The organism is Oceanobacillus sp. B139/18, assembly GCF_055524595.1.
Genome location: NZ_JBVFXI010000009.1, coordinates 1 through 57,671 on the forward strand (window position 1 = coordinate 1; position 57,671 = coordinate 57,671).

General features: G+C 41.0%; 51 protein-coding genes and 2 other annotated features. Of the genes, 26 read left to right on the forward strand and 25 right to left on the reverse strand.

Annotated features, from left to right (window positions below):
- Positions 1-446: 446 nt before the first annotated feature.
- A complete protein-coding gene (gene fni / locus ACZSMY_RS20200; RefSeq protein WP_368901128.1) occupies positions 447-1,496 on the reverse strand; it encodes a type 2 isopentenyl-diphosphate Delta-isomerase in 1,050 nt (349 codons plus the stop codon).
- A 281-nt stretch (positions 1,497-1,777) separates the two neighbouring features.
- Between fni and ACZSMY_RS20205 the strand changes: the two genes are divergently transcribed.
- Positions 1,778-2,320 (forward strand): HD domain-containing protein, encoded by a 543-nt coding sequence (locus tag ACZSMY_RS20205; RefSeq protein ID WP_256705756.1) that lies wholly within the window; start codon positions 1,778-1,780, stop codon positions 2,318-2,320.
- 60 nt (positions 2,321-2,380) lie between these two features.
- Here ACZSMY_RS20205 and ACZSMY_RS20210 read toward each other — a convergent pair whose 3' ends face one another.
- The 3 genes from ACZSMY_RS20210 to ACZSMY_RS20220 all read right to left on the reverse strand — a co-directional run bounded on the left by ACZSMY_RS20210 (position 2,381) and on the right by ACZSMY_RS20220 (position 4,764).
- Complete coding sequence (locus tag ACZSMY_RS20210) at positions 2,381-3,205, reverse strand: aldo/keto reductase (RefSeq protein WP_368901130.1); 825 nt, start codon at positions 3,203-3,205, stop codon at positions 2,381-2,383.
- A gap of 163 nt (positions 3,206-3,368) precedes the next feature.
- Positions 3,369-3,929, reverse strand: a complete 561-nt coding sequence (locus ACZSMY_RS20215; RefSeq protein WP_256705754.1) for a DNA-3-methyladenine glycosylase I — start codon at positions 3,927-3,929, stop codon at positions 3,369-3,371.
- The gene (locus tag ACZSMY_RS20220; protein ID WP_455725258.1) at positions 3,922-4,764 is read right to left on the reverse strand and encodes a sulfurtransferase; all 843 of its coding nucleotides are present in this window, start codon (positions 4,762-4,764) and stop codon (positions 3,922-3,924) included. The genes ACZSMY_RS20215 and ACZSMY_RS20220 overlap by 8 nt, the downstream gene beginning before the upstream one ends.
- 300 nt (positions 4,765-5,064) lie before the next feature.
- On the opposite strand from ACZSMY_RS20220, the gene pepT reads away from it, so the two are divergent.
- Positions 5,065-6,300 carry a peptidase T gene (gene pepT / locus ACZSMY_RS20225; RefSeq protein WP_332093842.1) on the forward strand — a complete coding sequence of 412 codons (1,236 nt, stop codon included), beginning with the start codon at positions 5,065-5,067 and terminating at the stop codon, positions 6,298-6,300.
- A gap of 369 nt (positions 6,301-6,669) precedes the next feature.
- A complete protein-coding gene (locus ACZSMY_RS20230) occupies positions 6,670-7,740 on the forward strand; it encodes a D-alanyl-D-alanine carboxypeptidase family protein (RefSeq protein ID WP_455725259.1) in 1,071 nt (356 codons plus the stop codon).
- A 93-nt stretch (positions 7,741-7,833) separates the two neighbouring features.
- Here ACZSMY_RS20230 and ACZSMY_RS20235 read toward each other — a convergent pair whose 3' ends face one another.
- Complete coding sequence (locus tag ACZSMY_RS20235) at positions 7,834-8,100, reverse strand: hypothetical protein (RefSeq protein WP_042532224.1); 267 nt, start codon at positions 8,098-8,100, stop codon at positions 7,834-7,836.
- Positions 8,101-8,260: 160 nt separating this feature from the next.
- Here ACZSMY_RS20235 and selD point away from each other — a divergent pair, with 160 nt between their 5' ends.
- Both selD and mnmH read left to right on the forward strand, forming a co-directional pair.
- The gene (gene selD / locus ACZSMY_RS20240; protein WP_465148248.1) at positions 8,261-9,313 is read left to right on the forward strand and encodes a selenide, water dikinase SelD; all 1,053 of its coding nucleotides are present in this window, start codon (positions 8,261-8,263) and stop codon (positions 9,311-9,313) included.
- A 23-nt stretch (positions 9,314-9,336) separates the two neighbouring features.
- Positions 9,337-10,389, forward strand: coding sequence for a tRNA 2-selenouridine(34) synthase MnmH (mnmH, locus tag ACZSMY_RS20245; protein WP_212928637.1), 1,053 nt, complete (start codon positions 9,337-9,339; stop codon positions 10,387-10,389).
- Between the two features lie 72 nt (positions 10,390-10,461).
- Here the strand turns inward: mnmH and ACZSMY_RS20250 are convergent, their stop codons facing one another.
- A complete protein-coding gene (locus ACZSMY_RS20250) occupies positions 10,462-10,965 on the reverse strand; it encodes an LURP-one-related/scramblase family protein (protein WP_455725260.1) in 504 nt (167 codons plus the stop codon).
- Between the two features lie 357 nt (positions 10,966-11,322).
- Here ACZSMY_RS20250 and ACZSMY_RS20255 point away from each other — a divergent pair, with 357 nt between their 5' ends.
- From ACZSMY_RS20255 to ACZSMY_RS20265, 3 genes are read left to right on the forward strand one after another with little or no spacing between them, the layout of a single operon-like run.
- Positions 11,323-12,936 carry a spore germination protein gene (locus tag ACZSMY_RS20255; protein WP_455725261.1) on the forward strand — a complete coding sequence of 538 codons (1,614 nt, stop codon included), beginning with the start codon at positions 11,323-11,325 and terminating at the stop codon, positions 12,934-12,936.
- Positions 12,926-14,152, forward strand: a complete 1,227-nt coding sequence (locus ACZSMY_RS20260; RefSeq protein ID WP_256705746.1) for a Ger(x)C family spore germination protein — start codon at positions 12,926-12,928, stop codon at positions 14,150-14,152. The genes ACZSMY_RS20255 and ACZSMY_RS20260 overlap by 11 nt, the downstream gene beginning before the upstream one ends.
- A gap of 18 nt (positions 14,153-14,170) precedes the next feature.
- Positions 14,171-15,259 (forward strand): GerAB/ArcD/ProY family transporter, encoded by a 1,089-nt coding sequence (locus tag ACZSMY_RS20265; RefSeq protein ID WP_042532215.1) that lies wholly within the window; start codon positions 14,171-14,173, stop codon positions 15,257-15,259.
- Positions 15,260-15,264: 5 nt separating this feature from the next.
- Here ACZSMY_RS20265 and ACZSMY_RS20270 read toward each other — a convergent pair whose 3' ends face one another.
- The 3 genes from ACZSMY_RS20270 to ACZSMY_RS20280 form a co-directional block, all read right to left on the reverse strand.
- Complete coding sequence (locus tag ACZSMY_RS20270) at positions 15,265-15,582, reverse strand: hypothetical protein (RefSeq protein WP_042532213.1); 318 nt, start codon at positions 15,580-15,582, stop codon at positions 15,265-15,267.
- 30 nt (positions 15,583-15,612) lie between these two features.
- Positions 15,613-17,073, reverse strand: coding sequence for a CoA-acylating methylmalonate-semialdehyde dehydrogenase (locus ACZSMY_RS20275; RefSeq protein WP_368901133.1), 1,461 nt, complete (start codon positions 17,071-17,073; stop codon positions 15,613-15,615).
- A gap of 117 nt (positions 17,074-17,190) precedes the next feature.
- On the reverse strand, positions 17,191-18,549 hold the full coding sequence (locus ACZSMY_RS20280; protein WP_042532210.1) for an aspartate aminotransferase family protein: 1,359 nt from the start codon (positions 18,547-18,549) through the stop codon (positions 17,191-17,193).
- A gap of 198 nt (positions 18,550-18,747) precedes the next feature.
- On the opposite strand from ACZSMY_RS20280, the gene ACZSMY_RS20285 reads away from it, so the two are divergent.
- From ACZSMY_RS20285 to ACZSMY_RS20295, 3 genes are all read left to right on the forward strand, one after another.
- On the forward strand, positions 18,748-20,403 hold the full coding sequence (locus tag ACZSMY_RS20285) for a PucR family transcriptional regulator (protein ID WP_042532209.1): 1,656 nt from the start codon (positions 18,748-18,750) through the stop codon (positions 20,401-20,403).
- A gap of 590 nt (positions 20,404-20,993) precedes the next feature.
- Positions 20,994-22,619, forward strand: a complete 1,626-nt coding sequence (locus ACZSMY_RS20290) for a sodium/proline symporter (RefSeq protein ID WP_042532207.1) — start codon at positions 20,994-20,996, stop codon at positions 22,617-22,619.
- 5 nt (positions 22,620-22,624) lie between these two features.
- Entirely contained in the window at positions 22,625-23,110 is a 486-nt protein-coding gene (locus ACZSMY_RS20295) for a hypothetical protein (RefSeq protein WP_042532204.1), read from the forward strand.
- Between the two features lie 567 nt (positions 23,111-23,677).
- Here the strand turns inward: ACZSMY_RS20295 and ACZSMY_RS20300 are convergent.
- From ACZSMY_RS20300 to ACZSMY_RS20325, 6 genes are read right to left on the reverse strand one after another with little or no spacing between them, the layout of a single operon-like run.
- Complete coding sequence (locus ACZSMY_RS20300; RefSeq protein WP_256705743.1) at positions 23,678-24,913, reverse strand: Zn-dependent hydrolase; 1,236 nt, start codon at positions 24,911-24,913, stop codon at positions 23,678-23,680.
- A 17-nt stretch (positions 24,914-24,930) separates the two neighbouring features.
- Positions 24,931-25,149, reverse strand: a complete 219-nt coding sequence (locus tag ACZSMY_RS20305) for a hypothetical protein (protein WP_256705742.1) — start codon at positions 25,147-25,149, stop codon at positions 24,931-24,933.
- A 32-nt stretch (positions 25,150-25,181) separates the two neighbouring features.
- Positions 25,182-26,684, reverse strand: coding sequence for an NCS1 family transporter (locus ACZSMY_RS20310; protein WP_256705741.1), 1,503 nt, complete (start codon positions 26,682-26,684; stop codon positions 25,182-25,184).
- 49 nt (positions 26,685-26,733) lie between these two features.
- Positions 26,734-28,152 (reverse strand): dihydropyrimidinase, encoded by a 1,419-nt coding sequence (gene hydA, locus ACZSMY_RS20315; RefSeq protein ID WP_212928633.1) that lies wholly within the window; start codon positions 28,150-28,152, stop codon positions 26,734-26,736.
- A gap of 36 nt (positions 28,153-28,188) precedes the next feature.
- A complete protein-coding gene (gene preA, locus ACZSMY_RS20320) occupies positions 28,189-29,457 on the reverse strand; it encodes an NAD-dependent dihydropyrimidine dehydrogenase subunit PreA (protein ID WP_465148249.1) in 1,269 nt (422 codons plus the stop codon).
- Positions 29,458-29,485: 28 nt separating this feature from the next.
- On the reverse strand, positions 29,486-30,859 hold the full coding sequence (locus ACZSMY_RS20325; RefSeq protein ID WP_455725263.1) for an NAD(P)-dependent oxidoreductase: 1,374 nt from the start codon (positions 30,857-30,859) through the stop codon (positions 29,486-29,488).
- A gap of 1,039 nt (positions 30,860-31,898) precedes the next feature.
- On the opposite strand from ACZSMY_RS20325, the gene ACZSMY_RS20330 reads away from it, so the two are divergent.
- The 8 genes from ACZSMY_RS20330 (at position 31,899) to trpA (ending at position 39,548) form a co-directional block, all read left to right on the forward strand.
- Complete coding sequence (locus tag ACZSMY_RS20330; RefSeq protein WP_193065229.1) at positions 31,899-32,447, forward strand: nitroreductase family protein; 549 nt, start codon at positions 31,899-31,901, stop codon at positions 32,445-32,447.
- Between the two features lie 86 nt (positions 32,448-32,533).
- Positions 32,534-32,771: a binding site (T-box leader), on the forward strand.
- A gap of 42 nt (positions 32,772-32,813) precedes the next feature.
- Positions 32,814-33,071, forward strand: a binding site (T-box leader).
- Between the two features lie 84 nt (positions 33,072-33,155).
- Positions 33,156-34,556 carry an anthranilate synthase component I gene (trpE, locus tag ACZSMY_RS20335; protein WP_193065228.1) on the forward strand — a complete coding sequence of 467 codons (1,401 nt, stop codon included), beginning with the start codon at positions 33,156-33,158 and terminating at the stop codon, positions 34,554-34,556.
- The gene (locus tag ACZSMY_RS20340) at positions 34,540-35,136 is read left to right on the forward strand and encodes an anthranilate synthase component II (RefSeq protein ID WP_193065227.1); all 597 of its coding nucleotides are present in this window, start codon (positions 34,540-34,542) and stop codon (positions 35,134-35,136) included. The genes trpE and ACZSMY_RS20340 overlap by 17 nt, the downstream gene beginning before the upstream one ends.
- A complete protein-coding gene (gene trpD, locus ACZSMY_RS20345; RefSeq protein ID WP_193065226.1) occupies positions 35,133-36,158 on the forward strand; it encodes an anthranilate phosphoribosyltransferase in 1,026 nt (341 codons plus the stop codon). Before ACZSMY_RS20340 ends, trpD begins: the two co-directional genes overlap by 4 nt.
- Entirely contained in the window at positions 36,159-36,950 is a 792-nt protein-coding gene (gene trpC, locus ACZSMY_RS20350) for an indole-3-glycerol phosphate synthase TrpC (RefSeq protein ID WP_341172625.1), read from the forward strand.
- 1 nt (position 36,951) lies between these two features.
- Positions 36,952-37,572 carry a phosphoribosylanthranilate isomerase gene (locus tag ACZSMY_RS20355; protein WP_193065224.1) on the forward strand — a complete coding sequence of 207 codons (621 nt, stop codon included), beginning with the start codon at positions 36,952-36,954 and terminating at the stop codon, positions 37,570-37,572.
- Position 37,573: 1 nt separating this feature from the next.
- Positions 37,574-38,785, forward strand: coding sequence for a tryptophan synthase subunit beta (trpB, locus tag ACZSMY_RS20360; protein WP_256705740.1), 1,212 nt, complete (start codon positions 37,574-37,576; stop codon positions 38,783-38,785).
- The gene (trpA, locus tag ACZSMY_RS20365) at positions 38,772-39,548 is read left to right on the forward strand and encodes a tryptophan synthase subunit alpha (RefSeq protein ID WP_465148250.1); all 777 of its coding nucleotides are present in this window, start codon (positions 38,772-38,774) and stop codon (positions 39,546-39,548) included. The genes trpB and trpA overlap by 14 nt, the downstream gene beginning before the upstream one ends.
- Before the next feature lie 433 nt (positions 39,549-39,981).
- Here the strand turns inward: trpA and ACZSMY_RS20370 are convergent, their stop codons facing one another.
- From ACZSMY_RS20370 to ACZSMY_RS20385, 4 genes are read right to left on the reverse strand one after another with little or no spacing between them, the layout of a single operon-like run.
- Positions 39,982-41,232 (reverse strand): hypothetical protein, encoded by a 1,251-nt coding sequence (locus ACZSMY_RS20370; protein WP_341172622.1) that lies wholly within the window; start codon positions 41,230-41,232, stop codon positions 39,982-39,984.
- A 5-nt stretch (positions 41,233-41,237) separates the two neighbouring features.
- The gene (locus ACZSMY_RS20375) at positions 41,238-42,068 is read right to left on the reverse strand and encodes a hypothetical protein (RefSeq protein WP_465148251.1); all 831 of its coding nucleotides are present in this window, start codon (positions 42,066-42,068) and stop codon (positions 41,238-41,240) included.
- Positions 42,065-42,754 carry an ATP-binding cassette domain-containing protein gene (locus ACZSMY_RS20380; protein ID WP_193065535.1) on the reverse strand — a complete coding sequence of 230 codons (690 nt, stop codon included), beginning with the start codon at positions 42,752-42,754 and terminating at the stop codon, positions 42,065-42,067. Before ACZSMY_RS20380 ends, ACZSMY_RS20375 begins: the two co-directional genes overlap by 4 nt.
- Positions 42,747-43,139 (reverse strand): GntR family transcriptional regulator, encoded by a 393-nt coding sequence (locus ACZSMY_RS20385; protein ID WP_042532170.1) that lies wholly within the window; start codon positions 43,137-43,139, stop codon positions 42,747-42,749. Before ACZSMY_RS20385 ends, ACZSMY_RS20380 begins: the two co-directional genes overlap by 8 nt.
- Before the next feature lie 371 nt (positions 43,140-43,510).
- On the opposite strand from ACZSMY_RS20385, the gene ACZSMY_RS20390 reads away from it, so the two are divergent.
- A complete protein-coding gene (locus ACZSMY_RS20390) occupies positions 43,511-44,275 on the forward strand; it encodes an exodeoxyribonuclease III (RefSeq protein ID WP_193065534.1) in 765 nt (254 codons plus the stop codon).
- Between the two features lie 240 nt (positions 44,276-44,515).
- On the opposite strand, the gene ACZSMY_RS20395 is transcribed toward ACZSMY_RS20390, so the two are convergent.
- A complete protein-coding gene (locus ACZSMY_RS20395; protein ID WP_439957411.1) occupies positions 44,516-45,457 on the reverse strand; it encodes an MBL fold metallo-hydrolase in 942 nt (313 codons plus the stop codon).
- Positions 45,458-45,722: 265 nt separating this feature from the next.
- Here ACZSMY_RS20395 and ACZSMY_RS20400 point away from each other — a divergent pair, with 265 nt between their 5' ends.
- Positions 45,723-46,190, forward strand: a complete 468-nt coding sequence (locus ACZSMY_RS20400; RefSeq protein ID WP_193065532.1) for a YueI family protein — start codon at positions 45,723-45,725, stop codon at positions 46,188-46,190.
- Between the two features lie 651 nt (positions 46,191-46,841).
- On the opposite strand, the gene ACZSMY_RS20405 is transcribed toward ACZSMY_RS20400, so the two are convergent.
- Entirely contained in the window at positions 46,842-47,942 is a 1,101-nt protein-coding gene (locus ACZSMY_RS20405; protein ID WP_212928624.1) for a YkvI family membrane protein, read from the reverse strand.
- A gap of 226 nt (positions 47,943-48,168) precedes the next feature.
- Here ACZSMY_RS20405 and ACZSMY_RS20410 point away from each other — a divergent pair, with 226 nt between their 5' ends.
- The 5 genes from ACZSMY_RS20410 to ACZSMY_RS20430 all read left to right on the forward strand — a co-directional run bounded on the left by ACZSMY_RS20410 (position 48,169) and on the right by ACZSMY_RS20430 (position 54,706).
- The gene (locus ACZSMY_RS20410) at positions 48,169-49,422 is read left to right on the forward strand and encodes a PucR family transcriptional regulator (RefSeq protein WP_193063959.1); all 1,254 of its coding nucleotides are present in this window, start codon (positions 48,169-48,171) and stop codon (positions 49,420-49,422) included.
- A 115-nt stretch (positions 49,423-49,537) separates the two neighbouring features.
- Positions 49,538-50,653 carry an alanine dehydrogenase gene (ald, locus tag ACZSMY_RS20415; RefSeq protein WP_212928623.1) on the forward strand — a complete coding sequence of 372 codons (1,116 nt, stop codon included), beginning with the start codon at positions 49,538-49,540 and terminating at the stop codon, positions 50,651-50,653.
- A gap of 136 nt (positions 50,654-50,789) precedes the next feature.
- Positions 50,790-51,320, forward strand: coding sequence for a type 1 glutamine amidotransferase domain-containing protein (locus ACZSMY_RS20420; RefSeq protein ID WP_465148252.1), 531 nt, complete (start codon positions 50,790-50,792; stop codon positions 51,318-51,320).
- 12 nt (positions 51,321-51,332) lie between these two features.
- Entirely contained in the window at positions 51,333-52,481 is a 1,149-nt protein-coding gene (locus ACZSMY_RS20425; RefSeq protein WP_212928622.1) for a conserved virulence factor C family protein, read from the forward strand.
- Positions 52,482-52,732: 251 nt separating this feature from the next.
- On the forward strand, positions 52,733-54,706 hold the full coding sequence (locus ACZSMY_RS20430) for an acetoacetate--CoA ligase (protein WP_465148253.1): 1,974 nt from the start codon (positions 52,733-52,735) through the stop codon (positions 54,704-54,706).
- Positions 54,707-54,772: 66 nt separating this feature from the next.
- On the opposite strand, the gene ACZSMY_RS20435 is transcribed toward ACZSMY_RS20430, so the two are convergent.
- The 4 genes from ACZSMY_RS20435 to ACZSMY_RS20450 all read right to left on the reverse strand — a co-directional run bounded on the left by ACZSMY_RS20435 (position 54,773) and on the right by ACZSMY_RS20450 (position 57,645).
- Positions 54,773-55,108, reverse strand: a complete 336-nt coding sequence (locus ACZSMY_RS20435; protein ID WP_193063964.1) for a DUF5362 family protein — start codon at positions 55,106-55,108, stop codon at positions 54,773-54,775.
- Positions 55,109-55,330: 222 nt separating this feature from the next.
- Entirely contained in the window at positions 55,331-55,795 is a 465-nt protein-coding gene (locus ACZSMY_RS20440; RefSeq protein ID WP_042532148.1) for a hemerythrin domain-containing protein, read from the reverse strand.
- Positions 55,796-55,899: 104 nt separating this feature from the next.
- Positions 55,900-57,333, reverse strand: coding sequence for a sodium/pantothenate symporter (gene panF / locus ACZSMY_RS20445; RefSeq protein WP_212928620.1), 1,434 nt, complete (start codon positions 57,331-57,333; stop codon positions 55,900-55,902).
- Positions 57,334-57,372: 39 nt separating this feature from the next.
- A complete protein-coding gene (locus tag ACZSMY_RS20450; protein ID WP_042532144.1) occupies positions 57,373-57,645 on the reverse strand; it encodes a YhdT family protein in 273 nt (90 codons plus the stop codon).
- Positions 57,646-57,671: the final 26 nt, after the last annotated feature.

Below are 57,671 nucleotides of genomic sequence, written 5' to 3' on the forward strand. Positions count from 1 at the left end.
GGGTTGCGATTACTCGTCCCATCGAAAACATTTGTACGTCGGAAAGCGGCGTGGTTGGCCGGAGCAGAGCTATGCACCATCATCAATTTCAAAAAGGCCGGATATTTCACCAAAATGCAAGCATGGTAATGAAGAACATGTTCATCTTGGAATAGCAAGATATATTTGCTTATTCTTAGGTGCGAAAGTTGAGTATTTAAGAAAATTCACTAACCTGACAACATTGGTAATCGCAGTCCCAGGGTGAAGATCCAACAGGAAAAAAGTGAATTTCTTTTTTTACCCTTGGCGCATAAGTGCGACTTTAGCTCTGTCTACGCCTCTCGGCTTGCCAATCGCTAAGTCTTCTTTAAAGGAGATGAACTCGGGGGTCACGGGAAGCAGGGTATATTTCCGGGACCTAAAATAAAAAGGCGTGGAATTCTCCACACCTTCTAGCTTGCAAATTATGCATCTAACAGCGATTTTCCATTAATGGATACACGCTTTGTATTTTTTAGTTCATTTAAATCGGCTGCGCCAACGCCAAACATCGTCATCTTCAGCTCTAATTCCAATTGGTCCATTGTCTGAACAACGGCTTCTGCTGATTCTGTGGCTGCCTGGAGCAGATGTCTGGCATACCCGATAATATCTGCCCCAATCGTAATTGCCTTCGCAGCATCCACGCCTGTTTTCATGCCTCCGCTGGCAACTAAAGGCGCTTCAGGAAGCTCACTGCGTACAGTGACCAGACAATCCTTGGTCGGATTTCCCCAGTTATTAAATGCTTCCGCAGCTGCCCGCTTTAATGGGTCCTTCGAGCGCAGCTTTTCCACCTGGCTCCAGGAGGTTCCGCCCGCTCCAGCAACATCAATATAAGAGATGCCCGCATCATACAATCTTTTGGCAGCTTCCCCGTCAATGCCGAATCCTACTTCCTTGACCCCTACTGGCGCTTCCACCTGTTTACAAACCTGTTCAATTTTTGGCAGTAAATCTTTGAAATTCAAATCGCCGCCGTCCTGCACAGCTTCCTGCAATGAATTTAAATGAAGAACGATGGAATCAGCCTCTGTCTTATCAATAATACGCTGGCATTCCTCTGCTCCATAGCCATAATTTAATTGGACAGCGCCAATGTTTACGATTAATGGCACAGTTGGCGCCTGTCTGCGAATAAGGAAAGAATCCTTATGCTGCTCACTTTCTAAAAATGCTCTTGTCGAACCAATTGCCAGTGCCCAGCCTTTTTGTTCTGCCGCTGTAGCCAAATTTTGATTAATTGTGGTCGCCAGTTCAGATCCGCCAGTCATGGAACTGACTAGAAATGGCGCCTGCAGCGCTTTGCCTAAAAATGATGTTCTCAATGAAATATCAGCAAAATCAATTTCCGGCAAAGCATTATGAAGAAAGTGAATGCCTTCCAATCCTGTAGATTTATTTACACCCTCTACGTCTCCTTCCAGACAAAGGCGGATATGTTCTGTTTTACGTTGGTTAATTCCTTTTTCCATGAATGTCCCTCGCTTATCTCAAATTATCAAACTATTTTTTACAGAGAGTAAAGGCATTTTCAATTATTCGTCCCCCTGCTTTTTAAATAAATATAGGTATGATTTTTTAATTTCCTTCGTTATCTTTACATCTAGTGTACTTGTTTCCTGCAATAATTGAAAGGCAAATGATGCTGTTTCAAAAGTTCACGTTCATTTGTCCTTCATTAAGAAAAAATTCAGTTGATATCTGTATTTTCTGTTATAATAGGACTACTTATTTAAGTTTTTAGGAGGATATAATGAAAAGAGATAATGCAAAAGCTTTTGCCTCAAAAGCACATCAAGGTCAAGCACGTAAAAATTCAAATGAACCGTACATAACCCATCCTGTTCGTGTTGCAGAACGTCTAGAAAAAGAAGGCTGTTCCGATGATTTAATCAGCGCCGGATACTTGCATGATGTTGTTGAGGATACCAATGTCAGCATCGAGGACATTGAACGTCAGTTCGGAAAAGAAATTGCTGACCTTGTTGCTTCTCATACGGAGGATAAATCAAAGTCTTGGTGGGACAGAAAAAAAGCGACAGTGGAACATTTAAAAGATGCTCCAAAGGAAGTGAAATATCTGATTATTGCGGATAAATTAGATAATCTTTTAGAATTGGAAAAAGAGCATCAACAGCTCGGCGATGATATCTGGAAGAACTTTAACGCCGGGTACAAGCAGCAAAAATGGTACAACGAGGCTATCGCAGAAGAAATGTATGCTCATTTATCTCCGGATGAGATTCCTTCTTATTTTAAAGAGTTTGAACAGGCTGTTAAACGTTTTTTCAAATAATAAAGGAAACACCTTCTCTCTTTAAATAAATGAAAGAAGGTGTTTTTTAATTGTAGTTTGTTAACGTGAATTCATTTCATTCGGATGCCATCCGCTGCGAATATTACGATCCAGCGCATCGATTGTTTTTATTTCTTCTTCGTTTAATTCAAAATCAAACACATCCAGGTTAGCTTCGATACGAGAAGGTGTTACTGATTTTGGAATGACAATCAAATCAGACTGTAAGTGCCAGCGCAGAATAACTTGCGCAATGGTTTTCTCTTTGTTCTCAGCAATTTGTTTTAGCGCTTCATCTTTTAAGACATCTTTTCCATTCATGAGAGGGCTGTATGCTTCTACATAAATACCTTTCTCTTTACAAAAGGCACGCAATTCTTTCTGTTGCAAGTATGGGTGGCACTCTACCTGATTTACAGCCGGTACAACCTCACATTCGTCTAGTAAACGTTCTAAATGCTCTATTTCAAAATTACAGACGCCAATCGCTTTTGCTTTGCCGTCTTTATAGATTTTTTCCAACGCTTTATACGTATCGATATATTGATCATGCTCCGGGGTCGGCCAGTGAATCAAATAAAGGTCCACATAGTCTGTACCCAGTCTTTCTAAGCTTGCATCAAAAGCTTTTAAGGTTTCATCATAACCATGATCTGCATTCCACACCTTTGTTGTAAGAAAGATTTCTTCACGAGGGACACCGCTGTTTGCAATTGCTTGTCCAACGCCTTCTTCATTCCCATAAACTTTTGCTGTATCAATGGAACGATAATTTGATTTTAATGCATGCTCCACAGCAGGGATAGCTTTTTCATTTTCTACCTTCCAGACGCCGAAACCAAGCTGCGGCATTTCTAAGCCATTATTAAGTGTAATGTAATTCATATTCCTGGATGACCTCCTGTAAATGATTTTATCTCTGTTTGTTTCACAATAGTCCCTAATGCATTTTTTAGTTTACAATAACAGGCAGATAAAACAAAGGAATGTGCTTGGTTCTATGATAAGGATACGATTCGCTTATAAAAATACCCGGTCAGCTGGCTCTTCACCCACTCAAAAAACAACTTTTAGTATGGTCATTTACCATACCTGTCGCTTGCATAAAAGAGTAACAAATCACCGGTCCTACAAAGGAAAATCCCCTCTTTTTCAAATCCTTGCTTAGCTGTTTTGACAAATCTGTTTGAGCAGGCACATCCTCATGCCGTTCCCAATGGTTCACAATTGGTTCTCTGTCAACAAAGCTCCAGATATAATCATCGAATGAACCAAATTCTTTTTGAATCTGCTGGAAGGCCTTTGCATTTTTAATGACAGATTCAATTTTACGCCTGTTCCGGATAATTCCTTCATCCTGCATCAATGCTTCTACTTTTTCATTTGAATAAGCAGCAATAATATCGGCTTCAAAGTTGTCAAAAGCCCGGCGGTAATGTTCCCGGCGTTTTAAAATTGTAATCCAGCTTAGTCCTGCCTGTGCCCCTTCTAATGTCAGCATTTCAAATAAATAGCGATCATCCTGAAAAACAGGCCGTCCCCATTCTTCATCGTGATATGCGATATAGACAGGCTCTTCACTGACCCAGGCACAACGTTCCTTATTCATCTTCCTCACCAATAGCGACTTCATTCTTTTCATACGAAATCCAATCGCTGAAGCTGCCTGGATAAAGCTTCACATTTTTAAAACCGGCATTATCCAGAGCCAGAATATTTGGGCATGCCGAAACACCGGAACCACAAGAAACGATAATCTCCGCATCTTTATCTAATTTGGAAAAATGCTCTCTTAACTGTTCCTCGTTTTTCCAAGTACCGTTCTCTTTTAAAACACCCTTCCAAAAATAATTGACCGCTCCCGGAATATGCCCTGCACGAGCATACATCGGTTCCTCGTCACCTAAATATCTTGCAGGTGCTCTGGAATCGATAATCGTTGTTTCTTCAGATTCAAGTTTTTCCTTGACCTCCTCCATATCAACATAGCGATTTTCCTTCTCGTTTCTGCGAAAGATGGTCGGCTGAAGATTGGGAACCGTTGATGTCAGTTCGCCTCCCTCTGCGACCCACCTGTCCAATCCGCCATCAAGAAGGTATACCTTCTCATGACCTAAATAATCAAGCAGCCACCAAAATCGAGGAGCGAACATATCATTTCCCTGATCATACACAACAACCGTTGTATTATTGGAGATACCTAGTTTTCCAAGTTTATTTGCGAATAAATCCCAATCGGGTAAAGGGTGATTTCCGCCATGCTTACCTGCTTTGCCGGATAAATCTCTATTTAAATCCATATAGACAGCACCAGGTAAATGCTCGTGTAAATAAGCTTTTCGCCCAGCATCAGCATCCATTAAATCAAATCGTACATCTACAATAACGACATTATTTTGCGGTAAACGTTTCTTTAATCTCTCTACGCTAATGATGTTTCTCAAAATCTAACCCTCCCATATGCTATTTTTCTAATCATATCATTCCTTATTTATTTTAACAGAAAAAATTTTCTGCAGAAATTAATAATTGAGCTTCATAAAGGGTATTCTTAAACTCTGTTAAACATGTCCACGTCCAGATACTTTTACTGTTTTAAAGCTTTATACGTTACTTTTTGGACACGCATGAATACGGTTTTTGTGTTGAGTATGGTAAAATATACAAAGCGTTGTAAAATTAGAATAGCAGAAATTTTCGCTTCAAAGGAACAATCAAAAATTTATTTAGAAGGAGCCATTTTGATGAAAGAACAATTAATCAAGCGTTTAGAAACCTATGCAAAAATAGATACCCAATCGGATATGCATTCTCAAGCCACCCCTTCCACTCCAGGTCAGTGGGATTTGATTAAGCTATTGGAGAATGAGCTGAAGGAAGTTGGACTGGAAGAAGTATCTTATGATGAAAATGGTTATTTAATGGCTACATTACCGGCGAATACGGATAAGGATATCCCGGCGATTGGCTTCTTGGCACATGTCGATACAGCAACAGACTTTACCGGCAAAGGGGTGGCTCCTAAGGTAATCGATTATAAGGGCGGGGATATTGTATTGAATGAAGATTTACAAGTCACCCTTTCTCCAAAAGACTTCCCTGAGCTTTCTAATTATGAGGGGCACCAGCTAATGGTGACTGACGGTACAACTTTACTTGGAGCGGATGATAAGGCAGGCATTGCTGAAATCATGACTGCCATGGAATACCTCATTCATCATCCGGAAATCGAGCATGGAAAAATCCGTATTGCTTTTACTCCTGATGAAGAAATTGGACGCGGGCCGCATAAATTTGATGTAGAACGCTTCGGCTGTGACTATGCGTACACCGTGGATGGCGGCCCTTTAGGTGAATTGCAGTATGAAAGCTTTAATGCCGCAGCTGCCAGAGTGACGTTTTACGGAAACAGTGTTCATCCGGGAACAGCGAAAAACAAAATGGTGAATGCAGGAAAGATGGCTGCGCAATTTATTAATAAATTTCCTTATAAAGAATCTCCCGAGCATACAGAAGGATACGAAGGCTTCTATCATCTTATTTCTGTAGAAGGCGATGTAGAAAAATCAACAGTCTATTACATTGTCCGCGACCATGACCGGGAAAAATTTGAAACACGCAAAGACACCCTTAAAAAGTACGTAGAAGAAATCAGGAACGCATATGGAGAGAATGCTGTAGAGTTAGAAATGAATGATCAATATTATAATATGCGTGAAAAAATTGAACCGGTAAAACATATTGTAGATATTGCTGATCAGGCAATGAACAATCTTGATATTAAACCGGTTATTCATCCAGTCCGCGGCGGTACAGACGGTTCACAAATTTCATTTATGGGATTACCGACACCGAACCTGTTCACTGGCGGCGAAAATTTCCATGGCAAGTTTGAGTATATTTCTATCGATAATATGGAAAAAGCAGCAAAAACGATTGTTGAAATCAGCCGTTTGTTTGCAGAAAAAAAAGCAGAATAAGTTGAAAAACAAGAGCCAATTTCACTGGTTCTTGTTTTTTTATTGTTCTTTTTCCTGAAATTATTTCTTCACTTTCCTTTCTTTTTCACTTCCATACATCATATAATATATATTGAAATGCAGCCTACGTTCACTGTTTAATAAGCAGAATTTATACTGCATCATTTCAAGGATTATGGGAATCAGCCTGCTGATTGTTTTCATCTTTTTTTCGAGTTTTCATATACCTCAAAACAGATTGGAAAACCATTCTCGTTACTGATTACCTGCAATTAATTTTTATAAAATAACTCTGCACTCCAAACTTATTTAACAGATCATAGTGTTTGGGGTTCATTCATTCTATTAAAAGCAAGGAGTTAACATGACATGCGAGGAGTTAGTTGGATTATCCTTTCGGCAATTTGCTTTGTACTGATTGGCTGCGGACCACATGAGCCATCCCCATCACAGGAAGATGCTCCGGCATCGGAACAATCAGCACCTGAAGAGCAAAAAGATACAGATGATAAGCAAGCGGAAGGACAACAGACGGAAGAGCCAGAACAAGAAGAAACAGAGCCGCCTGATGCGGTGCTGCAGAAATTTGATACAGATGATGCTGTATTACAATTAAAGCAAGCACTAAATGCCATCGGTTATGATTTAGAAGCAACAGATGAATTTGATGAAGAGCTTACTTGGGCTATAACAGATTTTCAATTGCAAACAGATGACACAGCTATTTCAGGTGTCTATGATAAAGCAACAAGAGAAGAGTTACTGCTTTATTATGAAAACGAAAAAAGTATTGAACCGGGAGAGGGCTTAGCTCCTCCCCCTGAAGAACCTGAAGTGACAGAAGCTGAAACAGAAGTTGTCGGTAATCCATACGATGAATTATCACTGGTGAATAAAAGCTTTGCACTTCCGGATGATTATATCCCTGAAGACTTGATTGTACCAGATGTGCCCTTTCCTTTCACAGAGGACTTACCTAAAAAATATCTGCGCGAGAACGCGGCACATGCCTTAGAAGAATTATTTGAAGGTGCTGAAGAAGCAGGATTAGAAATGTTTGCCCAATCCGGCTACCGTTCTTATGACCGGCAGGACGATATCTTTGCAGCGAATGCGGCACAGAATGGTGAGGATTATGCAAACACCTACAGTGCACGTCCCGGAGAAAGTGAGCATCAAACTGGACTGGCGATGGATGTTACCAGTGCAGAAGTCAATTTAGAGTTAGTAGAAGCATTTGGTGAGACAGAGGAAGGACAGTGGCTTGCTGAAAATGCTCCGGAATATGGCTTTATTATCCGTTTCCCTAAGGGGAAAGAAGATATTACCGGATACCAATACGAGCCTTGGCATCTTCGCTATGTCGGTGAAAAAACAGCGAAGTATATAACTGAACAAGGGATTACACTGGAAGAGTACTATGAAGAACAAGCTGAATAAAGTAATGAAGAAAACACCTTGAGAAGCAGATTTTCAAGGTGTTTTCTTTATCGAATAAAATGAATCGATACGTCATAATCACATTATTTATTTTTAAAATAGGAAGATAATCAATACAAAAAGAGAAGGAATAAGCAGCATTTCAATAATCAAAGGAATCCGCATTTTTCCGGCAGTTTTATATATCGTAATTAAATGCGCCAAAGACAAAATAGAAAAAACGGCCGCAAACAGATAGACAGAACCGATTGCAATATTCGTAGACAGAATAAGTATAGCTAATAAAAACAATACTAGTACTTTAAGCACACTGAATAAGATATCTGCCTTAAACCATGCAGGTATCTTTTTATTTTCCATTACATCGTCCCCCATTCCATATACATGTTATCGTATCATATTGGCGCACAGGATGGTAAGAATGAAAGTAACTGTTCACTTCTAAATTCCACCAAACATTCCTTTTCCTACTGATATGTTAAAATAGATATGGAAAATTAAATATAGAAGGGTTGATTATATGAATAATAATGAGTCTATAAAACTAACCGCTTTATCTTCTAAGGGCGGATGCGGATGTAAAATCGGACCGGCTGATTTACGGCAGGTTTTACAAACCCTCTCCCCTGCGACGGATAATCCTAATCTATTAGTCGGCTTGGATACCAGCGATGATGCAGGAGTTTACAAATTAAATGACGACACAGCCATTGTTCAGACACTCGACTTCTTCACTCCCATTGTAGACGACCCCTATTCTTTCGGGCAAATTGCCGCTGCAAATGCGCTCAGCGATGTCTACGCAATGGGCGGAAAGCCGATTACAGCATTGAATATTGTTGCTTTCCCAATTGCTGATCTAGATAAACAGATTCTTTCCCGTATCTTAGAAGGCGCAGACAGCAAGCTGAGAGAAGCTGGCGTGGCCTTAGCCGGCGGACATTCCATCGACGATAAAGAACCAAAATTCGGATTGGCTGTTACTGGAACAATTCATCCTGATAAAATCCGCACAAATAGTGGCGCAAAACCCGATGATGTGCTTATTTTAACCAAACCAATTGGTGTAGGGATTTTGACGACTTCTATCAAAAGAGGCTTGTTACAGGAAGCAGAAATAGACCGGGTAACTAACGTCATGGCAGCATTGAATAAAACGGCTGCGGAAACAATGGATAACTATGAAATACATGCTTGTACCGACGTTACCGGATTTGGCTTGCTTGGACATGCTTCGGAAATGGCAAAAGGAAGCAACGTCGAAATCCAGATTTCAAATCAGCACGTACCTGTTTTGCCAAGAGTAAAAGAACTTGCGGAGAACGGCGCAGTGCCAGGCGGTACGAAGAATAACTTTAACTATTTAAAAGAGGATGTTACCTTTACGGAATCACTGGATCAGATTGACCAGTGGATACTATGTGATGCGGTTACCTCCGGAGGCTTACTTGCTGCTGTAAAAGAAGCAGACGCAGAAAAATTACTTTCGGATCTGCAGGATAAAAATATCGAGGCAGCAATAATTGGCCGCGTCACTGATAAGAAAAATGGACATATCACGGTTGAAGAATAATTCGTTTATTAGGAAGTGAAAAAATGTTTCAGGATATAGAGTTACTTGATTTATTAAAAAAACAAAAAGAAGAGACTATTTGCTTAGTTGATGTGCGCTCTCCACAGGAATTTGCTGCATTTCGTATTCCAGGAAGCATCAATATTCCTGTTTTTGATAATGAAGAGCGCGTTGAAGTAGGCACGGTTTATAAACAAGTCGGCCCTGAAGCAGCAAAGGAAAAAGGGCTAGAAATCTTCTCTATCAAGCTGCCGGAATTTATTGCCCAGTTTCAATCTCTTGGGAAAGAAAAGATTGTTTATTGCTGGCGCGGCGGCATGCGCAGTAAAACCGCTGCCACCGTTGTCGATTTAATGGGTCAACAGGTTTCCAGATTGAATGGCGGCATTCGCTCTTACAGACAATGGGTGGTAAACAAGTTAGAGCAGCAGCCGTTTTCTCCCAATATGTACGTGCTGAATGGTTATACCGGATCCGGAAAAACTATTTTGCTGCACAGGTTAAAGCAGCATGGCTATCCTGTGCTTGATTTAGAAGAAATGGCAAACCACCGAGGGTCTATCTTTGGCCAAATTGGACTGGAACCGAATAATCAAAAAACATTCGAGTCTTTATTAGTCCAAGAAATGGAACGCTATGACCAAGCGCCTTTTGTTCTATTGGAAGGAGAAAGCAAACGTATCGGCAAGGCGACACTGCCTTTGTCTTTACATGAAACAAAAGAAGCCAGTATGCAGCTGTTTATCCATTTGCCTTTAGAGAAACGAATTGAAAATATATTACGTGAATACAATCCTGAAGAGCATCAAGCGCAAATAATCGAAGCCTTCGGGCGAATACGGAAGCATATTCACACCCCTGTAGCGAAACAAATAGCGGAGGACTTGGAGCAGGGTAATTTCCCATCCGCTGTAGCGCTCCTGCTGGAATATTATTACGATCCCAGATATGAGCATACGCTCCACCACTATCCAGAAGACAAACAAATGCATATCTATGCCGATGATTTAGACGAGGCTTTCAATGCAGTTGTTAACTTAATCAAACAGAAAGAAAAGATAAATATCAAGCTGTAAGCAGTATTTGAATAAACTCTCCTCTGATTAATCGAGGGGAGTTTATTTATGCATTGAGCAAAATTTGAAACTTCAGTTCGTGAACGACGAAGCAGAAGCAGCTCCTTTTTCGTCAGCCTTCACACAATCAATGGCGACAACCAGTGCAATCATGCTGGTTTCCATCTCTTCCTTAACAACTTGCACCTTATAGCTGTCTCCCCAACTAAACCACTCTTTGCTCACTTCCCCGATGATTTCACCGTGCTGATATACCTGAAAGTTCATGTCCCACCAATTCCCGCGCACTTCAATCCCTGCCGCATCAATGGTATAACGCGCTTTGAAAAAGGAAAGCCCCTTCTTGATTGCTAACACTTCCTTTCCATTTACCTCCACAAAAAAATTCGGTAAAAAGCTGAGCGTTTTTTTCGTTATAAGCGCTACTTCCTCTCCAGTATCATTCTTAATGGAGAAAGTTTTGGGAATTTTCATAAAACTCCCTTCTACGTAATAAACATCTTTTTCATCCTGATTCTTTACGCTAAACTTTTCATTTAAACTAAATACTTTTTGCTTTATATAGAGTTGTTTCATCCTCATGTCTCCTTTATTATTCCGATTATATCTGAATTTTGCTATGGAACTTCAATTTCTTTTTTCACGCAGTTTAGAAATACATTTATTATGTATTACTTAAATTAAGCTGATAAAGTTTCATTCTATCTTCTTTTTATCAACTATCACCGAAGTATAATTTATAAAATGAAACTTCACTCAGTGGGAGTTGTCGGACGGTTCTCCGTGATAAAGCTTTTAGACAAGACTTTAAAGAACATTGCTTCCTCATTTCCAAACAACATCTCTCACTTAAATATCAGAGTCTATTTCATGCATAAAAAGTAATTATCTGAACAAATTAGGGATAATCCCAACAACGAGGTGTTCTGTGCTATGTCCTATCGTAAATTACAAAAAAAGATGCATTATAAAGAGCAAATTCCAGATTCAGCAAGCGATACCCAAAAAAGCATAGACACTTCGATTACTGAAAACCTGAACTTCATCAAACAAAAAACAGGCAACAGCCCTGATATCATTATCCGCACGCTTGCTATTAGTCACGATCCTAAGGTATCTGCTGCAATCATTCACGTGGACGGGCTGGTGGACAATCCTACGATAAATGAGTTTTTGGTGCAGACAATGGAAGATAGCGTGCAGGAAAAATTACAGGACGAAGATCTTTTTACCGTTTTCACCGAAAAAGTAGTTGCGGTTGGCAGTTTAGAAACGGTTAGCGATTGGGATACCTTATTTCAATCGCTGCTATCTGGTGACACAGTAATTCTCCTGGATGGAAAAAACGAAGCGCTGATTGCCAGTACCAGAGGCGGAGAAAGGCGTCCCGTTGAACAGTCTGATTCCGAAATAACGTTACGCGGATCCAAAGAGGGATTCACCGAATCCATTAACACGAATACTGCACTCGTGCGTCGTATCATCAAAAACCCGAATGTATGGGTCGAATCCATGAATCTCGGAAAGCAGACGAATACAGACCTGTCGATTATGTATATCAACGGGATAGTTGATGAAGACATAGTGAAAGAGGTCCGCCAACGCTTGGGACGGGTCGATCTCGATGCCATCCTTGATTCAGGCTATATTGAACAGGTGATTGAAGATGAAAGTTCAGGGCTGTTCCCAACAGTTACTCATACGGAAAGGCCGGATGCGGTTGCCGGAAACCTTTTGGAGGGCAGGGTGGCTATTTTTGTCAACGGAACCCCCCATGTGTTGATTGTTCCTGCTATTATGATTCAATTTTTTCAAACACCGGAAGACTATTACGTGCGCTTCCCAATTAGTACTTTGATTCGGATGCTGCGCGTTTTCATGTTTTTGATTTCATTAATAGGCCCTGCTTTTTATGTAGCAGTTACCACCTTTCATCAGGAAATGATTCCAACAGACCTGCTCGTTATTATTGCCTCACAGACGGAATCCGTACCTTTTCCTGCGATTGTTGAAGCGCTGATAATGGAAGTCACTTTTGAGATTCTTCGGGAAGCCGGCTTAAGGATGCCGAACAAAATCAGTGCGACCATCTCGATTGTCGGAGCACTTGTTATCGGGCAAGGGGTCATTCAGGCCGGAATCGTCTCTCCCGCAATGGTCATTGTCGTGGCAACTACAGCCATTGCCAGTTTAGCTACTCCAAATTATGACATCGCTATTTCAGCCCGTTTACTCCGCTTTGCATTTATGCTGGGTGCAGCGATTGCCGGGTTTTATGGAATCATCCTTGGATTGATTATGCTGATTGTTCATCTCGTCAGCTTGCGTTCATTCGGGATCCCCTATATGGCACCATTTGCACCATTGATACCGAAAAGCTTGAAGGATTCCATTATGCGCGGTCCGATATGGTCATTCAACGAAAGACCGAAGTCCTTAAATCCTCAAAATCGAGTTCGCCAGGGTACGGATCAAAAACCTCTGCCTCCGATAAAACGGGGAATGATGAGAGCGGAGACGAAAGAAGGAGATAAAAATGAGTCGTAAATGGATAATTCCTTTTTTCATGGCAGCCTGCCTCCCTTTCCTTTCTGGATGTTGGAGCAGTATCGAATTAAAAGAATTAGCGATTGTCTCGGCTTATGCGCTTGATAAAAAGGAAGATGGCACATATGTTGGCACATTTCAACTAATCAATCCAATGAACGTGCCCGGGGCGCTTCAAGGAGGAGCATCCGGGCAAAATCCAAGTATTGCCACCTATACAGCAACAGGAGACAATCCGCTGGAGGTAGCTGATCGGGCATCCACCATTGTTTCAAGAGACCTCTATTTTGCACATACCAGTCTGCTGGTCATCAGCGAAGAGCTTGCCAGAGAAGAAGGGCTTTCCTCTATTTTAGATGCGATGGAGCGGGGTATTGAGTTTCGGACAACGACGAAGATAGTGATTAGCCGGGATGTGAAGGCGGGTGAGTTCGTTCAAGTTTTAACGGCGATTGATCAGGTCCCTGCTGAAAAAGCAATTAAGTCCTTAGAATTCACTGAAGAACTGTATGGAGAAAATATAGCCACCAATCTCCAGAAATTCATCAATGCAGCTGTTTCGACAGGAAAAGAGCCTTTGGTCAGCGGTTTCTCTGTGGAGGGTGATATTGAAAAAGCGAAAACGATGGAACAACTGCAATCATCAGATGGATCAGCAACCATTAAAGTAAATGGCATGGGCGTTTTCAAAGAAGGCAAACTGGTTAATTGGATTGATGGCGAAAAGAGTGAAGGAACACTTTGGGTATTAGATCAAATTCGGCAGGCACCTGTAAACATTGATTGGGAGAATCATGAAGATGCCATCTCCTACAAGGTAGTACGCCAAAAAACAAATGTAGCGACAAAAATAAAGGATGGGAAACCGGCGATTTCCGTCCATATCCGTGCTGAAGGAGACCTCCGAGTGATAGAGGTGCCAGTCGATATAACTAACCCGCATGTATTATTCCGGATTGAGGGAGCATTGCAGCAGAAAATTCAGGCAGAGGCCAAAGCTGCAATTGAGGAAGCACAGAAAACCAAAACGGATATCTTCGGCTTTGGTGAAAAGCTGCATCATTCCGAACCCAAGGTGTGGCAACAGTTTGAAAAAGAGTGGCAAGATGTGTATTTTCCTGCATTGGACGTCGATGTGACAGTGGAAGCCTTTATTCGCCGTACTGGGATGCGAAACAATCCGTATCTTTTTGATTTGAATAAGAAAAGCGAATAAAAAGGAGGGAATTCGTTTATGGAAAAGGCAAAAATCAGCACAAGCCAATTGTTTATCGTTATGATTTTATTTCAGCTAAGCAATTCGCTGCTGATTCCACTTGCGATGAGAGCAGGCCGAGACAGCTGGTTAGCGATTCTTATCGCGACGGCGATAAGTATCTTCTTATTTTTTATCTATCGGGCGCTTTATCTGTATTATCCTTCACTCTTGCTGACGGACTATACAGAAAAGCTGATTGGCAAGGTTTTAGGACGAACATTGGCATTCCTGTATATCCTCTTCTTTTTATATTCGGCTGCGAGAGTATTACGGGAATTTGGTGTCATGCTGCTTTCTTTTGCCTTTCCAGAAACTCCTCTATTCGTTGCGAGTGCTCTGATGATTCTGGTGGTTATTTACACGATATATAAAGGAATCGAGGTCGTTGCCAGAACAGGAGAACTGCTTTTTGTCGTCATGCTTATGCTGGCATTCTTTCTATTTCTTCTTATTGCTATATCCGGCTTAATCGATATCTCCAATTTAAGACCGACTTTGGAGGATTCGCCAAAAATTTTAAAAACGGTCTTTACAGAAACGCTATATGTTCCCTTTGGTGAAATCATCGTATTTACAATGATTTTCCCATACTTAAATCAAGCAAAGAAGTTAAAAAAAACGGCTGTGGCGGCAATCAGCATAACTGGTGTCGCTCTCGCGTTCACCACCATTTTAAATATCAGCGTTCTTGGCGTCCCGCTTATTGAGCGTTCTCTTTTCCCTTTATTAACAACTATTCAGTCGATTGAAGTTGGAGAATTTTTAGAACGTCTGGACGTTATCTTTATTCTAGCTCTGATTATTGGAGGTTTTTTCAAAGTAGCGGTATATACATACTGTGCCCTTATAGGAACAGCAAGTTTATTTAATATCAAAGAACCCTCGAAGCTGGCTTATCCGCTTGGAATAACTGTTTTATTTACATCCATGGTTATTGCGAGCAATTATTCGCAGCATATTGAAGAAGGGCTAAATGCATTTCCAATCTATGTTCAGCTTCCTTTTCAAATTATTCTTCCTGTTTTCTTGCTTTTTATTGCCTTTATCAAGAACAGGAAAAAGTAAGCAAATTAGCAAATATGAATAGCTATCCAAATACGGATAGAAAAATGTTTAAAGGCTGATTGGAGAGTGATAGAAGTGAAAATCCTAGGTATTTCTCTGACTATGTTCATCCTATTAGCGGGTATTTCTTTTGGTATTGACTTTATAAAAGGATATAAAATACCCGCTATCAAATCGCTGAATCCTTTGTATGTGATGGAAATTCCTGAATTGGCAATCATGTATCTCCTTCTTCTTTTCTTATTTGTCGATCCTGTATTATCTTTTTTGCAAAAAAAACGCAACCGGAAGTAATGAAAAAGGAGCTTACCAATAGCCATCATGATAAGCTCCTCCATATACTATAGAGAATGTCAAATCCACTTCGTCGTAATCACTTTTTTCCTCGTATAAAATTGCAGCCCATCTTTTCCATTCGCATGCAAATCTCCGTAGAAAGAGTCTTTCCAGCCAGAGAATGGGAAAAATGCCATTGGGGCAGGCACACCGATATTGACGCCAAGCATTCCAGCATCAATTGTTTCACGGAACTGCCGAACCTTTCCGCCGTCTCTTGTAAAAATACAAGCGCCATTCGCAAAGCGTGATTGATTCGTTAAAGCTATCGCATCATCCAGATCTTTTACACGAGCAATTGATAATACGGGTGCAAAGATCTCTTCTTTCCAAATATTCATTTCCGATGTGACATAATCAAAAATGGTTGGGCCTACAAAATAGCCTTTTTGTTTTACAGCTTCGTCTTTTCTGCCGTCACGAATCAGCTTTGCTCCTTCCTTTTCTCCCGTTTCAATATAATTTAATGTCCGCTCTTTATGCTGTTCGCGAATGACTGGACCCAGGAAAACCCCTTCGTCCAGGCCATTGCCAATTCTAATTTCATTGGCTTTTTGAGTGAGACGTGCGATAAACGTATCTGCAACAGATTCCTCAACAGCTACCACAGATGCGGCCATACACCGTTCCCCTGCAGAACCAAATGCTGCATTCATGATTTGGGTCGATGCATTTTCTAAATTCGCATCACGTAATACAATGGAATGGTTTTTTGCACCAGCAAGTGCTTGCACACGCTTCAGATTATCCGTTCCGCGCTTGTAGACATATTCTGCTACAGGCTGGGATCCAACAAAAGAAATCGCTGCTACCTGTTTGTGATCTAATAAACCGTTTACTACATCATGAGCACCATGAACGATGTTAAATACGCCAGCAGGCAACCCCGCTTCTTCCAGTAATTCTGCTAACCGATTCGCTAAAAGTGGTGTACGCTCTGACGGCTTCATGACAAACGTATTTCCAGTTGCAATGGCCATTGGGAACATCCAGCACGGCACCATCATTGGAAAATTAAAAGGAGTGATTCCAGCAATAACACCAATTGGATAACGATACACACCAGATTCCAAGTCGGTGGCAATCGATGGAAGCTGCTCTCCCATCATGAGGGAAGGAGCTCCGGCAGCGAATTCTACGTTTTCAATCCCTCGCTGCACTTCCCCATACGCTTCCGTATAGCTTTTTCCATTTTCAATGGTAATTAATTTTGCCAGCTCCTCCCAATTGGCAACGAGTAATTGCTGATATTTAAATAGGATTCTTGACCGTTTAGGTACAGCCACGTCCTTCCATGTTTCAAAAGCTTTGTGAGCAGCCTGGATTGCATGTTCCACATCCTCTTGCGTCGAGATAGGTACATTTGCTATTGTCTCTCCAGTTGCCGGATTATAGACAGGTGCCGTTTTATCTGTCTTTGCTTCCATCCACCTTCCTCCAACATAGTTTTTTAATTCGTTTACTTTTGTTTGAGTCACCTGAAACCCTCCCGATATTTTAATCAATATTCTCCATTAGAAGATGTTCATCCCGGAATAGCAGGATATATATGCTTATTCTTAGGTAATAAGCTTTCGTTCCTTATTTAAAAAACATTAATTTACTTTTTCATGAAATACTTTTTTCAAGACGTTAATCATAAAATCAAAATCATCATCCGTACTGGACAATGGCGGGCTGAGTGTCAAAATATTATTATGCCCGGCGACGGTATCACCGTTTTTCCCAATGATTAATCCATTTGCCTTGCAAGCAGCAATCAATCCTCCTACACATTCTGGGGAGGCAGGCTTTTTGGTAAGCTTATCTTCAACGATTTCTATGCCGATAATCAAGCCTAAACCGCGGATATCACCTACAAAGTCAAGATTTCGAAGATCATCCAGACCGTTTAAAAGACGATTCCCTGCTTCCGCTGAACGGTTAAATAAATTTTCTTTTTCCATAATTTCAATGTTTTTTAATGCCAAAGCACATGCAGCGGGATTACCGCCAAATGTATTTACATGACGAAAATGACTATTTTCTTTACCATCCTTAAATTTTTCATAGATGTCTTTTCGAACAGCTGTAATCGATAATGGAAGATAAGCACTCGTAAGCCCTTTTGCCATGGTAACCATATCCGGTTTTATATTAAAATGCTGATGTCCAAAAGCTTTTCCTGTACGGCCAAAGCCGCAGATAACCTCATCGATAATAAGCAGGACGCCGTGACGGTTACAAACCTCTTGTACCTTTTCTACATAAACAGGATCTGGAACCAGTACACCGCCTCCTGTAATCAGCGGTTCCATAATAACTGCTGCAATTGTCTCCTTCTGCTCCCAAATAATCGTTTCTTCTAATTCTCTCGCTCGCGCTATATTATAATCCTCTATAGACATGCCTTCTGGTTTACGATAATTATCAGGTGGAGCAACATGTAAAAATCCGGAAGTAAGCGGCTCGTATTTATATTTTCTCAATGCTTGACCTGTTGCTGACAACGCTCCAGCCGAGCTGCCATGATAGGCACGATAGCGTGAAATCACTTTATAGCGGGTGCCCTCTCCCTTTTGCTGGTGATATTGACGAGCCATTTTGAAAGCTACTTCATTCGCATCGGAACCACTATTGGAATAAAAAATCACATAGTCCCCGCCAAGCATTTCGTTTACTTTTTCCGCCAGCTCAATGGCAGGACCATGGCTTTGTGTCATTGGCACATAAGCCATTTTCTTGATTTGTTCATACGCAGCTTGTGCTAACTCTTCCCGGCCATATCCTACATTGACACAAAAAAGCCCGGACATTCCGTCTAAATACTGTTTTCCTTGATGATCTGTAATCCAGGAGCCCTTCCCCTCTTCCACGACCATAGGCGGATTTTTTTCACTATACGGCGAAATATGATGCCAAACATTCTGACGATCTCTTTCCACTAAAGATTGTTTCTTCTGCACAGATTCCATCCCATCTTCTCCTTTCTGTACTTCAAATAATTAAAACAATCTGGTCAAACAGCATAGATTCATATCTGAAATTTTTGAACTTGACATAATATTAGGTATATTACATAGTTTATTCTATAACCAATTCATTTATTTTTCATTTTACAAAATGTCAATCATTTTACGTTCTGCTTTAACGAAATGAGGGGGCTCATATAAATGGAGAAATGGAGTATTCAAGTAAAGGACGTTCTTTCCAGGGATTTATTCCAACATGCCGTCGTAGTTGCCGGCAAAAACGGATTACACCGTGAAATTAAATGGACACATATACTGGAAAGCGGAGATATGGAATCTTTCATTAACGGAGGTGAATTAATCCTGACGACAGGCTCCGGGGTGAAATTTGACTCTCCAGAAGGCCTTTCCCACTTGGACAAATTGCTAAATAAGAATGTCGCAGGAATATGCATTGAACTAGGCACCCATGTTAAAGAAATCGCACCTGAAATTATTCAATACGGCAATGATCATGACTTACCTTTCATTATCTTCAACGAAATTGTTAAATTCGTAGACATCACCCAAGATCTTCACACCGTCATCATTAATCATCATCACCATATGCTGAGCCAACTCTATCATTTTTCAGAAAAATTTAATGAACTTTCCTTATTGCCAAATGGAACCTTAACTATTTTAAAAGAACTATATGCATATTTTAATGTACCGGTCTTATTTGTATCATTCGACTCAAAAGCTGATTACTATCCTCCAAAGATGAAAGAGCAAACACAGTTGATGAAAACGCGAATCAAACATGCCAAGATGCCAAGCCCCTATACAGGCTGTAAACTGGACAAGGATGATTACACCATTTTTCCTGTTAAAGGTCTCGGACATACCTGGGGATATTTATGTTTACAGATAGCCCCTGACACATTAGATAAATTCTCATTCTCTATCATTGATCGGGCAGCCCTGGCAATCGCACAAATTATGCTTCGGAATAAAACGATAGAAGAACGGAAACAAAATCAAGAAGAAGAGATTGTCAGAAGGATGTTAAAGGGAAAAGACATTGATGGCAGTGAAATCCAAAAAATATTGCCTTCTCCGGCAAAGAACTTATCTTATCGATTATTTTTGATTGACACGAACTCCTATAATATAACCAATAAAGAAGGCAATTGGGAGGAAGCCAAGCTGCAGCAAGCGATGATTATCCGCTCCCTGTTTCGAAAAAACGGGTTTATTCCTGCTGTAGCTGTCGGCCGGAATGAAACGGCTGTTATCGCTGCCTTCTATAAGCAGAAGAATGCCCCAAAAGATACGAATCGATTGACAGAAATTATTAATGAACTAAAGCATATGCAACAAAAAGAAAATTTTAATGGTAATCCATATACTTTTGGAATCAGTAATATTCATCTTGATTACGATACTTCTCCTACCAGTTATAAAGAAGCAAAAGATGTGATACTCATTCAAAACGCTAAATTAATCGAGACACATTTTTATGAAGAAATCGGTGTTTATCGCTTATTGATTGAAATGTATAACAGCAACAAGCTGGAAGTATACGTACAGGATTATTTAGGAGCAATTTTGCAATATGATAAAAAAATGAAAACAGATCTGCTTTCCACACTTTCTGTATACCTGAAATGTATGGGCTCCAAAAAAGAAACCGCTAACAAATTATATATTGTACGGCAAACCTTGTATCACCGTTTAGAAAAAATTGAAGAGTTACTGAGAACTAACCTTGCAGAGCCAATCAACCGGCAAGCAATCGAACTGGCATTAAGCGCTTATTATCTATTGAATTGGACATCGCTGGAGGAAGCATATCCCAATATAAAAGAACTTTGATAAAAGGAAACTTCATTAAATATGAGACGAAAAGAAATCCCAGCGGAATAATATTAAACTATCGAAGCGTTACCGGCTGCCCCGCTCCCGCTTAAAACTGACTTTTTCCTTCTCTTCATGCGGAAAGCTCACAGTCAGTTATATTGCATTAAATTGCTTTTAAGGGATTCCTATCTAATTCATAGACACTTTGTAAAATAAGGCTAGTACCCGTTTGACATTTTGCTGATTGTGGTAATTTAGCAGTTACTTTATAGTCAAATTAAATTACGTTAATTTTGAAAACAACAAACAATTTAAAAAGGGCGGTAACAAACTGATTATCTGTTCGAAATTAGAGGGTTATTCAATGATACACCTTAATTCGCAAATCATCTTTTTTTTACGTCTTGTTTTATGCTTACAAATCAGGAAAAGGGCGGTGAGTCTATGTTTAATTTGCCTCTAGAAACCGTATTATTAATGCTGCCATGGCCTTTCATATGGGTTACGCTGGCTCTGGTTATGTATTTTAAATTGCGGTGCGATGAAAAGCGCGAAAATCATAATGAATAAAGTATAAGACGTTAACAGAAGGGACTGGTTATGAAATGAATTTGGATATTATCATTTTTTTCACCTATCTGTTGGGAATGCTTGGGATTGGTTTATATTTTACCAGGAGTGCTTCTGCATCTGCTGATCATTATTTATTAGGCAACCGAAAAATCGGAGCTCCTGTCACTGCAATAAGTATGCAGAGCACATCTATGAGCGGTTTTATGTTTATGGGCGGACCTGCGCAAGCCTTTCAAGAGGGCTGGCATGCATTATGGTATGCCATTGGAGATGCCGGCGGATCTATTGTCAATTTATCTGTACTGGGGAAACGGATGAGACGATTATCTCAGCTTCTCGGAGCACTCTCACCAATCGAATACTTGGAGAAACGTTTTGAAAGCTTTGGAATACGCGTTTACGGCGCAATTATCGCAATCATATTTCTTTTCGCTTATGCATTCGCCCAGTTTATTGCTGCCGGTAAAGCATTATCGGCAATGTCAGGATTTCCGTATGAGTGGGCACTTATTCTTGGTGTAGGGGTTATTGTGATTTATACTGTGGCTGGCGGCTATCTTGCTGTGGCCGTTAGTGGTTTCATTCAGGGAATTATTATGCTGATTGGAGTCACGGCTATTGGTATTATGGTCTTGCCAAAGGTTGGCGGCCTGTCAGGCCTGAATGAACAATTGGCGGCGATTGACCCGACTTATTTAAGTATTTGGGGGAAAGACTTGATTTATTATGGCCAGTGGGGAGTGATTATAGGAGCTGTACTTATCTATGCCATTGGCTACATGGGGCTTCCACATGTCACGGTAAGACATATGTCGATGCAAAATGCAAATACAACAAAAAATGCAATTATTTGGTCTGCTGCCTTTAATCAGTTGTTCACATTTACACCGTATATTTTAGGTTTATCAGCTATTGTAATTATGCCTGTTGTATCGGATCCCGAAATGGTTATTCCAGAACTCGTATATATATTCTTCCCAGGGATATTGGCTGCTGTTTTACTTTCAGCCATCATGGCGGCAATTATGTCCACCTGTGATTCCCTGCTGATGCAAGCAGGTACGACACTTTCGCGTGATGTTTATCATCGTTTTATCAATAAAAAAGCCAGCCATAAACAGTTGCTTTTGGTATCCAGACTATGCATTTTATTTGGGGGCATTATCGGCATTATTGTTGCAACTTATGAACCTCCAACCGTATTTGCTCTTGTTGTGTTTGCCTTTGGTGTACTGGGAAATACATTCCTTGTTCCTTTTATCGCTTCCGTCTATGCAAGAAAAGCTAACAAAATAGGAATCCTTTGTGCCATGATCAGCGGCTCCATAATAAACATTGTTTGGGAGCTGTTCGCCTTACAAAATGCAAGCGGATTACATCCATTTTTAGCCGGCTTAATTGCTTCTCTCATTGCAATGTTTATTGGGAATCAATTTGGCACTCCTCCTTCCGATCCTATTCTGGAGGCATATGATTTAGCCAAGCAAAGTAAAGAGATTCCAAAAAATCTGGAAAAAGGGATTTTTGAAGACCTTGCACCGGAAGCACGTAATATTTCTAAATTTATCCAAAATCAGGATAATACAAATGCCGTTGAGAGAAAAAGGGATAAAGATATCGAAATAGAACCTGAAATCAGTTTAAGGTTAGAGGGGTAGATAGCTTGGGTGCTAACGTGTTAACACAATCTGTCGAATTTAATAAAGAACAAATTGAATCAAGTTTTAAGAGGTTACACCCTCATGCTAATTTTATTGCAGAACGTATCGTCTACTATCCTTATTATTATTTTTGTTATAACGTAAAAGCTAAACGCCTTTTCCTCCCCTTAAATGAAAAAGTAGGATGTGCCATTGATTCGATTAGCGGCAAGGGATCGCTCATTGATTATAAGCCGAAATGGAAAGCGATTGAAATTTCAAAAGAGCAGCAGATGCCCGAAATGTACTCCTTGGAGGATTGCACTTCCATTTCTGAATCATTCATCTATCGGTCTTTATCTTTAAAAATGAGAATGATATCATTTCCAGAACTAAAGAGAGAACAGCAACAAAGATTTTATCGTCCTTACTGGGTGGTTTGGAATGAAAGAGCTGAATCGTCGGATTTCATTGTTGATGGGGTGTCCGGACAATTTCATCCCTTGTAAAAATAAATGATAATAAAGAAAAAACAAGGATACCGCTTGGTCTTTAAATCACCGGTATCCTCGCCGAGCAGATGTCCACTCCGGGGAGTCGCTTTCTGCGTGCAACGCTTCAGCCTCCTCGGAAGAATACCGCTTCCTGCTCAGGTCTACCTGTTGCTTTTCCCGCAGGAGTCGACTTCCCGGAGCTCCCATCTAAGTGGAATTATGTTTTATTTGCTTTTTCACAAAGAAATAATGCAAATTCTAGTGATGGTTTTGATGGGACGAGTAATCGCAGTCCCAGCCCCAGTGGGAAGACCCCGCAGGAAAAAGTGTTCTTCTTTTTTCTACCCACGGGGCATAAGTGCGGCTATGCTTCTGTCTGCGCCTGCCGGCTTGCCAATCAGCAAGTCTTCTTTAAAGGAGATGAGCTCGGAGCCCACGGAAAGCGGAGTGTATTTCTGGGGCCTAAGATTTCTCACCCCGCGAAACCCGTTGGAGCGGCTATATTCAGCATTTTTTTATGCTTTCTTATTCTTTAACAAAAACAGGTAAAGGAAAAAAACCTTTACCTGTTTTTGTTACTATCTAATTCATTGTTAAATCCAAAACAGTCTGCAAAACCACGTTTACCCCTCGCTCACAATCTTCCCATGCAGTCAATTCATCTTCGGCATGGCTTTTTCCGTTAACGCTTGGTACAAAAATCATGGCAGCCGGCAGATAGGTCGCAATAAATTGTGCATCATGCCCTGCACCGCTTGCCATCCGTTTATAGGAGCAGTTCAGGGATTTACAGGACTTCTCTAAAGCGTCCACTAATTTGTTATTAAACCATACGGTATCACGGTCCCAAAGCTTCTTTATTGTAACATCACATTTTTCTTTGGCCTCCGTTTCCGCTAACCCTTGAATGATTTCTTCCACTTGGCTGATTACAGCCGCTTCTTTATGCCGTGCCTCCAGCGTGAAAATTACTTTATTCGGGATAACTGTATGGATATTCGGGCTCACATTCATTCGGCCAATCGTGTAAACGAGATCATTATCCAGTTTACTCATTTTCTCCCGTATTTCATTAATCAGATTATTAGAAGCAAATAAGCTGTCTTTTCTCATGGACATGGGCGTAGTTCCTGCGTGATCAGAATCACCAATTACCTCAATTTCATAGCAGCACATCCCCACCACACACTCCACAACACCGATATCAATGGATTCACTTTCTAATACTGGACCTTGTTCAATATGCAGCTCTAAAAAAGCTTCTGCCTCTGTTAAGCGGTTTTCTTTCCTTCCTTCATATCCGCTTTCTTTTAAAGCTTCTGCAAAGGTTATCCCGTTTTTATCGACCGACCGGAGCATGTTGCCCTTATCAAACTTCCCAGACATGACTCCCGAGGACATTAACGAAGGTTCAAACCTTGCACCTTCTTCATTTGTAATATTCGCCACAACCACTGGAATTCGTGGTCTGATATTACTTTCGACCAAGGTTCTCACTACCTCAAGCCCAGTTAAAACACCTAATACGCCGTCAAACCTGCCTCCTTTTTCCACGGAATCTAAATGTGATCCGATTACGACCGGTGGCTTATCATTTTCTCTCCCCTCCAGCGTTGCATACATGTTTCCCATATCGTCCCATTTTACAGTCAGGCCCAGCTCTTCACAAACCATTTTAAAATGGTTTCTCACTTTTATATCCGTTTCGGATAATGCCAATCGGGTTACACCATTATTTTCAGTTCTCCCGAAATCTGCAAAATCTTCAACGATTTGTTTTAGCCTCTCCCCATGAATGAATATTTTTTGTTTTTCCACTATATCTCCTCCCGCATTTATTGTTTTTGCAGCTGATGTTTGATTAGTAATGTCGTGATATATTTTCTGCTGTCAGCATTCTCAAGCAGGATGGACTGCTTCTCTGCCACACCCTCTTTTTCCAATTCGACCATATCTCCGTCCAATGTTCCAACCACGGAAGTGATTTTATAATTATTTTTCATCCATGCATCAACAAGCTGTTTTTCCTGTAAAAATTCTTGATAACTTGACAATGAATAACCTCCTCGTCCCCTAAATCATTCTGTTATTTGGCAGCTGTTTCCTCCTTTTCTGCATCCTCATCTAACGACCAATCCCTGCCGACGGTAATTCCTAAATATTTGTCATCATCCGGATCCGTAATCTCTGCTTGCGGGAATTTGTGGAAGTACCAATATTTCGTCAGCACATAGTAAACTGCTGCAGCAACTATAAAGCCGACAATAAACGAATAATTCATAAAGATTAAAGCAACAGCGCCGCCAATGGCCCAGGAAATAAAGCCAACGATGTTTACGCCGCCATGAAAGCGATATTGGCCCCTATTCTTATATAAGTCAGGAACATTCACTCTTCGTTTTCGGAGCAAATAGTAATCTGCAAACAGGATACCGCTGACCGAGGATAAGATGGCACCAATAATCAAGAGAACCTGCGTGAGTATTTCATAGACGCTCCAAGGCTGAATGACCGTACCGACAATGCCGGCAACAAAAACAGCAACTGCATGGGAAACTTTTGGACCTAAGACATTAGAGAAAACAGCAGCAGCAGGTAATACATTTGCAGCTGTATTCGTGGACCACTGTGTCAAAACTATCATAAAAAGTAACATTGCAAGCATCCACCCAGATGCGGTATCCTGCAGTGCTGTAACTGGATTCGAGGTCCCGGCAACAATAAATGCTGCGGCACCAATCATAATCATAAATGCTTCTGTAAGAGGAAGAGCGACGAGACTGCCGATTAAGGTTGTTTTATTCCGTTTAAACCAATTTCTTTCATACTTAGGAGCTTTGAAATGGCGGGAGATGGTCGGGATATCGCAGCCCAGTGTTGCCCAGAATCCCATATTAGCGAAAAGCACCACCATAAATGCCGTGAATGCAGCTCCCCCGGTTACCGGACTTGCTACCCAGGCCCAGACATCTGCCCCTTGTGCCTGAATATCTGCATTTAGTGTTTGGTAAATAATTAAAGACATGACAATAATAATTGGCGCAGCTACATCTGCAAAGCGTTCTACCCATTTGATGCCGGAAGCAGTATTGATAAGCTGGACAAGCGCAAAAACAAGGTAACATAACAGCCAATTATCAAATCCGGCAAACATCGTATGCAGTATTGCATTAATCGCTGTTGCACCGAAATAGGTGTTAATCCCGAACCAAAACGATGCCGTGACTGCTCTCGTTAAAGAAGGAATATGCGTCCCTACCGTTCCAAACGGCGCCCTCATATAAACCGGGAAGGAAATACCATGCTCTACACCGATATCACCAATAATGGTAATAAACGCTCCAATTGCTATACATCCAATCAACGTAGCTAAAACCACCCATGGCAGCGATATACCCTGGATGCCTGAAGCACCAATATCAAAAGTTGCCAGCAGGATGGCCATTCCTATCCACATCGCAAAAAATCCCATTACCCCAATCTTTCGCTCACCATGCTTCACCGGAAGTAAATCTGGAGACTTTAAGTAGGAATTACTTTTATCCTTTCCCTGCAATGCAATCGCCTCTCTCCTCTTTGATGAATCCAAAAAGCCGCTTCATCCCTCTCATTCCGCAAGCAGCTATGGATTGTTTATATTAACTTCTAGGTGCTGTTTCCTGCTTGTTCGTATGCGCAGAATCAAATTTAGCTCGTTTTAAGAACTTGCCTGCTCCTGGTTTAGCAACCAGCTCTTTATCCTTAATGACATACTCCCCGCGCGATAAAACGGTAACAGGCTGCCCAGTTACCTTCATTCCCTCTAAAGCGCTATAATCAACGGCGGAATGATGTGTACCTGCGGATATCGTACGCTCCACATTTGGATCGAATAACACGATATCTGCATCTGTGCCGGGAGCAATCGTTCCCTTTTGCGGAAATAAACCAAACAGTTTCGCTGCTTGCGTTGACACCATGTCTACAAATTGATTCATAGAAATGCGTCCTTTTTTCACACCTTCTGAAAATAGAATACTAAAGCGGTCCTCAACGAATGGTCCGCCATTTGGAATCTTGGTAAAGTCACCTTTTCCTAAATCCTTTTGTCCATCAAAGTCAAATGCACAATGGTCGGAGCCTATCGTTTGCAGCTCCCCGCTTTTCAGAGCATTCCACAGCACTTCCTGATTGGATTTATCACGTAATGGCGGAGACCACACATATTTTGCTCCTTCAAAATCAGGCTTTTCCAAATAGGTTTGGTCCAGTACCAAATATTGCGGACAGGTTTCCCCATAAACAGAGAATCCCTTACTTCTGGCTTCCGCAATTTGCTCTACCGCTTCTTTACAGGTGACATGCACAACATATAATTGGGAATCAGCCAGCGCAGTCAGTTTTGCTGCCCGGCCCGTGGCTTCCCCCTCCAGTTCTGGCGGGCGGGTCAACGCATGATAGATTGGATCGGTATTCCCTGCTTTTAATGCTTCTTGCGTTAAATGTTCAATTACGTCCCCATTCTCAGCATGCACCATTACTAATCCACCGTGGTCTCTAGCAGTTACTAAGGTTTGAAAAAGTGTTTCATCATCTGCTTGCAAAACATTTTTATAAGCCATAAATACTTTAAAGGAAGTAACTCCCTCCTCTTCAATAACCGCAGGAATCTCCTGTAAAATCTGTTCGTTTGCTTCCACGATTTGCAAATGAAATCCATAGTCGATTACTGCCCTGCCTTCTGATTTGGCATGCCAAATTTCCAGAGCATTTTTTAATGTTTTTCCCTTCTCTGTTAAGCAAAAGTCAATGATTGTTGTTGTCCCGCCATGCGCAGCAGCAATGGTTCCACTTTCATAATCATCTTTTGTTACTGTACCGCCAAATGGCATTTCCATGTGCGTATGCGGATCAATGCCTCCAGGAAAAACGTAAAGTCCTGTTGCATCAATAACTTCTGCATACACATCACTTAAATCCTGTCCAATCGCTTTCACTTTTTCATCTTCAATCAACACATCCGCTTGATATATGTCTGCTGCTGTAACAATCGTTCCATTTTTAATAATTTTTTTCATTTTCGATTCCTCCAGTAAAAATCTAAAGTCTCGCAATTAGCGTTTCTCAAGCATATGAATTGCTGCCTGGCGGTCATTCCAGGACATCGGCGGTTCCGTTGGTGTCAAATCAATCATGTCGATTGCTCCCTCTACCGGACAAACAATCGAACATAGATTACACCCGACACAGTCCTCCTCTCTTACACGTAAAATAGCATTTCCATCTTTATCTGTAAGCATGTCGATACACTGATGAGACGTATCTTCACAGGCAATATGGCATTTATTACAATTAATGCAGACATCATTGTTAATACGGGCCACCACTTTATGATTTAAATCCAGATTGCTCCAGTCTGTGTACTTTTCCACAGATTTTCCGATGATGTCGCTTAAAGCATCTATCCCTTTTTCATCTAAATAATTTTCCAGCCCCTCTGTTAAATCCTCAATAATCCGAAATCCATGATGCATTGCTGCGGTACATACTTGCACACCGCCGGCTCCCATCAGCATAAATTCCACGGTATCCTGCCACGTAGAAATCCCGCCAATTCCGGATATCGGAATATTAACTTCCGGATTTCTTGCGCATTCTCCGACCATATTTAAGGCAATCGGCTTCACTGCCGGTCCGCAATACCCGCCATGCGCTCCTTTTCCATTCACATTTGGAACCGTGTTCCAAGTATCTAAATCTACCCCTATCAAACTATTGATTGTATTAATTAAGCTGATGGCATCTGCCCCGCCCCGAGCAGCAGCTTTTGCGGTTGCTGTTATGTCCGTAATATTTGGCGTGAGCTTCGTGATAACCGGAACCTCTGCCGCTTCTTTGGCATACATCGTAGTTCTTTCTACCAGATCCGGATGCTGACCAACAGCTGCACCCATCCCTCTTTCAGACATCCCATGAGGACAGCCAAGATTTAATTCAAACCCCTCCACTCCAACATCCTGCACTCTCTTTACAATCTCATGCCATTTTTCCCGCTCGGGTTCTACCATTAAAGAAGCAATAATTACCCGGTCTGGATATAACTTTTTCGTTTCATAGATTTCCTTTAAGTTTTCCTCCAATGGACGATCGGAAATCAGCTCTATATTGTTAAAACCGGCAACCCGCTGCCCGTTAAAGTGACTTGCACCAAAGCGGGAGGTGACATTTAATATAGGCTCACCCAATGTTTTCCATACTGCTCCTCCCCACCCAGCTTCAAAGGCACGCTGTACTTGATACCCGGTATTGGTCGGGGGCGCAGATGCCAGCCAGTACGGATTAGGTGATTTGATTCCAGCGAAATCAATACTTATATCAGCCATTTTCATCCTCCTAATCTTGAAATGTCTTTTAAGATCTTTCTGTTACAGATTGCTTGAAACGCTCATGGACCGCCAGCGCTGTATCCTTTCCCTGCTGAGCAGCCGTCACCACCATTGCTTCTCCAATTCCTTTTCCAAAAATCACATCTCCTGCAGCATATACTTTGGGATGAGACGTTATAAACGTTTCCGGATCAACCTTCACAACGCCTCCACTATGCTCCAGACCAAAGGCCTCAATGATTCCCTGATGCCTCGTTTGTCCGATAGCCTTCACTACGATATCAATATCCATTAAGAATTCAGATCCTTCAATTTCCACTGGCCGAGGCCTTCCATCCTTCTCAGTCTCTTGTAATTCCATTTGTACGCACTCCATTTGTGTTACATGACCATTTTCATCACCGATAAGACGTTTCGGATTGGTAAGCCATCTAAATTCCACGCCCTCCTGTTTGGCAAACTCATATTCAAAATCATAAGCAGTCATTTCCGCTTCCGTTCTGCGGTAAAGTATCTTTACGTTATCCGCGCCAAGTCTGACTGATGTCGTAGCTCCATCAATCGCTGTATTTCCTGCCCCGATGACCGCAACACGCTTTCCGATAAAATCCTCTGGATAATTCCCATTTTTTGATCTTTCCACTAAATCAATGGCATCGAAGTTCCCCTCTAATTCTTCCCCTTCTATTCCAAGCATTGGAACTTTGGACATTCCAACAGCAAGCACCACCGCATCATATTGATCAATAAGATCCGCCGGAAAAATATCCTTGCCAATTTCCGTATTCGTTCGTATTTCTACACCTAAATTTCTCACTTGCTCTACTTCCCAGAAGGAGATATCCTTAGGCAAACGAAAGGGAACAATTCCAAATGTATCTAACCCTCCCGCTTCCCTTTTTGCTTCAAAAATAGTTACTGTATAGCCTAGCCGGGCTAATTCGCGGGCTGTTGATAAGCCAGCAGGACCGCTTCCAACGACAGCGACTGTTTTTCCATTCTTTTTGCCAGCTTGAAAGAGAACCGCTTCATTTTTAATTGCCCAATCTGTCGCAAATCGCTGCAAATCCCCAATAGGAATGGGCTTCGTAGCGTCATTCAGGACACAAGCTCCTTCACATAATTCTTCTGTCGGGCAGACTCGGGCGCAGCTAGCTCCAACCGGATTGGAATCCATAATTGTTGTTGCAGAGCCCTTCAAGTTCCCAGAAGCAATTTTTTTAATAAATCCCGGAATATCAATCCCTGTCGGACATGCAGTAATACAAGGCGCATCATAACAATATAAGCAGCGATTCGCTTCATCCAATGCCTCTTGGGAATTAAAGCTTGGTTTCGTTTCCTCAAAATTCGCTGTAAGCACCTCACCAGATATAAAATTCTTTAATAAATCACTCAAGAAACAAACCTCCTTTAAAATACATTTCAAAAAAGATTAATTAAAATAGAAAGTTATTATATACTTATGTGGCAAGCTCTCAGTAAATTACCATTTCAACAAAAGCAGGGGTTTTTCTAAAAACTAATTATTAACTCAACTTTCGCACCTAAAAAGTAACGTCATTTCTATAGAAACAGGAGTTGATTGTTCCTTCGATAACCCCCTTGACAAAGATATAGAAGGCGAAGTGTAAAGCACCGGTCCGCCTCCGCTAGTAGGGTATTCTATACGTGAAAAAACAACTCACCAAACAGAAGTTTAATCAGATAGAACATATTTTTCATGCTGTATGGTAAAATGTTCGACCAAGATTACTTTCTGTGCTTCGAAGCGATTCCCTGTATTTCATATCCATCCTGTCATGATTGGATTGTTCAGACGAAAGCTGCTATTTCATTCAGCTCATTAAAATCTTATTTCTTTCATTCGCTGTAGAACCCTATCAGAGCGCAGGCCAACCACGCAGACTCCTATAGGAACAGGGCGAGCTGAAGATCCACTTGAAAAGCGGGTTTCTTTTCAAGTTAGCTGAAGCCGTCCCCATGGAAAGCGGAGTGGTTGGCCGGAGCGGAGCTATGCACCATCACCAATTCCAAAAAGACCGGATATTTCACCAAAATGCAAGCATGATAATGGAGAACACGTTCCCCCTGGAATAGCAAGATATATATGCTTATTTTTAGGTATGAAAGTCGAGTTATTAGAATTCGCGCCGATTTTATAGAGGGCAAAGATAGTGTGAGGTAAAATAAAAATGAGTAAAACGTATATCTGCTGAATTTTAAACACCTATTTAATATTATAAAATTTACAATATTCCCATTCATTGGACAAATGGTAAAATAGTCGTTATTATTTTTAGGCGAACTGTAATTATTTTTAGAAATACTGGCGGTTCTTTAAACACACGGTTAAAAATTCATTTGCAAAAATTTTATAAATTCGGTACAATTTAATTGATAATAATTATCAATTAAATTGTATAGGAGTTTATTTCATGAGTAGAACAGAACTTGCAAGATTAATTCGGGAACGCCGTGCTGTCAAAACAGGATATAATAATAAAAAAGTGACCAAAGAAACAGTTATGCAATTATTAGAGGAATCAATCTGGGCCCCTACCCATGGAATGAGACAGCCTTGGCGCTTTCTGTTCGTTGACAAGGATCACCTTCCCAGCTTTGCCAAAAAAATTGCATCTACATATCCTGAAGAAAGACAGGAAAATCGAGAAAATTATCTGAACGAGCCAAATGCTATTCTAGTCGTCATTATGGAAACCTCCGATATCCCCAAACAATGGGATGAGAATTTTGGTGCTGTTTCCGCAATGATCCAGAATTTTTGGCTGCTGGCATGGGAAGAAAAGCTAGGTATTGTCTGGAAAACAAATCCGCATATCTATGATGAAAAAGTAAAAGACATTCTCGGTGTGAAGGAAAACGAAAAAATTGCCGGTTTTATTCACATGGGTTACTTTGACGAAGTACCCGAAGAGAAAGAACGTATCCCGTTGGCAGATAAATTTGAAGTATTTGAAGGATAGGAAAATCAGATAATTTCACCTTTTTTCTATAAATCTATTGACAACCTCCTGTCCTTTCGTTTAGTATAGATTTCAATCAATTAAATGAAGTGGCGTTGATGAAGAAGAGTAATTACAGGTGAACTCTAAAGAGAGCTGATGGCTGCTGTGAATCAGTGAGTATCCTTGTAATGAATGGACTTCGGAGCTCCAAACCGAAACAATATCGGAGTAGGCTTTGGCGGAATGGTTTCTCGTTATGGAAACTTAGAAGATAGTAATCTTCTTTTAGAGTGAGCTGCACGTCAGCTAATAAAGGTGGTACCACGGTCCCTCGTCCTTTTATATATGGATGAGGGGCCTTTTTGATTTTTATGAGACAATATATTACAAACGATGATGAAGAGTAGTAAATAATTTTTCATGCATAACAGAGAGCTGATAGCTTGGTGGAATATCAGTATGCAGGAATTATTGAATGGACTTCAGAGTGTTTTTCCGAAAAATGCCCGCTGGCAAATGGAGTAGGAAAAAACGTATTTCCGACGTTACACGGATAGGGTATCGGACATTTCCTGTACCTGATAAAGATGGAAAGATGAATCTTTCTAACAGAGGTGGCACCGCGGCCCTATCGTCCTCTATAAGCACATAACTGTGTTTATAGAGGACTTTTTTATTTCTTAAATATGATTTACAGAATTTTCAACTATAAAGGAGAGAGAAATCATGACGGCACAGGTAACGCATCAAACGTATTCCATCGATAGATTAATTCCTATTCAGGTTTTTCAAAGCTTGCCGAAAGCAAAAAAATATCTGTTGGAAAGCAGCTTTCCACACGAAGAAAAAGGACGCTATTCCTTTATCGGCCTTCATCCTTATCAAGAAATCATTGGGCGTGGAAAAGAAACAACGCTAATCAGTGCTTCCCATGTAGAACCGCTGGTTGTTCATCAGCACGCATTGCATTTCTTACAAGAAACGATGCCGACGCTTGATTTATCTCTTTCCCTTCCCTTCTATGGCGGAGCGATTGGTTATATTGGCTATGATACGATTCAGGCTTTTGAAGATATCGGTCCAGCACCTTTTGATGACCGGAATATGCCGGATATTCATTTCATGCTTTTTGAAGATACAATTATTTTTGACCACGAGGAAAACAAACTGCACTTTGTTGCGATAGACCGGAACAGCGGAACAGAAGAAAATCGCGAACAGCGTATTCAAAGGCTGAAACAGTATGTTGATCAGGCAAGAAAAACCGAACTTCCTGTTCCGCAGACATATGCTTTTATACCGGAAATGGATCAGCAGAAATTTGAAGAGAACGTGCAGATTGCAAAGGATTATTTGCAAAAAGGGGAAATTTTTCAGGTTGTTTTATCCCAGCGTTTTTCAAGAGAGGTGGAAAATGAGAGAGAGTTTGGTCTTTCTTTTTACGAACAATTAAGGAGACATAATGCCTCCCCTTACATGTTTTACATTGATTTTCAAGATTACACCGTACTCGGGGCTTCTCCAGAAAGCTTGATAGAAACCAAGGGCAGCCACGTTGTCACCAATCCGATTGCCGGAACAAGAAAACGCGGACAGAACGAGTTGGAGGATCAGGCACTCGCAGAGGAACTGCTTGCCGATGAAAAAGAACGGGCCGAACACCGGATGTTAGTCGACTTAAGCAGAAATGATTTAGGTCGTGTCTGTGAGGTCGGCAGTATTGAGATTCCCGTTTATATGACGATTGAGCGTTACCAGCATGTAATGCATATTGTTTCCGAAGTAACCGGAACCTTGCGCCCGGATTATTCAGGGATTGACGCACTTATCTCCTGTCTGCCAGCCGGGACCGTATCGGGCGCACCGAAAATAAGGGCAATGCAAATCATTAATGAACTGGAAACCGTAAAGCGCGGTCCTTATGCCGGCGGAATCGGTTTTATCAACTTTGAACATGATGTGCATATTGCACTCGCTATCCGCTCGATTGTTATCAAGAACTACAGAGCTTATTTTCAATCTGGAGCCGGTCTCGTATATGATTCCGTTCCATTCAATGAATATATGGAAACCATTAACAAAGGAAGATCATTTATGGAGGTGCCTGAACTTGATTCTATTAATTGATAATTATGATTCTTTCACATATAACCTGTACCAATATGTTTCCGAATGCGGCGTACATGTGGAAGTGATCCGCAATGATGAAGTGACTGTCAAAACCATTGAAAAATTAGAACCAAAAGCCATTATCATCTCGCCTGGACCGGGTTCTCCAAAGGACGCCGGAAATTGCATCCAGATTGTGCAGGCTTTTTATAAAAAGCTGCCGATACTGGGAATCTGCTTAGGGCATCAAGTAATTATGGAGGCCCTGGGCGGCAGAGTTATTCAGGCATCTACCATTAAGCACGGAAAAACATCGCTGATTCACCATGATAACTCCGGGCTGTTCCAAGGGCTCAGCAACCCGGTTGAAGTCATGCGATACCACTCTCTTGCAGCGGAGCATATCTCGGTACCATCCGAACTGCGTATCACTGCAACAGCTTTAGATGATGATGAAATTATGAGCGTGACCCATCAGACATATCCTGTTTACGGACTGCAATTCCATCCGGAATCGATTGGAACGCTGGATGGAAAACAGATTATTTCTCACTTTGTTGAGAAATTGACGAAGCAAAAGGAGGAGGTACCCCAATGAAACCGTATTTTAATCAATTACTTGAAGGAACAGACTTATCATTTGAAGAAACAAAGGCATTATTTAATGCTTGTTTCCAGGAGGAAGTTTCCGATACAGAGCTTTCCGCTATTTTAGTAGCTTTAAAAATGAAGCAGCCGACAGCAGAAGAACTGGCCGGCTTAGCAGAAGTAATCCATACCAATTCACCTTTTCAATTTGAGTTGGAACTTCCGGCAATGGACAACTGCGGAACAGGAGGAGACAGATCAAACAGCTTCAATATCAGCACCTGTGCAGCATTTGTCTTAGCCGGCGCCGGCATTACAGTTGCGAAGCACGGAAACCGCCGCATCTCCAGCCAAACTGGAAGTGCTGATGTATTAGAAGAGCTTGGTGTTTCACTTGATTTAACCAAGTCGCAAATGAAATATATGCTGCAGGAAAATCAAATCGCCTTTTTATTCGCCCAGCATGTTCATCCTACATTGAAGCAGATTGCCGGTGTACGTCAGAAGCTTCGGACGCCGACCATTTTTAATTTGGTCGGCCCACTAACTAATCCGGTTGCTTTGCATTCCCAGCTGGTTGGCGTGTATTCAAATGATGCCTTGCCGATTGTAGCAAAATCTCTGCAAACGCTCGGCCGGAAGCGTGCGTTAGTTATTCATGGAGCGGGCGGAATGGATGAAGCCTCTCTGCAGGGGGAAAACAACTATATTTTACTGGAGAACAATGAATTAAAAGCAGGCAGCATCCATCCGGAAGAGGTCGGTCTTTCCGTCTATACCAACCAAGAGATTGAAGGCGGCGATGCAAAACGGAATGCAGAAATTTTGCTTTCTGTATTAAATGGAGAACCGGGAGCTTATCTGGATACCGTTCTATTTAATACAGCGATTGCTTTATTCGCCATCGGGCGTGTGGATTCCGTGAAGGATGGGATGGAAATTGCCAGACACAGCGTATTCTCTGGAAATGCCAAAGCAAAATTAGATACATTGGTCGACTATAGCCAGGAAGCAAAACAAGAGGTGGTATAAATGACGTTTTTAGAAAAAATTATTGATAAGAAAAAGCAGGAGGTTGCGGAACGTAAATTACAAGCAGCCGGAAAGCATACGCGAAAAAATCCAATTTACTCTCTCCATCAAAATGTTCAAGCAGCTGATCATATAGCAATTATTGCTGAAATCAAACGGGCTTCCCCTTCCAAAGGGGCAATTCAAATGGACGTCGATATACTGAAACAGGCAAAGCAATATGAACAGTCTGGGGCGGCTGCTATTTCTGTTTTAACCGATGAAAGTTTTTTTCACGGTTCATTAGATGATCTCCAAGCAGTAAGTGAAGCAGTCTCCGTCCCTGTTCTCTGTAAGGATTTTATGATTGATGAAATACAAATTGACGATGCGAAAAATGCAGGAGCTTCCATTATCTTATTAATTCTTGCCGCGCTGCCGCTGGAACGATTCCAGCGTCTTTACAACTATGCAACAGAGCAAGGGCTGGAAGTGCTTTGCGAGGTGCATAATGCGGATGAATTAAAGGACGCCCTGACAGTGAATCCGAAAATTATCGGAATCAACAACCGTAATTTAAAAACCTTTGAAGTCGATTTACAAACAACGGCGGAGCTTGTGCAGCAAATCGATAAAGGAGAGCTTACCATTATTTCTGAAAGCGGCATGCGTACGAAAGAGGATGCCGAACTGGCAAGAGATGCCGGGGCTAATACGATTTTGGTCGGGGAAACATTAATGCGCTCCAATCATGTGGAAACAGACATGCAGGCCTTGCAGGTACCCCTCTCTTCCACGAAAGGAGCTTCCTGATATGCTTGTCAAAATCTGTGGAATCACATCTCCGGAGACAGCAGAAATTGCTGCCCGTGCCGGAGCAGATTTTTTAGGCTTTGTTTTTGCCAAAAGCAAACGGGAAGTATCCGTGGAGCAGGCAGCCAACATTATCGCAGCATTGCCGGAACACGTAAAAAGTGTCGGCGTTTTCGTCAACAAAGATAAGAAGGAAATAGAAAAAATTGCTCGGGAAACGGGACTCGATTTTATACAGCTGCATGGAGAAGAATCTCCTGAAGCTGTCAGCAGCTTTACCTTTCCTGTTATTAAATCACTTCCTGGCACAGAAGAAGGTGTTAAACAAGCAGCGCAATATGATGCTGCTTACCTGCTGATGGATAGTCCTCCCCTGCCCCATGCGCATGGAGGAAACGGGGTTACATTTAACTGGTCTACATTAAAAGGAAATACGTTTTCCGAACGGCTCATTTTAGCTGGCGGACTGACACCGGAAAATGTCGCTAAAGCCATTCAGCAGGTAAAACCGATTGCCGTGGATGTTTCCAGCGGCGTGGAAACGGATGGAAGGAAAGACCCAGATAAAATAAAAGCTTTTATTCAGGAAGCAAAACGAACAACTGTAGAAAGGAATCGATAACATGCAATCATATACATTCCCAGACAAATCAGGAAAATACGGTAAATTCGGCGGCAGATATGTGCCGGAATTACTTATGCCAGCTGTCTTAGAGCTTGAAGAAGCTTATGAAGCAGCAAAAAATGATCCCTCTTTTCAGGAGGAATTAAATAATTATCTGACAGAATACATTGGCAGAACGACACCGCTATATGAAGCAGAACAATTAAGCAAACATGTAGGCGGTCCAAAGATCTATCTAAAACGGGAAGACCTTAACCATACTGGTGCACATAAAATCAATAACACGATCGGCCAGGCGCTCCTGACTTTACGAATGGGCAAAAAGAAAGTCGTCGCTGAAACCGGAGCCGGCCAGCATGGCGTAGCTACAGCAACCGTCTGTTCTCTGCTTGGTTTAGAGTGCATCGTTTTTATGGGTGCGGAAGATATTAAGCGACAGAAGCTTAACGTTTTTCGTATGGAGCTGTTAGGAGCAAAAGTGGTCGGAGTCTCTCAAGGCAGTGCAACCTTAAAGGATGCAGTAAATGAAGCATTGCGCTATTGGGTGAATAATGTCCACGACACCCATTATATTATCGGCTCTGTGGTAGGCCCGCATCCTTTCCCTCGCATTGTACGGGACTTTCAATCAGTGATCGGCGCAGAAACAAAACAGCAAAGCCTTGAAAAACAAGGAAAGCTGCCAGACGCAGTCGTAGCTTGCGTTGGCGGCGGCAGCAACGCCATGGGCATGTTCTATCCTTTTGTCGATGATAAGGAAGTTGCTTTGTACGGTGTCGAAGCTGCAGGGAAAGGCGTTACTACCAATGAGCACGCAGCTACGCTAACAGGCGGTTCTCCAGGCATGCTGCATGGCACGTTTACTTATTTATTGCAGGATGAAGCAGGCCAAATTCAAGAAGCTGCCTCTATCTCTGCCGGATTAGACTATCCAGGCATTGGACCGGAGCACAGTCACTTGCATGATACTGGCCGGGTAACCTATCCTTCTATTACAGATGAGGAAGCATTGGAAGCCTTTCAGCTGCTTGCAAAATTAGAAGGAATTATTCCTGCTCTGGAGAGCGCACATGCTGTTTCCTATGCATGTAAGCTTGCAAAGGAAATGTCTCCGGAGCAATCGTTAGTTATCTGTCTGTCCGGACGTGGAGACAAAGATGTAGAACAAGTCAAAGCAAAGCTGGAGGAGAATTCCGATGGGGAAGCATAAACTAGAAAATACATTAAATGAATTAAAAGCAACAGGAAAGCCTCTGTTCATTCCTTATATGATGGCTGGTGACGGAGGAATCAGCCAAATCAATGAACGCATTCAATTTCTGGAAGAATGCGGTGCGTCTGCAATTGAATTAGGTATTCCTTTTTCTGACCCAGTAGCTGATGGTCCTGTAATTCAGGATGCCGGACTGCGTGCATTACAGGAAGGAACCACGCTAAAGCTGGTTCTTGTTGAGGTCAGAAAACAAAAAGAATCACGAAACATTCCAATTATTTTGATGACCTATATTAATCCTATTTGGAAATACGGCTACGAGCAATTCGCCAAAGACTGTGATACTGCGGGGGTAGATGGTATTATTATTCCAGATATTCCAATGGAAGAGGAAGAAGATATTGCAGCTGCGCTATCTAATCAATCCATTGCCTTTATCCGTTTAGCTGCGATGACCAGCCCGGATGAGCGTCTGGAGAAAATTGCACAGGACTCAGAAGGTTTTCTATATGCTGTTTCCGTGAACGGAACAACCGGAGAGCGTCAGCAGCATGATAAAAATACATTGGACTACTTGAAGAAACTAACCGCTTTAAGCAGCGTTCCCGTCTTAGCCGGATTTGGCATTTCTAATCCAGAACAGGCAAAATCGTTAGCCGCTTATTGTGACGGTGTCATTGTCGGCAGTAAAATCGTTCACTTATTTGCGGAAGGAAAGCAAACGGAAATCAAAGAATTGATCGGTGAAACCGTGCGATAAAATGAAACTTTATTTATCAGGTGTTTTGGGGCTTCTACGCAATTAAGTGAATCTGGATCTTTATCGGCGTTTTCTCTCTCCATGATGGAGCAAACAATCAAATCGGGCGCTTTTTGACTGCTCCATTGCAATAAATGTATGTTTGCATTGATATAAGTGTCGAGACAACCATTTCTTTATAGCATAAACTATATTAGAATCTAGACAACGTTGTCATTGATTCAAACCATCACAACAACCCATGCCTTGAGGGAGCTGTACGCCACATACAGCTCCTGTTTTTTTAGATAAATGAAGTACAAGCTGATCTAATTCAATAATGACTGGAACCAAGATGGCGGCAGTTGCAGTCTTTTTGCTAAAAAATATGACTCTCCTATTTAACTAATAAAAATACAGAATAGAAGATACCCTCTATTCTGTATTTTTATCTTTACTTATCCTCAAATTCCATCTGATACAAATCAAAATACTGATATTGTTTCATAGAATCTTCTGCCTGAATAATCCCTTGATAAACATTTTCCCCTGTTTCCAAATCAAATACATTGATAGAAATATCCGCCACTGTCAGTGTAGAATAAGCAGGAAATACAACATAGAAATAACCATTATGAACATCTGTTAATGGATATACTTCTTCTTGCCCTATTTCCATTTCCGCATCAAACACATTTTCTTCAAAAACGGTTTCTTGTTCTTCTAAATTCTCATCGAACTTTGTTAACGTGTAATTTTCCCCTTGGAGCATCCCTGCATAAACTGTACCATCATAAATTCTAAGAAAATCTCCCCCATAAAAGTTTGCTTCCTGAAGATCAATGGATTGGAAGCTGTCTTGCTCTACATTGTATAAACGCAGTTCATATTTAAGCGGAGAATCCCCTACGTAAACACCATTCTGATCGACTTTATATTCATCATACGTATAGAGATAATGCATTTCTCCGTTGATCAGACCGCTGTCCTGATAGGTTAAAGAGGGTTCTATTCCTTCTTTAGACTCCATGTCCCTTTGTGGAAACCTTATATCCTCTATGGTTTGATTATTTAAATCTATCACAAGAATCCCATTTTCATCCGTATACACATCTGTTATTTCATCATACTGTCCTTCCATATATAATTGGACGTATAACTTATTATGATTATCAGCAGTTATAGAGCTTACACCATAGATTTGCTGATCCTCGACAGCCAGTTCGAATGAGCTGACGTTTTCTGTTTCTTTATCAAGTATTTCTACGCCAATATGATTCTGTTCATTCATATCCCAGTTGTTTTCATTCCCATCTACATAAATAAGCTGATTATCTGTTTCCGCAAAATTCTCACTCCATTGGTTTTTCCCGCGCATAAAGCTTTTATACTCTTTCACATATTTTTCTATTTGTAAGTCAGAATAATACCAGCCATAATATGATTCCCTTGATTGATCTATCCGCTTAGATTCATCCACAGATAACTGAAAAGGTTCTGACACCACACTGTAGTACGAAGCCATGCCGGGACTACTTTGCCCATCTCCAAGTATCGTAACATCCTTCACAACCGCTTCATCTCCAGATACGGTTTTCCATTTAAAATCAAGCGTTTCTTCATCCATTACATAAAAACTGATAAGGATAACCGAAATGAAAAGGAATGCAAAATATATAATCGAATAGCGCTTTAAATGATCCATCTCTATCACACCCTTATCTTTCTATTTAACAAATGATTACTAAAGAAAACCGATACTGCTGAAAGGGTAATTGCTATAGCAAATTGCATCCATAAAAGCTCCGTCTCATAAAAATATCCTTTTACGATTATCTGCAAAATATATGGAGAAAAGACCAGAATCAGAGCCCCTATCCCATAAAAAACCGCCATAAATACACCTTTAAAACGGTAGCTGCGTTCAATCAGAATCATGGTAAATAATATAATGACAAAAGCTGTTCCAAAACCGTAATTAATCACAAAATCAATAAATTTCTCCGGAAGCAGGAATTTTAAATAATAAAAGCTTCTAATCATCCCTTGAATCGTTAAATCCAACCGGTAATCAACCGGAATAATCAGCTTTAATATCATCTGTAACGCAGGGAGGACAGCTACTTGATAAGCAATCAGACCAAAAACGAAAATCAGAATCGCCGCCAATTTGGAAAAGAACAACTGAATACGTTTCACCGGAAGCATCAGCAAGCGGTAAATAAACGTGTTCTTGCCCAGCCAATCCCGATACCAGATAAATAAAACATAAATAAATATCGTCACTGCAGCGAGGACAATAGGCAGTGTAAACAGAAAACTCGACAATATATTCCCTATCGATACATAGCCATTATCTTGAAGAAATTGCTCTTTAGGTATTCCAAGCTTCATGACACTCTCTGTAATTTCCGATTTCACCATAAATGCATAATACAGCACCCCGGCAGCCTGCAGCAAAAACACAGCTGCAAGCAGCATAATATAAATCGGTAAAAATCGTCTAAATTCAAAGTTTACCAGTTTTCCAAAAAGCTTCATCCCTGATATACCTCCCTCATCACATCGATAACAGATTTACCCTCTTCTTCTCTTACCTGCTCCGTCATAAATTCTTTTTTTACCGCTCCATCAGCCAGTAAGACTGCTTTATCAATTAAATGCTCAATATCACTGATTTCATGTGTTGTGATGATAACACCGCGGTCTTCTACCAGATGACTGGAAAACACATCGGCAATCTGTTCTCTGCTAAAGATATCGATACCAGAGAAAGGTTCATCCATTAGAATATAATCAGCCTCCATCGCCAATCCCATCAATAAATTCACTTTCGCTGTATTGCCTTTTGATAATTGGGAAATACGTTCATCCTCTTTCAGCTTAAAAAATTCTAAAATCTCTTTTGCCCGCTCCCCATTCCAATTTTGATAGAAATCATCCATAAATTGAAAAGCATCCTTAATCCGCATTTTAGGCAAAAGCGTCATTGTATCTGGGATATATGTTATTTTCTCCATCATCTTTGGAGACAGCTTCTCCCCATCAATGGTAATCTCGCCTTTTTGGTAAGGAGTCAGTCCCATAATCGATTGAAGAATAGTCGTTTTCCCCGCACCGTTGATTCCAATTAAACACGTAATCTGGCCTTTATCTGCCTCAAAAGTAACTCCATTTAATATCTTTTTTCTGCCATACTTTTTCTCTATACCGGTCAATTTAATCATGCTTCTCTTCATCCTCCCTGCCAAGCTCATTTAATTTTGACTGGACAAGGTCAAAAACCTGTTCTTTTGGAATTTGCAAAGAGGTGATACGATCTACAAATTGATCAATTGCTTCGTCAATTAAACTTTCACGAATTTCTTTTATGCGGCCCGTTTCCTTTGTAATCATACTTGGTTTATTTCCATCCGTATAAATCAAGCCTTCCTCCTCCATTTCCTTATAAGCTCGCTGCACAGTATTCGGGTTTATTTTTAATCGCTGTGCTAATTCTCTGCGTGAAGGAATTTCCTGACCAGACTTTAATTCTCCAATTGCAATCTGTTCTTTGAAATACCTGATCACCTGAATATACACAGCTTCACGTTTATCAAAACGGATATCCATCCAATTTCTCACCTCATTCTTATCATGCTTTCGTGTATACTGTATTAATACACTAGTACATCTTGTAAGTGTATTATATGCATAATACAGAAGAAAGACAACTCTTTTCTTTGTTAAATTTAAATTTTTTATGTATGGTGGATTGTATTTCTTTATTTCAAACTGGACTCGTTCTTAAAAAGAGATATTTTTCATATTTACCTGGCATCAGCAAAGGAAATATATATAAGTATACTCGGTGTAATTTTGTTCGACGCTTCCACACCCATCGTGAAACAGCCGGCTCTCTCCACACAAAAGCAATCCCTTTTTCAGACAAATATGGTAGAATGGCTATCAGAATGATGTTAACAGGAAGGAAGATTTTCAAAATGAAGTTAGTTACATGGAACGTTAATGGAATCCGGGCCTGTGTTCGAAAAGGGTTCTTGGATTTCTTTCATGATATAGATGCAGATTTTTTCTGTTTACAGGAAACAAAGCTGCAGGCAGGGCAGATTGATTTGGATTTAGAAGGATATTATCAATATTGGAATTACGCGGAAAGAAAAGGTTATTCAGGAACAGCAATTTTTACCAAGCATGAGCCGCTTCATGTTTCTTACGGGTTTCAAGAAGGCGAGATAGAGCCTGAAGGAAGAATAATCACATTAGAATACCCTGACTTTTACCTCGTCAATGTCTATACGCCGAACTCAAAGCGGGATTTAACCCGGCTGGAAGAGCGTTTGGAATGGGAAGATAAGATGTTTGATTATTTGCGGGAGCTTGATTCGAAAAAAGCCGTTATTTATTGCGGAGATTTAAACGTAGCCCATCAGGAAATCGATTTGAAAAATGATAAAACAAACCATGGCAATTCAGGATTTACGCAAGAGGAACGGGATAAAATGACACGGATTCTGGCCAATGGTTTTACAGATACCTTACGCTTCTTCTATCCTGAACACGATGATATTTTCACGTGGTGGTCTTATATGAAAACAATTCGTGAAAGAAACATCGGCTGGCGTATTGATTATGTGATTGTTTCCAGTCCATTAGAAAAATATCTGGAAAACATGGAGGTTCACCGTTATACACTTGGCAGCGACCATTGCCCAGTGAGTCTGGAAATAAATCTTAACAGCAGATAAACCCAATCCATGTTTAATCAAAAAAGGAGAAAAAGGAAATGTCGAACGTCTGAAATATTTCTGGTATTAAAAATAGTCCAATGATTACACCAAACAAAAAAACAGTAATGATACGCAGTTTTTTTCGCATTCTCATCCTACCTCTCTTTCCTGAAAAACGAAAAGGAACCAGCTTGTGCTTCCTTTTCGTTTTTATCATTCAAGGAATATTATATAAATATGGAAGCATCCGCTTCCCGTTTATTGTTTCTGAAAATAATCTACCATCCCAAGGGCACTTAATTGTAAATCAACATTAATTATCTGATAAACCTCATGGTCATCAGCAATCCCCTGCTCACGAAGCTCTGTTTGTACATATTTCAACAATCGGTCGGCAATTTCATCATAGCTTTGTCCTTCTGCAACTGCAGCTTCCCCTTCTCTCACAAAGATATCCAGCCATGCTTCTGCCTGCTCGAGAGCTTCTTCTACTAAATCTGTTCCTCCAAAATGTCCAAAAAAGATATAATCTAATTGTTTCTCACGGAACCTTTGTAAAGAATGCCTCATTGCCTCCGGATCAAAGTGATTGGGAGATGTAGATGGTAAAAAGAAGTTCAACCCATGCGGAAATAGTTGTTCATATTGAATTCCGGCCGTATCCCCAGTAAACATCCCATTACTTATAGGATCATAGATTCCCAGATGATGTCTGGCGTGGCCTGGCGTATCCCAGAATTCTAAGATGCGGCCTTCCTCAAGCTGCAGCGTATCTCCTTCTGTTTTCTCCACCACCCTTTCCTCATCAGCAGGGATAATGGGATCATATAATTCGGAAAAACGCTCGCCGTAAATTGCGCGTGCTCCAGCAGCCAGCTTTTTAGGATCAACAAGATGTCTCTTCCCTTTTGGATGAACGTATAAAAGCGCATTCGGACAAAGCGATAATAAACGTCCTGCGCCGCCAGCGTGATCTAAATGAACATGTGTAACAATAATATGTTTTACATCCGCAAAAGTATATCCTAATTCTTCTAATCCTTTTTTAATATACGGTACAGAAGGGCTCGGTCCCGTCTCAATAATCGTAAGTTCATCTGCTTCAATGACATAAGCTCCTGTTCTGCCGCTTACACCAAAATCAAAACCATCGATAAGTGAAATCCCATGATGAAGTTTCATCGTTTTTCTAGAGTGCAACTGCATAATAATCCCTCACTTCCACAAAATAATTGAAACACACTATACTCTTATTTTAACATTTAAATATATGTCTCCGTATGATTTTATCAGATATTTCATTTTTACTTTCCAATCCACCCCCTTTAGAAAATAGGAAATAGGAATGATTTTCTTTGCTTGATATTCAACAATAGGGTACATTAGATGGAGAATAATGATTATGTAATAATTGCTGATGCAAACCGCACAGCAAATTGAAAATAGATTAAAAGGATGAAATCGAATGAGTAAAAAGAATGTAGATGATTACCTTCAAGAAGGAATGTATGGAACGCGTCTGCCCAATGAGAGTGAACGGAAAATGTATCTTGGCACCTTTCGTGAGCGCGTTGCCTTTGTGTTAACCATTGGCGAGGTGATGTCTAATAAAGGACTCGCTGAATTAGAGCGCCAATTAAAGCAGCATCCGAAGGCAAAAATCTTATTGAACGGAAATATTTCATATTCATTTTTAAAGGAAGAAAAAGCACTCGCTGACCGCTTTTCCATTCCACATACTACGGTAAGTAACCAGGAGAATGATACAGAAATCGGTTTAGTGCTCACCTATCCTTATGCTGTAGATATAGACCAAATTTCCCTTAAAGATATTGAGGAAAAACTAGCTCCCAAAGAAAAAGAAGATGAAGAAGAAAAAAACAGCAATCCGTCAAAAGGAATCGTATCGAAGCTTAAAAACTTTTTCCACTAACCTGCCGTTGTTTCTCCCATTTAATACTGTGTAAATGTTAGAAAAGCCAAGAACACCGCTTAGTCTTTAAAACATCGGTGTTCTCGCCGAAGAGATGTCCGCTGCGGGAAGTCGCTTTCCGCGGGCAACGCTTTGGCCTCCTCGGAAGAAAACCGCTTCCTGCGGGGTCTTCAGCTGTTGCTTTTCCCGCAGGAGTCGACTTCCCTCCGCTCCCATCTAAGAAGAATTATGTTTTATTTGCTTTCTTACAGAGAAAAGAAGCTAATTCTAGCGACGCTTTTTGATGGGACAAGTAATTGCTGCCCCAATCCCAGTCAATCCCAGTGTGAATACCCCGCAGAAAAAAGCGAACTTCTTTTTTACCATCGGGACATAAGTGCGACTATGCTTCTGTCTGCGCCTGCCGGCTTGCCAATCAGCAAGTCTTCTTTAAAGGAGATGAGCTCGGGGCCCATGGAAAGCGTAGTGTTTTTCTGGGGTTGTGATTACTCACCCCATGAAAACCGTTGGAGCGGCTATCTTCAGCTTTTTTATAACTTTCCTATTCTTTAAAAATGCCAGTCAGCGGAAATGAGGCGATTTACACCCAATTCCTATGACCGGCACTACATTTCACCTTACATTTCCTGTTACTTCACACTGTATGATGCATCATTTATCATCAAAATCAATATTCTTCATTCTAAATGGTGTAATAATCAGTACAACAATCAGTACCAGTCCCATATAGCCAATCAGCGAATAAAATTTAGAGACTAAATCGGTAAAACCGACAAAGCTAAGTATAAAGCCTGCTACCAGGGTGATAGCTAATAATATATTAAATTTTTTCGTTTCTACTTTTGCAAACCTGGTAACAAACGCAAAGAACATACTAATTGCTGTGTTAAAAATCATTCCAAAAAGTACAAGTGCCATGATAATACCTAGCACTGGTGAAATATTATTTACAATCCCCAACATTGGCATCTCAAAATTTCCGACCTCTTCAATTTTAGCAAAAATCGCGAAATAACTAAGAAGAATTAATACACCCAGTCCCAGTCCGCCTACTAACCCGCCAATGGCTGCTGTTTTTCTATCTTTCACTGCTCCCCCCATAACAATGGACATCGCCGCGCCAACAGAAGTGTTAAAGGTAGCATAGTTTAAGCCTGCAACAAACCAATTTGGAAAATTCGGTCCATGGCTCTTTGCCGTACTATTTAATTCAGCTAAAGATCCATCCATTGTAAAAAAGCTGTAGATAGAGATAACGATAACAAATAAAATCAAAAACGGTGTAATACTGCTGATTACAGCAACCACTTTATCCACTTTCAGCATACCTGTCAGCAGTACCAATACTGTCATTAAAATCGCTCCTGCAACATGAGGCAGCCCAAACTGCTGATTCAGGTTCGCTCCAGCTCCAGCAATCATTACTACCCCTACGCCGAATAGCGTAAATACTAATACAGCATCTACTATTACCCCAATCAGGTTAATACGAGTGATTTTTTCAATGATTTTAAAATGGCTGATTTTATAGATAACATCATTATAAGAAGTTGTCTGTGCCTTGCTCCCTAACCAGACCAGCATCATTCCAACATATGCAAAAAACACTGTAGAAACAAATGCAGCCAGAATTCCCACTGTACCAAAGCTTGTAAAGTACTGCAGCACTTCCTGGCCGGATGCAAACCCGGCGCCTACGATCACCCCTATGAATGCGCTTGCAATTACAAAGATTTTCATTAGTTTTTTCATGTGCTTCCCCCTCTGTTCTTTTTATCTTATAAGTATCAGATGAAATCTTTTTGTGTATATACTAAAATGAAAGTATGTATATACTTATAACCAGTATATAAAAAAAGATTACTTATGGAAAATGATAGTCTATCCTACTAATAAAAAGCAAGTATACCAATTATTAAATTTATTCAAAATAATGCATTTTCTATTTAGACCATATCTTTATAAAGGGGTGTACTTTATGAACTCATCTCATATCGCAAAAAATAAAATAGCAACATTAAAGCAGCCTTTTTCATCTTTAGACGAGCTTGCCGATACAATCAGCGAGGTATTGTCATGTCCTATTACCATTGAGGATGCGAATCATTATGTTCTTGCATATAGTAAACATACCGAAAATATTGATGAAGCACGAATCGGCACCATCATGAATCGAAAAGTCCCTGATAAAGTTATTAACGGTTTATGGAAAAACGGAGCAATGCCCAAGCTGATTGATAGTAATCAGCCAGTCATTATTCCCGAAATCAAAGAAATTGGACTTGGAAACCGGATTGCTATATCCATCTGGAAGAAAAACGAAATTTTAGGTTTTATCTGGGCACATACAGGTGAAAATGAATATAGTAAGGATGATTTGGAAATTCTAAGTGAAGCTACCCGGCAGGTGAAAAAGTTTATCCTGCAGAAGCTGCCTGGCCGAAGAAATACAGAACAAGCTTATAAAGACTTTTTCTGGCAGCTGTTAACAGCAGATTTTGTCAGCGCCAGCACGATTCAATCCTACGAAAAACAATTTAATATAAAGCTGCAGGATGGCCTTGCTATCATTGTTTTTCATTTTGAAGATGCAATCACACCGCAGATTGAAAAGCACGCTTCCTACCTTTCAGAAACGGTCATGCAGGTGAATACGATTTTCCGTTTATTTGATGATCAAGATTTTATCTTATTGGTACGATTATGGAAGACGGATGATACATCCGATAAAATTTATCAGTTTATTGAGCAGTTTCAGGAAAAAATAAGCACACAGCTGCAATTGACCTCCATGCGCGGTGCAGGAAGCCAAATTTACGGTTCTGCAAAAGATATGACGAGGGCTTACGAGGAAGCGCTTCAGACAAATTCCCTGCAAAAGCAGTTTCCCGATGAACTGTCTTCTTGTTTTCTTTATGAAGACCTAGGCGTTTTTCAGTGGATAGACGTATTAAAAGAACATCGTCATAAGCGGCGTCATACAAATAAATACATTCAACGTCTGCAGCAATATGATCAGCGCCAGCAAAGTAATTTATTGTACACCTTAGAAAAATTTTTGGAGCATGACTCCAACGTACATCGTACAGCAAAAGAGTTGTTTATCCATCCAAATACCATGAATTATCGTTTAAAACGTATTCATGAAATTAGCAATCTTGATTTAAAAAATCCGCATCAGAAAGTAGCGGTTTATTTAGAGTTATTAGCTGACAAGCTGGAAAAATCCTAGGATTTGTGTAAATACACAAACGTTTTGGACTCAATTCATTTATTTTCATAATGAATTCTCACAAAGAAAGCGTTACCATTATAAGTATAAAATGATAAACAAAGGGGCGAATAACATGATTATTGGGGTACCTAGAGAGATAAAAAACAATGAAAACCGTGTTGCCATGACACCAGCCGGAGTAGTGAACCTTGTTCAATCCGGGCAAACGATTCTAATTGAAAAAGAAGCCGGTTTGGGAAGCGGCTTTACAGACGAAGAATACAAGCAGGCCGGAGCAGAGATTATCGCAGAGGCCTCGGAGGTATGGGAACGGTCTGATATGATAATGAAGGTAAAAGAACCGCTGGAATCAGAGTACCGTTATTTCCGGAAGGGGTTAGTATTATTCACCTATCTTCATTTAGCTGCTGATGCAAGATTAACGGAAGAGCTTGTCGCGAAAGAAGTTACAGCAATCGCCTATGAAACCATTGTTGTAGGTAACGCTCTCCCGCTTCTGACACCGATGAGTGAAGTCGCCGGACGTATGGCTACGCAGATTGGCGCCCAATATTTAGAGAAATCAGAAGGCGGCAAAGGCATTTTACTTGGCGGTATTCCCGGGGTCAAACGAGGAAAAGTAACGGTTATCGGCGGCGGTGTTGTTGGCACGAACGCAGCGCGCGTAGCAATTGGTCTTGGAGCGGACGTTACGATTATTGATTTAAACCCGCAGCGTCTTCGCGAATTAGAAGAAATTTTTGGTTCGAGCATTCAAACATTAATGTCAAACCCGCTAAATATTGAAGAAGCTGTCACAGATTCGGATCTCGTTATCGGGTCGGTATTGATTCCAGGCAGAAAAGCGCCAAAGCTTGTATCAGAAGAAATGATTCAAGCGATGCAGCCGGGCAGTGTCATTGTGGATGTAGCAATTGACCAGGGCGGTAACTTTGAAACCGTTGACCATCCTACTACACATCAAGATCCAATCTATGTCAAACATGACGTCCTTCATTATGCTGTTGCCAATATCCCGGGAGCTGTTCCACGCACTGCAACGGTCGGACTGACAAATGTAACCGTGCCATATGCAGTCAATATTGCGAAACAAGGCGTCGAGCATGCGATTCAAAATAGCGCTCCAATCGCCAGCGGTGTGAATGTAATGAATGGGCATGTAACAAATGAAGCAGTTGCCAATGATTTAAATTATGATTATGTTTCTGTACAGGACGCTTTAAAATAATACGTATTCCAAAGCCATTTCCTTGTTAAACCGAGGTGATGGCTTTTTCTTGGCTTCAGCTCCGTTAAAAGTCGTCGGAATCGTTATTTTTACGCCAGTCTGTTAAACTATTTCTATAAAGAATGGAGGGATTATTTTGCGTTTACAAAACCAAAAAGTTATCGCACTTGTTGATCATGACTTTGAAGATCTGGAACTATGGTATCCCGTTCACCGTCTGCGTGAAGAAGGCGCTCAGGTAGATTTAGTCGGACAAGCTGCCAATCAAAAATACATTGGAAAATACGGTGTTCCTGCTGAATCAGATTATGCCTTTTCCGAAGTGAATCCAGAAGACTATGATGCTATCCTGGTACCCGGCGGGTGGGCTCCAGATAAATTGCGTCGTTTCCCGGAGGTTATCAGGTTCGTTCAGCATATGAATGAGCAGAAAAAGCCTATTGGCCAAATTTGTCATGCCGGCTGGGTATTAATTTCTGCCAATATTTTAGAGGGTAAAACCGTAACCAGTACACCTGGAATCAAGGATGATATGACCAATGCCGGAGCGACATGGGTTGATGAACCGACTGTTTCGGACGGTCACCTTGTTTCAAGCAGAAGACCGCCTGATTTACCGGATTATCTCCGTGAACTGATTAAAGTGATGGAAGAATATCAGCGTTAAGGGAGTATACAAATGAAAATTGTTTCTATAGAACCGACACCGAGTCCGCATTCTATGAAAATCAATGTGAACGAGACGCTTCCTCCCGACGAAACGTATAATTACAGTAACAAGGACGATTTAGCTCAAGCTCCGGAGTATGTGCAGAAGCTTTTTGCTTTGGATGGGGTCAAAAACATCTATCGTGTCGTCGATTTTATTGCTTTGGCCCGAAATCCGAAGACACCCTGGGAGGAGCTTTTGCCAAAGGTCCGGAATGTATTGGGAACAAACGAAGCTTTTAACCAGGCCGATGAATTATCTGCTGATGCAGAAGCACTTTTGGAAACATTTGGCGAAATTCATGTTTTCATTCAAACATTTTTAGGGATTCCAATGCAGGTAAAGCTGGAAGAAGGAGATAAAGAGGAACGCTACGGACTGCCAGAGCGTTTTTCCAAAGCCGTAATGGAAGCCTCTCCCGCTTCTGAAAATGTCATCATGGACCGAAAATGGGAAGAACAGCACCCTCGCTACGGCAATATGGATGAAATCGGTCAGGATGTTATAGAAGAGTTAAAGGCAAGCTATAACCAGGAAAGACTGGATACCCTTGTGAAATTAGCTTTACAAACTGATGGAAATACAAGCAAAGCCACAAACTACTATCAGCATGTTCCGATTGAAAAACTGGATAACCCGGATTGGCGGGAACGTTATGCAGCACTGGATCGTCTGGATCCGACCTTGGACGATCTTGCCCTTTTAGAAAAAGCGATTCACGATGAAAAAGCATCAATCCGTCGTTTGGCCACTGCTTATTTAGGCATGCTGGAGGATAAAGCTGCTTTGCCATTGCTATATGAAGCTTTGGCTGATAAAGCCGTGAATGTCCGTCGAACAGCCGGTGACTGTATTTCAGACCTGGGCTTTACAGAGGCGATTCCAAACATGATTGAAACATTAAAGGACAAAAGCCGGATCGTCCGTTGGCGCGGAGCAATGTATTTATATGAGGCGGGCGATGAATCTGCTATTCCTGCTCTTGAAGAAGCATCTGCTGAGGAACCAGAGTTTGAAGTACGCATGCAAATACAACTAGCTTTAGAGCGTATTCAAGGCGGCGAAAAAGCAAAAGGCTCTGTCTGGCACCAAATGACGCAGGCAGCAAAATCAAAATAGGATGCTTTCACAGATGAATCTAAACTAATTCAGAGCTATGCTCTGGATTAGTTTTTTCATATCTAAATGGAACAGACGATACATATCATTAATATATATTCTTTTCTCCTGTAAGCTACACGCTTCACTGCTGATCGTTTTATATTTTTCTCTTTGCTGTAAAACATATATTTTCCATTTCAATTCCTTTACGTATAGAAAGCGTTTTCCTATAATAGTAGTATCGGAGTACTTGAAGGGGGACATAACGAATGGATACACAAGAAGGTACGCTGCTTTTTGAACCAAGTAAAACACAAGTGGAACAGGCAAATATTACTTCTTATCGTACTTGGTTACAAGAATATAAACATATCCAGACTAAAGATTACTATCATTTATGGAAATGGTCTGTGGAGGATCTCGATACATTCTGGGAATCTATTTGGGAATATTTCAATATCCAGTCGCACCAGCCTTATCAAACGGTGCGTTCCGGCAATCAAATCATCGGAACAAAATGGTTTCCCGAAGCAAGCCTCAATTACACAGAGCATGTATTCCGGAATAAAACATTAACAAGCCCTGCTATTATTCATACATCGGAAAATCGGGAGCTGCAGGAAATTTCTTGGGAGAAACTATATCAGGACACAGCTGCGCTTCAAAAAACATTGGAAAAGCAAGGAATTGAAAAGGGAGACAGGGTAGCCTGCTATGCGCCAAATATCTATGAAACGGTGGTTGCTTTCCTTGCAACGGCAAGCTTAGGAGCTATCTGGTCCAGCGCTTCTCCTGACTTTGGAACCCAGAGCGTGATGGAGCGTTTCCAGCAAATCGAGCCAAAGGCGATGATTACGGTCGATGGCTATACGTATAACGGCAAGAAATTTAATAGATTAGATGTAGTCAAGGAGCTGCAATCTGCGCTTCCTTCTTTAAAAACAACGATTACTATTCCTTACTTAAACAAGCAGGCAGATTTCGGTGACTGTATACAGCCGATTTCCTGGGATATTGCAACAGCGCATCAAGAAAAACTGGAAATGTCGTATACACCTGTTGCCTTTAACGATCCGCTCTGGATACTCTATTCCTCTGGAACAACCGGCAAACCGAAGCCTATTGTGCACAGTCAAGGCGGTATTCTATTGGAGCATTTGAAGGCTCTCCACCTGCACTTGGATTTAAGCCCCGGCTCCCGCTTCTTCTGGTTTACTACAACCGGCTGGATGATGTGGAATTTCCTTGTCGGCGGATTATTAACAGGCTCTACCATTATCTTGTATGACGGCAGCCCTGCTTATCCGGATAAACAGGTTTTATGGCGGCTTGCCGAGCGGACAAAAATGAATGTATTTGGCACAAGCGCCAGCTTTATCACAGCTTGTATGAACGATAATGTATCGCCGAAAAGCGAATTTGATCTATCTTCTTTAAGAAATATCAGTTCAACAGGCTCGCCGCTTTCTCCAGAAGGATTTCGATGGTGCTATACACATGTCAAAAATGATATCTGGGTTGCTTCGGCAAGCGGCGGGACGGATGTTTGCACCGCATTTTTACTCGGCTGCCCTATTCAGCCTGTTTATGCCGGAGAGATTCAGTGTGCAGGACTGGGAGCGAAAATTGAAAGCTTTGATGAAGACGGAAATTCGATTACAAATGAGATTGGCGAGCTTGTCTTGACCGCTCCATTTCCAAGCATGCCGATTTATTTCTGGAACGATGACTCCGGGCTGCGGATGTACCACAGCTATTTCGATACCTTCCCCGGCGTCTGGTGCCATGGAGACTATATCAAACTGACAAATCGAAATACAGCTATCATTTACGGCAGATCAGACGCAACAATCAATCGGGGCGGCATCCGAATTGGAACGAGTGAAATATATCGAGTCACGGATTATGTTACCGCTGTTGAAGACAGTTTAATGGTTGATTTACCAAAAGGAAACGGCGATTCGATTACCCCCTTATTTATTGTAATGAAAGACGGCGAAGCATTAAGCGAGACCATTAAACAGGAAATTAATCAGCAGCTGCGGACACATTGCTCCCCAAGGCATGTTCCGACCCATATTTATGAAGTAAAAGAACTTCCAAAAACTTTAAATGGAAAGAAAGTCGAAATTCCCGTTAAGAAAATCTTGATGGGTCAGGATGCAGAAGCCGTTATTAATCGAGGCTCTCTGATTAATCCGAATAGTCTCGACTATTTTATCGAATTAGCTAAGAACATCTAAAAAAAGCTGATGGAAGATAGCCGTTATTCTTCCATCAGCTTTTTCAACAAATACCTTATTTTTAAATCAAAGAGAGATTAATACAATAATCAATGGAATAAGCACGACTAACGAAATAATTGTTAAAATCCCCATAATCAGCAATAATTTTCCATACTTATTTAATAACTCATTCACATTGCCTGCTGTAAAATCGTCTGAAGCTATAATATTAGAAGCCTCTACGCCTGTTTGATAAAAGAGATAGCCAGTTATAATAGAAATAATACCAGAAAGAATCATGCTCGGATCAACCGTTAAAGTTAAAACAATCGAAATTGCCCCCATGATAATGGATGCCGCTCCAACAATTTTCCCCCATGTTGCAATTCTTTTTAAATGGTCTATATTTAAATAATCCATCAAATCGCCTCTCCTTAATAGTGACTTTATTACTATATTCACCTTTAATCGATTTATTAAACATTCTTCCAGTTCCGTTTATTTATGGATTTGTTTTATGATTACTTTATGTTTTAGATGAAAACGTGTGATTCCTGCCCTATGTTATACAAATCAAACTCTCTAAATAGAAAAATGCTGATGGCAGGATAAGCTCCCTTCCATCAGCATTCCTTCTCTTATTTAAAAACCGCTGTAGGAATCACGATGAAACTTTCCATACACCTGATGCAGGTATTTACCTGGAACAGCTTCTTCAATAACTGGAAAGATTTCTCTCTCCTCAAACCGGACATTTTTCTCTAACAGCTCCCCAAGCTGATTCATTTTTTCATATGGGGCCTCTCTGTTTTCACGTATCGCATAAACGAAACTGCGGATTTGCATGTGCTGATAAAGCATTTCTTTCATCAATTCGATTTCCGTTTTTTCAGCATAGACCTCATAAAGCGGCAGCAGAACCTCTTCCTCATCCCGGAAATGAAGGACGGCATCCTTTTCCCAATAGTCAATAAGACCTCTAATGGATTCGCCTAAGGATTTATCGGTCTTTTCTGTACCGGCCTGCTTTAATTCCATTGCTTGTACTAATGCATGATGATGGTGATGTGATAATGGCTTCAGTGCATCATGTCGCTGTTTTTTCACAATAACCCACCTCCGACACTGTCTGATAAACTTCTCCAGCTAAAAACAGGGAGAAGCGTCTTCTCCTCTAGTATAAACCAAACCCTGTCTGCAGATATACGATTTCAGCTTGATATAGCTTCTTTTTCATATAATAAGCTTCCTGAAACAAATGCAATCAAAGCCAGCAGCATAGAAGTCACCACAGAATGCATCCCAAACGGCTGCGGATAAAATGTTTCAAAAATAATATAACTGAGTACACCGGTGAGTATCGAAGCAATTGCTCCATGCTTGGTTCCCCTTCTCCAATAAAGCCCGAGGATAATCGGCCAGATAAAAGCAGCCTCCAACCCGCCCATGGAGAATAAATTCAGCCAGATAATCAAATCAGGCGGCTGAAGTGACATCAATACAACAATGATTCCTATTAACGCGGTAGCACCCATACTCCATTTGCGAATCGTCTTATCATTCGCATCAGGACGGATATAGTTTAGATAAACATCCTTTACAATCGTCGAGCTTACCATTAACAGCAGCGAGTTAACCGTCGTCATAATCGCCGCCATCGGAGCTGCTAGAACAATTCCGGCAACCCAGCCCGGTAAAACGGCTTGTGCTAATTCCGGCATCACGGTATCACCGATTTCGATACCGGGAAGTACAGTCCTTCCAAACACTCCAATTAAATGCATATTCAGCATAATAAAACCGACTACGAAGGTACTAATAATAATGCCTCGATGCAGCGCCTTTGTATTTTTATAAGACATCGCACGAACCGCAATCTGCGGTAAGGCAACAACCCCGACACCGACCAATATCCAGAAGGAGGAAACGTAAGCAGGGGTTAAACTTCCATCTGCACCGAATGGTGTAATCAAATTGGGATTCTCCACAGACAGATCATGCATAATCTGAGATACACCGCCTCCTGCTATAATTACGGCTATAAGTAAAATAAGTGTACCTATAAACATAATAATACCTTGGATACCATCTGTAATCGCTACTGCGCGAAAGCCGCCAACGACAACATATACTAAAACAGCTATTGAAAAAATACATAACGCCGTAAAATATGGAATCCCTGTCAAGGATTGAACCAGGCGTGCCCCGCCAATCCATTGTGCCGACATCGCCGAAAACAGGAAAATCAAAATACTGGCCGCAGAAAGAATCACAACCCATTTGGATTGGTATCTTTCCTTTAAAAAATCAACGATTGTAACGGCTTTATATTTTCTGGTGACAATCGCAAAACGCTTGCCGAGCACCATCAAGACAAAGTAACCCGTTGCCAGCTGTGTCATCGATAGCAGCACCCAGCCAAGCCCTTCATTATAGGCTGTTCCCGGGCCGCTCAAGAAGCTGCTCGCGCTTCCATAGGTTGTTACCAGTGTCATCGCCAAAATAAAGCCGCCAAGACTTCTGCCGCCCAGAAAATATTCCTGTAAAAACGAATCAGAGCGGCTGACAAATTTGCCAGCCCAAATTCCTATCATAAAAATAATCGCAATAAATATAAATAGTGGTAAAACAGCTTCCCAATTCATGGTTAAACTCCCTTGATCTCAAAATAAGACATACTTTGTTTATTCCTCTTCGGCTTCTAAAGACATATCTTTAAAAAAGAATTTAACAACAAATACCGTTAACAGCATCATCACGACAAATCCAAGAATGCAGCTGAAGAAAAACCAAGCCGGGAAACCAAATATGTACTGATAGGATTCTGGAGATTTGCTTCCAAGTCCATAAGCAAATCCAAACCACCAGATAAAATTAAAAATCACAAGCGCTACACCGGTCCAAGCTTCCCGGTTGGCAGTTTTGTAACGTTTATCCGTCCATTCTTTTCTCTTCATACTAAAAGCTCCTAACCATTCTGAAA

Coding starts and splice junctions, on each gene's coding strand:
- ACZSMY_RS20265 (WP_042532215.1), top strand. CDS start 14,171: ATGGAAAAGGCAAAAATCAGCACAAGCCAATTGTTTATCGTTATGATT.
- mnmH (WP_212928637.1), top strand. CDS start 9,337: ATGTTTCAGGATATAGAGTTACTTGATTTATTAAAAAAACAAAAAGAA.
- ald (WP_212928623.1), top strand. CDS start 49,538: ATGATTATTGGGGTACCTAGAGAGATAAAAAACAATGAAAACCGTGTT.
- ACZSMY_RS20230 (WP_455725259.1), top strand. CDS start 6,670: ATGCGAGGAGTTAGTTGGATTATCCTTTCGGCAATTTGCTTTGTACTG.
- ACZSMY_RS20260 (WP_256705746.1), top strand. CDS start 12,926: ATGAGTCGTAAATGGATAATTCCTTTTTTCATGGCAGCCTGCCTCCCT.
- ACZSMY_RS20235 (WP_042532224.1), bottom strand. CDS start 8,100: ATGGAAAATAAAAAGATACCTGCATGGTTTAAGGCAGATATCTTATTC.
- ACZSMY_RS20375 (WP_465148251.1), bottom strand. CDS start 42,068: ATGAAGCTTTTTGGAAAACTGGTAAACTTTGAATTTAGACGATTTTTA.
- ACZSMY_RS20205 (WP_256705756.1), top strand. CDS start 1,778: ATGAAAAGAGATAATGCAAAAGCTTTTGCCTCAAAAGCACATCAAGGT.
- trpB (WP_256705740.1), top strand. CDS start 37,574: ATGCAATCATATACATTCCCAGACAAATCAGGAAAATACGGTAAATTC.
- ACZSMY_RS20400 (WP_193065532.1), top strand. CDS start 45,723: ATGAGTAAAAAGAATGTAGATGATTACCTTCAAGAAGGAATGTATGGA.
- ACZSMY_RS20370 (WP_341172622.1), bottom strand. CDS start 41,232: ATGGATCATTTAAAGCGCTATTCGATTATATATTTTGCATTCCTTTTC.
- ACZSMY_RS20285 (WP_042532209.1), top strand. CDS start 18,748: ATGGAGAAATGGAGTATTCAAGTAAAGGACGTTCTTTCCAGGGATTTA.
- trpC (WP_341172625.1), top strand. CDS start 36,159: ATGACGTTTTTAGAAAAAATTATTGATAAGAAAAAGCAGGAGGTTGCG.
- ACZSMY_RS20405 (WP_212928624.1), bottom strand. CDS start 47,942: ATGAAAAAACTAATGAAAATCTTTGTAATTGCAAGCGCATTCATAGGG.
- ACZSMY_RS20280 (WP_042532210.1), bottom strand. CDS start 18,549: ATGGAATCTGTGCAGAAGAAACAATCTTTAGTGGAAAGAGATCGTCAG.
- ACZSMY_RS20435 (WP_193063964.1), bottom strand. CDS start 55,108: ATGGATTATTTAAATATAGACCATTTAAAAAGAATTGCAACATGGGGG.
- ACZSMY_RS20430 (WP_465148253.1), top strand. CDS start 52,733: ATGGATACACAAGAAGGTACGCTGCTTTTTGAACCAAGTAAAACACAA.
- ACZSMY_RS20410 (WP_193063959.1), top strand. CDS start 48,169: ATGAACTCATCTCATATCGCAAAAAATAAAATAGCAACATTAAAGCAG.
- ACZSMY_RS20215 (WP_256705754.1), bottom strand. CDS start 3,929: ATGAATAAGGAACGTTGTGCCTGGGTCAGTGAAGAGCCTGTCTATATC.
- ACZSMY_RS20330 (WP_193065229.1), top strand. CDS start 31,899: ATGAGTAGAACAGAACTTGCAAGATTAATTCGGGAACGCCGTGCTGTC.
- panF (WP_212928620.1), bottom strand. CDS start 57,333: ATGAATTGGGAAGCTGTTTTACCACTATTTATATTTATTGCGATTATT.
- fni (WP_368901128.1), bottom strand. CDS start 1,496: ATGGAAAAAGGAATTAACCAACGTAAAACAGAACATATCCGCCTTTGT.
- ACZSMY_RS20270 (WP_042532213.1), bottom strand. CDS start 15,582: ATGATGGCTATTGGTAAGCTCCTTTTTCATTACTTCCGGTTGCGTTTT.
- trpD (WP_193065226.1), top strand. CDS start 35,133: ATGAAACCGTATTTTAATCAATTACTTGAAGGAACAGACTTATCATTT.
- trpA (WP_465148250.1), top strand. CDS start 38,772: ATGGGGAAGCATAAACTAGAAAATACATTAAATGAATTAAAAGCAACA.
- ACZSMY_RS20380 (WP_193065535.1), bottom strand. CDS start 42,754: ATGATTAAATTGACCGGTATAGAGAAAAAGTATGGCAGAAAAAAGATA.
- pepT (WP_332093842.1), top strand. CDS start 5,065: ATGAAAGAACAATTAATCAAGCGTTTAGAAACCTATGCAAAAATAGAT.
- ACZSMY_RS20355 (WP_193065224.1), top strand. CDS start 36,952: ATGCTTGTCAAAATCTGTGGAATCACATCTCCGGAGACAGCAGAAATT.
- ACZSMY_RS20425 (WP_212928622.1), top strand. CDS start 51,333: ATGAAAATTGTTTCTATAGAACCGACACCGAGTCCGCATTCTATGAAA.
- ACZSMY_RS20250 (WP_455725260.1), bottom strand. CDS start 10,965: ATGAAACAACTCTATATAAAGCAAAAAGTATTTAGTTTAAATGAAAAG.
- ACZSMY_RS20290 (WP_042532207.1), top strand. CDS start 20,994: ATGAATTTGGATATTATCATTTTTTTCACCTATCTGTTGGGAATGCTT.
- hydA (WP_212928633.1), bottom strand. CDS start 28,152: ATGAAAAAAATTATTAAAAATGGAACGATTGTTACAGCAGCAGACATA.
- preA (WP_465148249.1), bottom strand. CDS start 29,457: ATGGCTGATATAAGTATTGATTTCGCTGGAATCAAATCACCTAATCCG.
- ACZSMY_RS20385 (WP_042532170.1), bottom strand. CDS start 43,139: ATGGATATCCGTTTTGATAAACGTGAAGCTGTGTATATTCAGGTGATC.
- ACZSMY_RS20210 (WP_368901130.1), bottom strand. CDS start 3,205: ATGAATTACATTACACTTAATAATGGCTTAGAAATGCCGCAGCTTGGT.
- trpE (WP_193065228.1), top strand. CDS start 33,156: ATGACGGCACAGGTAACGCATCAAACGTATTCCATCGATAGATTAATT.
- selD (WP_465148248.1), top strand. CDS start 8,261: ATGAATAATAATGAGTCTATAAAACTAACCGCTTTATCTTCTAAGGGC.
- ACZSMY_RS20450 (WP_042532144.1), bottom strand. CDS start 57,645: ATGAAGAGAAAAGAATGGACGGATAAACGTTACAAAACTGCCAACCGG.
- ACZSMY_RS20255 (WP_455725261.1), top strand. CDS start 11,323: ATGTCCTATCGTAAATTACAAAAAAAGATGCATTATAAAGAGCAAATT.
- ACZSMY_RS20390 (WP_193065534.1), top strand. CDS start 43,511: ATGAAGTTAGTTACATGGAACGTTAATGGAATCCGGGCCTGTGTTCGA.